The sequence below is a fragment of the Variovorax endophyticus genome (genome assembly GCF_025376855.1).
In the GTDB taxonomy this organism is placed as follows: domain Bacteria; phylum Pseudomonadota; class Gammaproteobacteria; order Burkholderiales; family Burkholderiaceae_C; genus Variovorax.
This window is the reverse complement of sequence record NZ_JAHUTH010000006.1, coordinates 167585-225255: the sequence shown is the minus strand read 5'-3', so window position 1 is coordinate 225255 and position 57671 is coordinate 167585. Positions and strand designations below refer to the sequence as shown.

Annotated in this window: 46 protein-coding genes and 1 tRNA gene (2 of these 47 running past the window's edge); 22 read left to right on the top strand and 25 right to left on the bottom strand. The window is 68.0% G+C overall.

All coding sequences use genetic code 11. The annotated features are described in order from the left end of the window. The 5 genes from KV106_RS10380 to KV106_RS10360 all read right to left on the bottom strand — a co-directional run. Positions 1 to 427 carry the beginning of an ABC transporter ATP-binding protein gene (locus KV106_RS10380; RefSeq protein ID WP_261209992.1) on the bottom strand. 554 nt of this gene lie to the left of the window's left edge, so 427 of the gene's 981 nt are visible here — the first part of the coding sequence; it begins with the start codon at positions 425 to 427; its stop codon lies off the left edge, out of view. Then, on the bottom strand, positions 424 to 1461 hold the full coding sequence (locus tag KV106_RS10375) for an ABC transporter ATP-binding protein (protein ID WP_261209990.1): 1038 nt from the start codon (positions 1459 to 1461) through the stop codon (positions 424 to 426). Before KV106_RS10375 ends, KV106_RS10380 begins: the two co-directional genes overlap by 4 nt. Next, entirely contained in the window at positions 1461 to 2300 is an 840-nt protein-coding gene (locus KV106_RS10370) for an ABC transporter permease (protein ID WP_093351813.1), read from the bottom strand. Before KV106_RS10370 ends, KV106_RS10375 begins: the two co-directional genes overlap by 1 nt. Positions 2301 to 2303: 3 nt before the next feature. Further along, positions 2304 to 3245: an ABC transporter permease gene (locus tag KV106_RS10365; RefSeq protein ID WP_261209987.1), complete on the bottom strand. Its 942-nt coding sequence runs from the start codon at positions 3243 to 3245 to the stop codon at positions 2304 to 2306. A 174-nt stretch (positions 3246 to 3419) separates the two neighbouring features. Then, positions 3420 to 4991: an ABC transporter substrate-binding protein gene (locus KV106_RS10360; RefSeq protein WP_261209985.1), complete on the bottom strand. Its 1572-nt coding sequence runs from the start codon at positions 4989 to 4991 to the stop codon at positions 3420 to 3422. 198 nt (positions 4992 to 5189) lie between these two features. Between KV106_RS10360 and KV106_RS10355 the strand changes: the two genes are divergently transcribed. Beyond that, on the top strand, positions 5190 to 5579 hold the full coding sequence (locus KV106_RS10355; RefSeq protein WP_057597741.1) for a RidA family protein: 390 nt from the start codon (positions 5190 to 5192) through the stop codon (positions 5577 to 5579). Positions 5580 to 5619: 40 nt separating this feature from the next. Here the strand turns inward: KV106_RS10355 and KV106_RS10350 are convergent, their stop codons facing one another. Beyond that, positions 5620 to 5979 carry an ankyrin repeat domain-containing protein gene (locus tag KV106_RS10350; RefSeq protein ID WP_261209983.1) on the bottom strand — a complete coding sequence of 120 codons (360 nt, stop codon included), beginning with the start codon at positions 5977 to 5979 and terminating at the stop codon, positions 5620 to 5622. Positions 5980 to 6149: 170 nt separating this feature from the next. Between KV106_RS10350 and KV106_RS10345 the strand changes: the two genes are divergently transcribed. Continuing rightward, positions 6150 to 7991 (top strand): amidase family protein, encoded by a 1842-nt coding sequence (locus KV106_RS10345; RefSeq protein ID WP_261209981.1) that lies wholly within the window; start codon positions 6150 to 6152, stop codon positions 7989 to 7991. Here KV106_RS10345 and KV106_RS10340 read toward each other — a convergent pair. Further along, on the bottom strand, positions 7988 to 8602 hold the full coding sequence (locus KV106_RS10340) for an ATP-dependent Clp protease proteolytic subunit (RefSeq protein ID WP_261209979.1): 615 nt from the start codon (positions 8600 to 8602) through the stop codon (positions 7988 to 7990). The two genes, KV106_RS10345 and KV106_RS10340, sit on opposite strands and share 4 nt — an antisense overlap. A gap of 81 nt (positions 8603 to 8683) precedes the next feature. Between KV106_RS10340 and KV106_RS10335 the strand changes: the two genes are divergently transcribed. Next, complete coding sequence (locus KV106_RS10335) at positions 8684 to 9478, top strand: sigma-70 family RNA polymerase sigma factor (RefSeq protein WP_261209977.1); 795 nt, start codon at positions 8684 to 8686, stop codon at positions 9476 to 9478. Between the two features lie 7 nt (positions 9479 to 9485). Here KV106_RS10335 and lolD read toward each other — a convergent pair whose 3' ends face one another. Together lolD and KV106_RS10325 are read right to left on the bottom strand one after the other, a co-directional pair. Continuing rightward, positions 9486 to 10163, bottom strand: a complete 678-nt coding sequence (gene lolD / locus KV106_RS10330; protein ID WP_261209975.1) for a lipoprotein-releasing ABC transporter ATP-binding protein LolD — start codon at positions 10161 to 10163, stop codon at positions 9486 to 9488. Beyond that, positions 10156 to 11412 (bottom strand): lipoprotein-releasing ABC transporter permease subunit, encoded by a 1257-nt coding sequence (locus KV106_RS10325; protein WP_261209974.1) that lies wholly within the window; start codon positions 11410 to 11412, stop codon positions 10156 to 10158. Before KV106_RS10325 ends, lolD begins: the two co-directional genes overlap by 8 nt. Before the next feature lie 107 nt (positions 11413 to 11519). Between KV106_RS10325 and KV106_RS10320 the strand changes: the two genes are divergently transcribed. The 9 genes from KV106_RS10320 to KV106_RS10280 all read left to right on the top strand — a co-directional run bounded on the left by KV106_RS10320 (position 11520) and on the right by KV106_RS10280 (position 30216). Then, positions 11520 to 12491 (top strand): hypothetical protein, encoded by a 972-nt coding sequence (locus tag KV106_RS10320; protein WP_409976503.1) that lies wholly within the window; start codon positions 11520 to 11522, stop codon positions 12489 to 12491. Next, positions 12491 to 14212, top strand: coding sequence for a single-stranded-DNA-specific exonuclease RecJ (recJ, locus tag KV106_RS10315; protein ID WP_261209970.1), 1722 nt, complete (start codon positions 12491 to 12493; stop codon positions 14210 to 14212). The genes KV106_RS10320 and recJ overlap by 1 nt, the downstream gene beginning before the upstream one ends. Before the next feature lie 197 nt (positions 14213 to 14409). Further along, on the top strand, positions 14410 to 15231 hold the full coding sequence (locus KV106_RS10310; protein WP_208513993.1) for an SDR family NAD(P)-dependent oxidoreductase: 822 nt from the start codon (positions 14410 to 14412) through the stop codon (positions 15229 to 15231). Positions 15232 to 15555: 324 nt separating this feature from the next. After that, entirely contained in the window at positions 15556 to 19839 is a 4284-nt protein-coding gene (locus KV106_RS10305; protein ID WP_261209964.1) for a DUF4132 domain-containing protein, read from the top strand. Between the two features lie 61 nt (positions 19840 to 19900). Further along, entirely contained in the window at positions 19901 to 23335 is a 3435-nt protein-coding gene (locus KV106_RS10300; RefSeq protein WP_261209962.1) for a DUF4132 domain-containing protein, read from the top strand. Positions 23336 to 23422: 87 nt separating this feature from the next. Beyond that, complete coding sequence (locus KV106_RS10295; protein ID WP_093351842.1) at positions 23423 to 24565, top strand: ATP-binding protein; 1143 nt, start codon at positions 23423 to 23425, stop codon at positions 24563 to 24565. A 1-nt stretch (position 24566) separates the two neighbouring features. Then, complete coding sequence (locus tag KV106_RS10290; protein WP_261209958.1) at positions 24567 to 26966, top strand: DUF5682 family protein; 2400 nt, start codon at positions 24567 to 24569, stop codon at positions 26964 to 26966. Beyond that, positions 26963 to 28087 carry a VWA domain-containing protein gene (locus KV106_RS10285; protein ID WP_057596088.1) on the top strand — a complete coding sequence of 375 codons (1125 nt, stop codon included), beginning with the start codon at positions 26963 to 26965 and terminating at the stop codon, positions 28085 to 28087. The genes KV106_RS10290 and KV106_RS10285 overlap by 4 nt, the downstream gene beginning before the upstream one ends. Then, positions 28084 to 30216, top strand: coding sequence for an SWIM zinc finger family protein (locus tag KV106_RS10280; RefSeq protein ID WP_261209955.1), 2133 nt, complete (start codon positions 28084 to 28086; stop codon positions 30214 to 30216). Before KV106_RS10285 ends, KV106_RS10280 begins: the two co-directional genes overlap by 4 nt. Before the next feature lie 3 nt (positions 30217 to 30219). Here the strand turns inward: KV106_RS10280 and KV106_RS10275 are convergent, their stop codons facing one another. Further along, positions 30220 to 31101 carry a helix-turn-helix transcriptional regulator gene (locus KV106_RS10275; RefSeq protein WP_261209953.1) on the bottom strand — a complete coding sequence of 294 codons (882 nt, stop codon included), beginning with the start codon at positions 31099 to 31101 and terminating at the stop codon, positions 30220 to 30222. Between the two features lie 270 nt (positions 31102 to 31371). Here KV106_RS10275 and KV106_RS10270 point away from each other — a divergent pair, with 270 nt between their 5' ends. The 7 genes from KV106_RS10270 to KV106_RS10240 all read left to right on the top strand — a co-directional run bounded on the left by KV106_RS10270 (position 31372) and on the right by KV106_RS10240 (position 38727). Then, positions 31372 to 33024 carry an LVIVD repeat-containing protein gene (locus tag KV106_RS10270; RefSeq protein WP_261209951.1) on the top strand — a complete coding sequence of 551 codons (1653 nt, stop codon included), beginning with the start codon at positions 31372 to 31374 and terminating at the stop codon, positions 33022 to 33024. 233 nt (positions 33025 to 33257) lie between these two features. Further along, positions 33258 to 34913, top strand: coding sequence for an LVIVD repeat-containing protein (locus KV106_RS10265; RefSeq protein ID WP_261209949.1), 1656 nt, complete (start codon positions 33258 to 33260; stop codon positions 34911 to 34913). A 2-nt stretch (positions 34914 to 34915) separates the two neighbouring features. Further along, positions 34916 to 36238 carry a hypothetical protein gene (locus KV106_RS10260; protein WP_261209947.1) on the top strand — a complete coding sequence of 441 codons (1323 nt, stop codon included), beginning with the start codon at positions 34916 to 34918 and terminating at the stop codon, positions 36236 to 36238. Next, entirely contained in the window at positions 36238 to 36468 is a 231-nt protein-coding gene (locus tag KV106_RS10255) for a hypothetical protein (protein ID WP_261209945.1), read from the top strand. Before KV106_RS10260 ends, KV106_RS10255 begins: the two co-directional genes overlap by 1 nt. After that, positions 36468 to 37928 (top strand): hypothetical protein, encoded by a 1461-nt coding sequence (locus tag KV106_RS10250; protein WP_261209943.1) that lies wholly within the window; start codon positions 36468 to 36470, stop codon positions 37926 to 37928. Before KV106_RS10255 ends, KV106_RS10250 begins: the two co-directional genes overlap by 1 nt. Before the next feature lie 34 nt (positions 37929 to 37962). Beyond that, a complete protein-coding gene (locus KV106_RS10245) occupies positions 37963 to 38367 on the top strand; it encodes a hypothetical protein (RefSeq protein WP_261209941.1) in 405 nt (134 codons plus the stop codon). A gap of 30 nt (positions 38368 to 38397) precedes the next feature. Further along, a complete protein-coding gene (locus KV106_RS10240; protein WP_261209939.1) occupies positions 38398 to 38727 on the top strand; it encodes a hypothetical protein in 330 nt (109 codons plus the stop codon). A 32-nt stretch (positions 38728 to 38759) separates the two neighbouring features. Here KV106_RS10240 and KV106_RS10235 read toward each other — a convergent pair. From KV106_RS10235 to KV106_RS10205, 7 genes are all read right to left on the bottom strand, one after another. Further along, a tRNA-Thr gene (locus tag KV106_RS10235) sits at positions 38760 to 38835 on the bottom strand. 56 nt (positions 38836 to 38891) lie between these two features. Beyond that, positions 38892 to 39482, bottom strand: a complete 591-nt coding sequence (locus tag KV106_RS10230) for a ClpXP protease specificity-enhancing factor (protein ID WP_261209938.1) — start codon at positions 39480 to 39482, stop codon at positions 38892 to 38894. Positions 39483 to 39527: 45 nt separating this feature from the next. Next, positions 39528 to 40139, bottom strand: coding sequence for a glutathione S-transferase N-terminal domain-containing protein (locus KV106_RS10225; protein WP_057596959.1), 612 nt, complete (start codon positions 40137 to 40139; stop codon positions 39528 to 39530). A gap of 95 nt (positions 40140 to 40234) precedes the next feature. Continuing rightward, entirely contained in the window at positions 40235 to 41011 is a 777-nt protein-coding gene (locus tag KV106_RS10220) for a cytochrome c1 (RefSeq protein ID WP_261209935.1), read from the bottom strand. A 29-nt stretch (positions 41012 to 41040) separates the two neighbouring features. Further along, positions 41041 to 42477: a cytochrome b gene (locus KV106_RS10215; protein ID WP_261209932.1), complete on the bottom strand. Its 1437-nt coding sequence runs from the start codon at positions 42475 to 42477 to the stop codon at positions 41041 to 41043. A 14-nt stretch (positions 42478 to 42491) separates the two neighbouring features. Next, positions 42492 to 43109, bottom strand: a complete 618-nt coding sequence (petA, locus tag KV106_RS10210; RefSeq protein ID WP_057596962.1) for a ubiquinol-cytochrome c reductase iron-sulfur subunit — start codon at positions 43107 to 43109, stop codon at positions 42492 to 42494. Positions 43110 to 43300: 191 nt separating this feature from the next. Continuing rightward, a complete protein-coding gene (locus KV106_RS10205) occupies positions 43301 to 44026 on the bottom strand; it encodes a response regulator transcription factor (RefSeq protein WP_261209929.1) in 726 nt (241 codons plus the stop codon). Between the two features lie 391 nt (positions 44027 to 44417). Between KV106_RS10205 and KV106_RS10200 the strand changes: the two genes are divergently transcribed. The 3 genes from KV106_RS10200 to KV106_RS10190 are packed head-to-tail and all read left to right on the top strand — an operon-like array spanning position 44418 to position 48549. Then, on the top strand, positions 44418 to 44678 hold the full coding sequence (locus tag KV106_RS10200; protein ID WP_261209927.1) for a hypothetical protein: 261 nt from the start codon (positions 44418 to 44420) through the stop codon (positions 44676 to 44678). Beyond that, complete coding sequence (locus tag KV106_RS10195; protein WP_261209925.1) at positions 44678 to 45445, top strand: YjbF family lipoprotein; 768 nt, start codon at positions 44678 to 44680, stop codon at positions 45443 to 45445. Before KV106_RS10200 ends, KV106_RS10195 begins: the two co-directional genes overlap by 1 nt. Then, positions 45394 to 48549: a YjbH domain-containing protein gene (locus KV106_RS10190; RefSeq protein WP_261209923.1), complete on the top strand. Its 3156-nt coding sequence runs from the start codon at positions 45394 to 45396 to the stop codon at positions 48547 to 48549. Before KV106_RS10195 ends, KV106_RS10190 begins: the two co-directional genes overlap by 52 nt. Positions 48550 to 48716: 167 nt before the next feature. On the opposite strand, the gene KV106_RS10185 is transcribed toward KV106_RS10190, so the two are convergent. From KV106_RS10185 to wecB, 8 genes are all read right to left on the bottom strand, one after another. Beyond that, positions 48717 to 50726, bottom strand: coding sequence for a polysaccharide biosynthesis protein (locus KV106_RS10185; RefSeq protein ID WP_261209921.1), 2010 nt, complete (start codon positions 50724 to 50726; stop codon positions 48717 to 48719). A gap of 210 nt (positions 50727 to 50936) precedes the next feature. Beyond that, positions 50937 to 53195, bottom strand: coding sequence for a polysaccharide biosynthesis tyrosine autokinase (locus KV106_RS10180; RefSeq protein ID WP_261209918.1), 2259 nt, complete (start codon positions 53193 to 53195; stop codon positions 50937 to 50939). Then, positions 53192 to 53626 (bottom strand): low molecular weight protein-tyrosine-phosphatase, encoded by a 435-nt coding sequence (locus KV106_RS10175; protein WP_261209916.1) that lies wholly within the window; start codon positions 53624 to 53626, stop codon positions 53192 to 53194. Before KV106_RS10175 ends, KV106_RS10180 begins: the two co-directional genes overlap by 4 nt. A gap of 240 nt (positions 53627 to 53866) precedes the next feature. After that, positions 53867 to 54442 carry an acetyltransferase gene (locus KV106_RS10170; RefSeq protein WP_261209914.1) on the bottom strand — a complete coding sequence of 192 codons (576 nt, stop codon included), beginning with the start codon at positions 54440 to 54442 and terminating at the stop codon, positions 53867 to 53869. A gap of 18 nt (positions 54443 to 54460) precedes the next feature. After that, the gene (locus tag KV106_RS10165; RefSeq protein WP_261209912.1) at positions 54461 to 55021 is read right to left on the bottom strand and encodes a sugar transferase; all 561 of its coding nucleotides are present in this window, start codon (positions 55019 to 55021) and stop codon (positions 54461 to 54463) included. Next, the gene (locus KV106_RS10160; protein WP_261209910.1) at positions 55005 to 56021 is read right to left on the bottom strand and encodes a UDP-glucose 4-epimerase family protein; all 1017 of its coding nucleotides are present in this window, start codon (positions 56019 to 56021) and stop codon (positions 55005 to 55007) included. The genes KV106_RS10165 and KV106_RS10160 overlap by 17 nt, the downstream gene beginning before the upstream one ends. Beyond that, positions 55961 to 57214, bottom strand: a complete 1254-nt coding sequence (locus KV106_RS10155) for a glycosyltransferase family 4 protein (protein WP_261209908.1) — start codon at positions 57212 to 57214, stop codon at positions 55961 to 55963. Before KV106_RS10155 ends, KV106_RS10160 begins: the two co-directional genes overlap by 61 nt. A gap of 6 nt (positions 57215 to 57220) precedes the next feature. Then, positions 57221 to 57671 carry the end of a non-hydrolyzing UDP-N-acetylglucosamine 2-epimerase gene (gene wecB / locus KV106_RS10150; protein ID WP_261209906.1) on the bottom strand. Its footprint extends 686 nt past the window's final position, so 451 of the gene's 1137 nt are visible here — the last part of the coding sequence; the start codon falls outside the window, past its right edge; the stop codon is at positions 57221 to 57223.

The window sequence follows — 57671 nt, the reverse complement described above, 5'->3', positions numbered from 1 at the left end:
CGCGCAGGCCCACGGTCTCGAGCAGCTCGGCGATGCGCCTGTCGCGCGCGGCCGCGCCCTTGTGCAGGCCGTGCGTGGCCAGCGCCTCGCCGAGGATCGCGCCGATGCGCATCTTCGGGTTCAGGCTCGCGTACGGGTCCTGGAAGATGATCTGCAGCTTGCTGCGCAGCTTGCGCATGCGCTCGCCCGACAGCGCGCCGATGTCGTCGCCGCGGTAGAGCACCTGGCCCTCGGTGCGCTCGAGCAGGCGCAGCACGGTGCGGCCGATGGTGCTCTTGCCCGAGCCCGATTCGCCGACCAGACCCAGCGTCTCGCCGGGCTGGATCGCGAACGACACGTCGTCGACCGCGCGCACCGGGCGTTCGCCGCTGCCGAAATACTTCTTGAGTCCGCGGACTTCGATCAGGGGGGAAACGACGGCGTTCATGCGAGCCTCGCGAAGTGGGCGTCGGGCTGCACGCGGGTGCAGCGGGCCTGGCGGTCCAGGCGGATGTCGATCAGCGGCGGCATCGCCGTGGCGCAACCGGCCTGCGCATGGTCGCAGCGCGGCTCGAAGGCACAGCCCGGCGGCGGCGCCAGCGGGCTCGACACCTGGCCGCGGATCGCGAACAGGCGCCTGGGCTTGGGCTGCCCCGGCTGGCGCGCCTTGCCCGGCAGGCAGGCCAAGAGGCCCTGGGTGTAGGGATGCTCGGGCTGCGCGAACAGCGGGCGCACCGGCGCGCTCTCGACCACGCGGCCCGCGTACATCACGACCACGTCGTCGGCATGGTGCGCGACCACGCCGAGGTTGTGCGTGATGAACAGGATGCTCATGCCGGTCTCGGCCTGCAGCCGGCGCATCAGCACCAGGATCTGCGCCTGGATGGTCACGTCGAGCGCGGTGGTGGGCTCGTCGGCGATCAGCAGCGTCGGGTCGCAGGCCATGGCCAGCGCGATCATCACGCGCTGGCGCATGCCGCCCGAGAGCTGGTGCGGGTACTCGTGCAGGCGCTGCGCCGCGGCCGGTATCTCGACCAGGTCGAGCATGCGCTTCGCATGGGCCAGCGCGGCCTGGCGATCGAGCCCCTTGTGCAGCCGCACGCTCTCGGCGATCTGCTCGCCGATGGTGAACACCGGGTTCAGGCTGGTCATCGGCTCCTGGAAGATCATCGAGAGCTGGTTGCCGCGCAATGCGCGCATCTCGCGCTCGGGCAGGGTCAGCAGGTCGACGGTCCTGCCTTCGCGCGTGACGAAGCGCGCGCCGCCGCTGACCTGGGCGTTGGCGGTCCTGGGCAGCAGGCGCATCAGCGTGAGGCTGGTGACCGACTTGCCCGAGCCCGACTCGCCGACCAGCGCGGTGGTCTTGCCGGGCTGGATCGCGAAGCTCACGTCGGCCACCGAGCGGATCAGGCCGTCCTCGGTGGGGAAGCTGGTGCTCAGGCTGTCGACCACGAGGCGCGGGGAGGATGTGGCGGTCGTCATCACGCGGTCTTTTTGAGTTTGGGATCGAGCAGGTCGCGCACGCCGTCGCCGAGCAGCTGCAGCGACAGCGCCGTGAGGATGATCGCGAGCCCCGGGAACAGCACCACCCAGAAGGCCTGGTGCGCGTACTGCTGGCTGCCCGCGACCATGGTGCCCCAGGTCGGGATCTCGGGCGGCACGCCGACGCCGAGGAAGGACAGCCCCGCCTCGGCCAGGATCGCGTAGGCGAAGATGAACGAGACCTGCACCAGGATCGGCGACATCAGGTTCGGCAGGATGTGGCGCCACAGGATGCGCGAGGTGCGCACGCCAAGCGCGCGCACGGCCTCGACGAACAGCAGCTCGCGCACCACCAGCGTGGAGGCCCGCACCACGCGCGCCACGCGCGGCGTGTAGACCAGCACCAGCGCCAGCACCGTGTTCATCAGCGAGGGCCCGAGGATCGCCACCAGCGCGATCGCCAGCAGGATGTCGGGGAAGGACATCATCGCGTCGACCACGCGCATCAGCGGCGCGTCGAGCCGGCGGAAGAAGCCGGCCATCAGGCCCAGCACGGTGCCCGCGACGACCGCGCCCAGCGCCGTGAGCGCCGCGATCGCCAGCGAGTAGCGCGCGCCGTGCACGATGCGCGAGTAGAGGTCGCGGCCCAGCTCGTCGGTGCCCAGCAGGTGCTCGGCGCTCGGCGCCTTCAGGCGCTGCAGCACGGCCGTGTCGTTGGGATCGATGGAGGCGAACAGCGGCGCGCCGATGGCGAGGATGGCGATCGCCAGCAGCACCAGCGCGGACAGCATCACGATGCGGCGGTGCATCAGCTGGCGAAGCATTCTTGGCATCCGCATGGCTCAGACCTTCACGCGCGGATCGACCACCGCATACAGCAGGTCGATCGAAAAATTGATGAGCACGTAGATCGCGGCGATCACCAGCAGCGCGCCCTGGATCACCGGGTAGTCGCGCCGCAGCACCGCGCTCACCACGAGGTTGCCCACGCCCGGCAGGCCGAACACGGTCTCGGTGATGACGGCGCCGCCGATCATCAGCGCCACCGTCAGGCCGATCACCGTGACGATCGGCACCAGCGCATTGCGCAGCGCATGCTTGAGCACCACCACCGTCTCGCTCAGGCCCTTCGAGCGCGCGGTGCGCACGTAGTCCTCGCCGAGCACGTCGAGCATCGAGGCGCGCGTGAAGCGGATGATGAGCGCGGAGTTCAGCAGGCCCAGCACCGTGGCCGGCAGCACCAGCGAATGCAGCCGCTCGGCCAGCGCCGCGTCGGGCGCGCCGTAGCCCGAGACCGGGAACCAGCCGAACGAGACCGCGAAGATCTGGATCAGCACGATGCCGAGCCAGAAGCTCGGGATGCTCGCGCCCAGCATCGCGATGCCGGTGAACAGCTGGTCGACCGCGCGGCCGCGGAACACGGCCGAGACGATGCCGCAGGGCACGCCGATCAGCGCGGCGATGGCCACCGCCATCAGCGCGAGCAGCGCGGTGGGCTCGGCGCGCTCCCACAGCGCCTGCGTGACCGGACGCTGCAGGAAGATCGAGGTGCCGAGGTTGCCCTGCAGCACCTCGCGCAGCCAGTAGCCGAACTGCACGGGCAGCGGCTTGTCGAGGCCGTATTCCTTCTGCACGCGCGCGATGTCGGCCGCGGTGGCCTGGTCGCCCAGCAGCACCGAGACCGGGTCGCCCGAGGCGGCGCGCGTGAGCACGAACACCAGCACCGCCACCAGGGCGAGCACGATGAGCATGCCGGTGGCGCGGGATGCGATGTAGCGGATCATGGGATGTGGTTCTTTTCGGGAAATGCGGGATCGGACAGCCGGACGCAGAGGACGCGAAGGTTCCGCGAAAGACGCAAAAGGAAATTCATCTGAAGAATCTCCTTGGCTGTTCTTTCGCGCCCTTTGCGAAACCTTCGCGTCCTCTGCGTCCGGTACCCGTATCCGGCAGCCGCGTTACTTGATACGAGCGTTCCAGAAGAAGGGCCAGGTCGCCGGCTGGTAGTTGTCGAGCGCCGGGCTCCTGGCCGACAGCCCGTTGAACTTGCCGACGTTGATGTACGGCACCTCCTCGTAGACCACCTGCTGCACCTTGCCCCACAGCGCGCCGCGCTTGGCCGGGTCGCTCTCGACGTTGAAGGCCTGCAGCGCCGCCTTCTTGGCCGGCGTGTCCCACCAGCCGGGCGCGCCGTCGCCGAGTTGCGGCGGCGAGAGCATGGGCTCGGGGAACTGGCCCGAGTGGGTGACGTAGATGTCCCACAGCTTGGCGTCGTTGCGGCGCTGCACCAGCGTGGCCCAGTCGACCACGTTGAGGTCGACCTTGAAGCCGGCGCGCTTGAGCTGCTCGGCCATCAGCAGCGACATGTTGTAGTGGAAGTCGTACTGGCGGCTCGTGAGCACGCGGATCGGCTCGCCCTTGTAGCCGGCCTTGGCCGCGGCCTCCTTGGCCTTGGCGGCGTTGCGCTGGTTGTACTGGTCGGCGCCGGCCGTCGAATAGAAGGGCGAGCCCTTCGGGAAGTGGTTGGCCTCGGCCACGAAGAAGCGCGTGTCGCCGAAGCCGGCCGCGAGCATCTCGCCCTCGCCGAGCGCGGTCTGGATCGCCTGGCGCACCGGCTGGCTCGCGGCCACGCCTTCCTTGGTGTTGAGCACCAGGTAGGGGAAGCCGAACGAGGGCGTCATGATCGGCACCGTCTTGCCGCCCGACTTCTCGAGGCGCGGCAGCGCCTCCACCGGCAGCAGGTCGGCGAAGTCGTACTGGCCGGCCAGCGCGCCTTCGACGCGCGTGCTGGCGTTGGGCACCGGCACGAAGCGCAGCTCCTCGATCGCGGCCTCGCGCTTGCCGCCGTAGCCGCTCGCGGGCTCCTTGCGCGCCGCGTACTTGTCGAAGCGCGTGAGCAGCACGAACTGGTCGGGGCGGCGTTCCTTGAACTTGTAGGGGCCGGTGCCGACGAAGTCCTTGAGCGGCGAGGCGATCGATTCCTTGGCCATGATCGCGGCCATGCCGCTGGGCAGCGCGAGCTGCGACAGCAGCGGCGCATAGGGTTCCTTGAGCACGATCTCGACCGCCAGCGGGCCCTTGGCCTTGAGGCTGTCGATCTCCTTGCCCACGGCCTTGCCGCGCGGCGACTGGTCCATCCAGCGCTGCAGGCTCGCGACCACGTCGTCGGCCGTGAGCTCGCGGCCGCTGTGCAGCATCACGCCCTTGCGCAGCGCGATCGCGTAGGTCTTGCCGTCGGCCGAGATCTTCGGCATGCCCTCGGCCAGCATCGGCACCACGTTCCATTTGGCGTCGAAGGTGTAGAGCGTCTCGTAGACGTGCTGCATGATGGTTCCGACCAGGTCGGCGGTCGAGGCCATCGGATCGAGCGTCTGCGGCTCGGCCACCATCGCCAGCGTGGCGAAGTTGCGCGGACCCTGCGCCTGGGCGTTCAGCGGTGCCACGGCATACAGCGCCGCGAGCAGGGTGGCACCCAGAAGGGTGCGCTTCGACAGCATGGGCAGGCGCGGGAAAGAGCCGGCGTGGGGCATGGAGTTCTCCTTCATGGGGCGAGACGCGTTTGTGAAAAAAACTTTCGTTGCGGGCCGCACTTTGAAGCAGTATCTATGCCAAATCATCCGTGAAAACCCTTGATTCAGCGTTATCACTGAAATAGATTTTCAGTTTCGGCCGATACTGGCGGCCGTTTTCATCCCTCCAATTTCTCTTCTTCAGACAGGAGTTCGTTCATGCCTCTCGAATACCTCGGCGCCCCGCCCACCGCTTCCGACCGCCAGGTGCGTCCCTTCTCGCCGGCCGTGCGCGCGGGCGACTTCATCTACGTGTCGGGCCAGGTGCCGGCCAATGCGCAGGGCGAGATCGTGGCCGGCGGCATCGAGGCGCAGACGCGCCAGGTGATGGAGAACCTGAAGACCGTGCTCGCGCTGGCCGGCGCCACGCTCGACGACGTCTGCAAGACCACCTGCTGGCTCGACGACGCGCGCGACTTCGGCGCCTTCAACCGCATCTACATGAGCTACTTCGGCGAGAACAAGCCCGCGCGCTCGACCACCGAGGCGCGACTGATGGTCGATGCGAAGGTGGAGATCGACGTGGTGGCGTACAAGCCGAAGGCTTGAGCGGCGCCTGAGCGGCGCCCCTCGTCGACACTCGAGGCGATCAGGAAGCGTCGCGCAGCAGCGCGACGATGTCGCCATGCTGCTTCTCGAACGCGAGGTCGAAGGCGGTGTGGCCGGCACCGTCCTTGAGCAGCTTGTCGGCGCCATGGATCATCAGCGCGCGCACGGTCTCGTAGTGGCCGCGCACCGCGGCCTCCATCAGCGCGGTGCGGCCGTTGGGCAGGCGCGCATCGGGATCGGCGCCCTTCTCGATCAGCGCCGCCACGGCCTGCGTCTGGCCGAGGCGCGCGGCCTGCACGAGGTTCGGCACGGCCGCCGCCTGCGCCGCGGCCCAGGGCACCACGGTGCAGCCCATCAGGGCCACGCAGGCGTGGATCAGCAGGTGCTTGAGCGGGTTCATGGCGTGTCCTCGGGATCTGCGATGGCGGTCGGTGATGGGCATGCGCGGCGCACGAGCATCGTGCGGGCACATGTCGCTTCGAGCAAGCGACGTGCCATGGCCGAAGGCATGCGCGCATGCTGGCATGGATGCTGCGTTGTCGGGCGTTCAACTCCACTCCGACATCAACGATGACCTCCACGCTCGCGCGCCGCAAGCTTCCTGGCTTCTCCTCCCCGTCCTCGTCCTCGCGCGCCACGCGCTTCGCCTGCACGCTGATGTTCTGCGCCGTGCTCGCCGCCTGCGGCGGTGGTGGCGGCGACAACAGCGTCTTCTCGTTCACGCCCGTGGCCGGCACGCCGCCGACCACGCCCGAGACGCCCGGCGATGCCGTGGTGCTGCAGCCCGATCGCGCGCCCTTCCCGCTGGTCGAGGCCACCGTCGAAGGCTTCCATGCGGCGATGCGCAAGGGCCAGGTCTCGTGCCGCGACGTGGTGCAGGGCTACCTCGACCGCATCGCGGCCTTCGATGCCGATGCCTCCGATGCCTACCCCGACAGCCCCGGCCTGCACAGCGTGATCGCGGTCAATCCGGCCGCGCTCGCGCGCGCCGACGAACTCGACCGCCAGTTCTTCAAGACCGGCCGGATGGCCGGCCCGATGCACTGCGTGACGGTGCTCGCGAAGGACAACATCGACACCCACGACATGAAGACCACGGCCGGCTCGCTGGCGCTGGCCAACAACCAGCCGCCCGACGACGCCTACATCCTGCGCAAGATCCGCGAGGCCGGCGGCATCGTCATCGGCAAGGCCAACCTCGACGAGTTCGCGTTCGGCTTCACCGGCAGCTCGTCGGTCGGCGGCAAGACGCGCAACGCCTACATCCCGGCCAACAGCGCGGGCGGCTCGTCGTCGGGCACCGGCACCTCGATCGCCGCCAGCCTCGCGATGCTGGGCCTGGGCACCGACACCGGCGGCTCGGTGCGCGTGCCCTCGGCGGTCGAAGGCCTCTACGGCCTGCGGCCCACGCTGCGGCTCGTGAGCCAGGACGGCATCGTGCCGCTGGCCCATGGCCAGGACACGGCCGGCCCGCTGTGCCGCCAGGTGCAGGACTGCGCGCTGGTGCTCGATGCCATGGCCGGCTACGACGCCGCGCCCGGCAGCGGCCAGCGCACCGCCAAGGCCTGGGACGCCCCGCTGGTGGCGAATGCCGCCGCCTATGCGGCGATGACCGCGCAGCCCGCGAGCTACACCGCGACGCTCCAGGCGGATGGCCTGCGCGGTGCGCGCATCGGCGTCGTGCGCGCGATGTTCCCGGCGGCGAGCACGGCCAACCAGCGCTTCCTCGACACCCTCAATGCCGCGCTCGACCGCATGAAGGCCGCCGGCGCGACGATCGAGGACGTGCAGATCCCCGACCGCGCGACCATCCTGACCGGCTACGCCAGCCTCTCGTCCTACGAGTTCCGCGACAACCTCACCGAGTACCTCGGCAGCTGGAGCTCCACCGCCGACGGCCATCCGCGCACCACGGAAGACGTGGCGATCGCCATGGCCACGCTGGAGCCCACGCGCGTGGCCAACTTCCGCTCGTACATCACCTCGGGCACCAACAAGGAATCCAACCCGACCTACCAGAACAACCTGAAGCCGCGCGACGCCTTCGTGATCCCGCGCGTGACGGCCGCGCTCGACAACCTCGACTTCGCCACCGGCGCGAGCCTGGGCGCGCCCTACGACGTGCTGGTCTACCCGGTGCTGCAGGGCTTCAACAGCACCAGCGTGAACTCGGGCTCGAACAACCGCCTGAGCCCCTTCTCGGGCTTCCCGGCACTGGCCTTCCCGGCCGGTTTCGTGAAGGCCACCGACGCCTCGAGCTCGGTCGAGCCCGTGACCTTCGAGATGATCGGCCGCGCCTTCGCCGAGCCCACGCTGTTCCGCCTGGCCTACGGCTGGCAGGCCAGCACCACGGCGCGCGTGCCGAGCCCGCTGGCGCCGGAACTCAAGAAGCCCGACGCCTCGGCGCTCTAACCGCGCAGCTCGCTCTTGCGCTGCACGATGCGCGAGACCAGCCCGTAGTCGACCGCCTCCTCGGCCGACAGCCAGCGGTCGCGCTCGATGTCGGCCAGCACCACCTCGATGGGCTTGCCGGTCTCGCGCGCGATCTCGTGCGCGATGCGCTGGCGGGCCTTGACGATCTCCTGCGCCTGGATCGCGATGTCGGTGGCCTGGCCGCCGGCCCCGCCCGAGGGCTGGTGGATCAGGAAGCGGGTGTTGGGCAGGCACACGCGGCGCTCGCGCGGCGCGGCCAGGAACAGGTGGGTGGCGGCGCTGCCGACCCAGCCGGTGCCGATCATGTGCACCGGCGCGGCGATGAAGCGCACCACGTCGTGGATCGCATCGCCCGATTCGAGGTGGCCGCCGGGCGAGCTCACGAGGATGTCGATGGGCTTGTCGGCGCTGTCGGCGTCGAGCGCGATCAGCCGGCGCGTGACGTCGGCGGCCACGGCGTCGGTGATGCTGCCGAAGATCAGCAGCGTGCGCGAGCGGAAGGCCTTCTCCTCGAGGTAGGAATTGCGCGGCTCGGCGGTGGCGGCCGGGCGGGTGTCGTCTTCGGATTCCAGCGTGAACATGGCGGTCATGAAAAGCTCCAGGGGGTGGGAACTGTCTTGACGAACAAGCTCACGCTTTCGTGACATCGCCGGTCGTGGCAAGCTGCGCCGATGCTCGACGAACGCTATCTCTCGCAATTCCCGGCCCTGCGCGGTCGCCTGGTGCGCGCGGCGGCGCGGCTGGCCGGCGGCACGGCGCAGGCCGAGGACCTGGTGCAGGACAGCTACGTGCGCGCGCTCGAGACCGGCGAACACGCCGGCATCGACACCGCCCAGGCCTGGCTCACGACGGTGATGCAGCACCTCGCGATCGACCGCCTGCGGCGCGAAGGCTGGATGCGACGCTGGCTCGACGAGGCCGGCGCGACGCCGGAGACGGCGGAATCGGCCGAAACCGAGGCCGCGCGCGCCGAAGAGACCGGGCAGGCCCTGCGCCTCCTGGCCGATCGGCTGAGCCCCACCGATGGCGCCGCGGTGCTGCTGCGCGAGGTGTTCGAAGTCAGCTTCAAGGAACTGGCCGAGGCCACGGGCCGGACCGAGGCGGCCTGGCGCCAGCAGATGCACCGCGCGCTGCTGCGGCTGCGCGAGCCCCGCGAGAAGGCGCCCGACAGCACCGGGCGCAACGCCGTCTTCCCGCTCTACCAGCAGGCGCTGCGCGATGCCGATGCGCGGCTGCTGTTCGCGATGCTGCGCCAGCCGCCGGCACGGGCGATCGGGCTGTCGGCCCATGCCGCGCCGATCCCGGGCTCGGCCTCGGACTCGGGCGCGCCGCGCGCGGCCTGCCAGGTGGTGCAGATCGGCGGCCGGCTCGGGCTGGTGCTGACGCTGGGCGGGAAGCTGTTGTGCGTGCTGCCGCTGGAGGCGCGGCAGGCAGCGCGGGAAGAAGCGGAAGCGCTGCCGCTCTAGGACGGGCTCAGCCCGCCAGCCGCCCCGCCACCAGCTGCAGCACCCGGTCGCAGCGCCGCGCCAGGTCCTGGTCGTGCGTGACCATCACGAAGGCCGTGCCATGGCGGCGCGCGAGGTCGAGCATCAGCTCGAACACGGTGTCGGCGGTGCCGCGGTCGAGGTTGCCGGTGGGCTCGTCGGCCAGCACGCAGGCCGGCTGCGTGACCAGCGCGCGCGCGATCGCCACGCGCTGGCGCTCGCCGCCCGACAGCTCGGCAGGCCGGTGGTGCAGCCGCTCGCCCAGGCCCACGCTCTGGAGGATCTTCGTCGCCGACTGCGCGGCCGTGGCCGGGTCGACGCGGCGGATCTTCAGCGGCATCGCCACGTTGTCGAGCGCGCTGAACTCGGGCAGCAGGTGATGGAACTGGTAGACGAAGCCCAGGTGCAGGTTGCGCAGCCGGCCCTGCTCGGCGGGGTCGGCATGCGCGATGTCCTTGCCGAGCAGCTCGACATTGCCCGAGGTCGGCGAATCGAGCCCGCCCATCAGGTGCAGCAGCGTGCTCTTGCCCGAGCCCGAGGCGCCGACGATGGCCAGCGTCTCGCCGGCATTCACGTCGAGGTCGATGCCGTGCAGCACGGTCAGGTCGAGCCGGCCTTCGTGGAAGCGCTTCGTCAGACCGCGCGCCTTCAATACGACTTCACTCATAGCGCAGCGCCTCGGCGGGGTTGACGCGGCTGGCGCGCCAGCTCGGATACAGCGTGGCCAGGAAGGCCAGCACCAGGGAGATGATCGCGATCGGCATGATGTCGCTGCGCTGCGGGTCGCTGGGCATCTTGCTGATCAGGTAGATGTCCTTGGGCAGGAAGCTCGCGTGGAACAGCTGCTCGAGGAAGGGCACGATCACGTCGATGTTGTAGGCGATGCCCAGGCCCAGCAGCAGCCCGGCCACGGTGCCGATCACGCCCACCATCGCGCCCTGCACCACGAAGATGCCCATGATGCTGCGCGGCGAGCTGCCCAGGGTGCGCAGGATCGCGATGTCGGCGCGCTTGTCGGTCACCGTCATCACCAGCGTCGAGACCAGGTTGAACGCGGCCACCGCCACGATCAGCGTGAGGATGATGAACATCATGCGTTTCTCGACCTGCACGGCCGCGAACCAGGTCTTGTTCTGGCGCGTCCAGTCGCGGATCAGGAACTGGCCCGGCAGCGAGACGGCCATCTCGTCGGCCACGTCGCGCGCCTGGTTGAGGTCCTTCAGGCGGATGCGGATGCCGGTCGGGCCCTCGAGCCGGAACACGCGCGCCGCGTCCTGCTCGTTGATCAGGGCCAGCGCCGAGTCGTATTCGTAGTGGCCCGAGTCGAAGGTGCCGACCACGGTGAACTGCTTGAGGCGCGGCACCACGCCGGCCGGCGTGACCTGGCCGCCCGGCGCCACCAGCGTGACCTGGTCGCCGGGCTGCACGAACAGCGAGCGCGCCAGCTCGCCGCCCAGCACGATGCCGAACTCGCCGGGCACCAGCTTGTCGAGCGTGCCCTTGGGCGCGGCGGCCGCGATGTCGGTGACCTCGGGCTCGAGCCTGGGCTCGATGCCGCGCACCAGCGTGCCCTTCATGTCCTCGCCGCGCGCGATCAGCGCCTGGGTCGCGATGAAGGGCGCCGCGCCGACCACCTCGGGGTACTTGCGCGCGGCCGCCATGATGGTGTCGAGCTCGGGCAGGGCCTGGCCGTCGCGCGAGATGATCTCGATGTGCGAGACCACGCCCAGCATGCGGTCGCGCACTTCCTTCTGGAAGCCGTTCATCACGCTCAGCACGATGATCAGCGCGGCCACGCCGAGCGCGATGCCGAGCATCGAGACGCCCGAGATGAACGAGATGAAGCCGTTGCGCCGGGTCGCGCGGCCCGCGCGCGTGTAGCGCCAGCCGAGCTGCAGTTCGTAGGGGAGTCGCATCAGGTCTCCTGCGGCGCTCGGGGCGACGGCGTGGGTCGGTTCATGGGAAAAAGGGTGAAGACGAAGAGGAAGGCGGGCGGAATTGTGGCATCCCGGACAATAGGCCCATGGCCGAACCCGCTCCCGCCCGTCATCTCCTGATTCCCTTTGCCGGCCGCGGTTCCCCGTCCTGCCGCGCAGCCCTCCCAACCTTAAGGTTGCCGAAGCTCGAGGCCCTGCTCGGCCGGCTCGCCGTCACGGCCACCGACACGCAGGACGAAAGCACCCGCTCGCCGCCGCACGAACGCGCCCTGGCGCACGCGCTCGGCATCGCCGCGGCCGACGGCTGCATCCCCTGGGCCGCGCTCGAGGCGCGCCGCAACGGCACCGCCGCGGCGGACGACACCGCCGCCTGGGGCCTGGTCACGCTGTGCCACTGGCAGGTCGGCATCGACGACGTGGTGCTCGGCGATCCCTCGGCGATCGAGATCGACGCCGAGGAGTCGGCCGCGCTGCTGGCCGCGGCGCGCCCCTTCTTCGAGGAGGACGGCATCGCGCTGCATCCGTCCGCGCGCCCCGGCCGCTGGCTCGCGCGCGCGCCGATCTTCCAGGACCTCGCCACCGCCGCCATCGACCGCGCCGTGGGCCACCCGATCTCGCAGTGGTCGCCGCTGGCCGATGCCGCGCGGCCGCTGCGCCGGCTCCAGAACGAAATGCAGATGCTGCTCTACACCCAGCGCGTGAACGACGACCGCGCCGCGCGCGGCGCGCCGCCGATCAACTCCTTCTGGCTCAGCGGCACCGGCGCGCTCGCGGCCGGCGCCATCGGTCCCGAAGGCCCCGCGCCGCAGGTCGACGATTCGCTGCGCACCGCCGCGCTGCACGACGACGGCATCGGCTGGGCCGAGGCCTGGCAGGCGCTCGACGCGGGCCCGATCGCCGCGCTGCTCGACCACTACAACGCGGGCGCGCCGGTCGCGATCACGCTGTGCGGCGACCGCACGGCGCAACGCCACGAGATCCAGCCGCGCGGCTTCGTGGGCTGGGCCCGCAGCCTGTTCGACCGGCCGCGCGCCGCCGCCGTGCTGGAGGCGCTCTGATGAAGATCCATCCCCGCGACATTCCCCCGCGCAGCGCCTGGGTGCTCGAGCAGGCCGGCGTGCATCCGCTGCTGGCCCGGCTGTTCGCCGCGCGCGGCGTCAGCGCCAAGGACGAGCTCGACGACGGCCTGGCGCGCCTGCTGCCGCCCGACACCCTGCGCGGCACGCAGGACGCCGCGGTGCTGCTGGCCGACGCGATGGCCGCCGACAAGCGCCTGTGCATCGTGGCCGACTACGACTGCGACGGTGCCACCGCCTGCGCGGTCGGCGTGCGCGGCCTGCGCCTGCTGGGCGCGAAGAACGTGAGCTACCTCGTGCCCGACCGCGTGGTCGACGGCTACGGCCTCACGCCGCCGATCGCCGAACGCGTGGCCGCGAGTGGCGCCGACATGCTGATCACGGTCGACAACGGCATCGCCAGCGTCGACGGCGTGGCCGCGGCCAAGGCGCGCGGCCTGCAGGTGCTGGTGACCGACCACCACCTGCCCGGCCCCGAGCTGCCGGTGGCCGACGTGCTGGTGAATCCCAACCATCCCGACTGCGGCTTCGAGAGCAAGTGCATCGCCGGCGTCGGCGTGATGTTCTACGTGCTGCTCGCGCTGCGCTCCGAGCTGCGCCGGCGCGGCGTGTTCGACGTGGCCACGCAGCCCAAGCTCGACGCGCTGCTGCCGCTGGTGGCGCTGGGCACCGTGGCCGACGTGGTGAAGCTCGACGCCAACAACCGACGGCTGGTGGCGCAGGGCCTGCGCCGCATCCGCGCCGGTGCCATGCCCGCGGGCGTGTCGGCGCTGTTCAAGGCCGCGGGCCGCGTGGCCGCCGCGGCCACCACCTTCGACTTCGGCTTCGCGCTCGGCCCGCGCATCAATGCCGCCGGCCGGCTGGCCGACATGACGCTGGGCATCGAGTGCCTGCTGACCGAGGATGCCGCGCGCGCCGACGAGCTCGCGCGCCTGCTCGACGGCATCAACCGCGAGCGGCGCGACATCGAGGGCGGCATGCGCGACCAGGCGCTGCTCCTGGCCGAGTCGCTGTTCACGGTCGACGGCGAAGGCACCGAGACCGTGCCCGCGGCCATCAGCGTGTTCGACGCCGACTTCCACGAGGGCGTGGTCGGCATCGTGGCCTCGCGCATCAAGGAACGCTTCCACCGGCCCACCTTCGTGTTCGCGGCCAGCGGCGCGCCCGGCAAGGAGCACGAGCTCAAGGGCTCGGGCCGCTCGATCCCGGGCTTCCACCTGCGCGATGCGCTGGACCTGGTCGCCAAGCGGCATCCGGGCGTGCTGCTGCGCTTCGGCGGCCATGCGATGGCGGCCGGCTGCACGGTCGCGCGCGAGCAGTTCCAGACCTTCGAGCGCGCGCTCGCGCAGGTGGCCGACGAATGGCTCGATGCCGCCACGCTCACGCGCCGCATCGACACCGACGGCCCGATCTCGCGCGAGTACCTGCGCGTGGACCTGATCGACACCCTGCACCGCGAGGTCTGGGGCCAGGGCTTCGCGCCGCCCACCTTCAGCGAGGAGGTCGAGGTGGTGTCGCAGCGGCTTGTCGGCGAGCGGCACCTCGCGCTCAAGCTGCGCCACCAGGGCCAGCCCATCGACGGCATCTGGTTCGGCCACACCGACCCGCTGCCGCCGCGCGTGAAGCTGGCATTCCGGCTCGATGCCGACGAATGGCAGGGCGTGCGGCGCGTGCGCTTCCTGGTCGAGGGCGCGGAGATCTGAAGCCTTCGGACCCCGGCCACAGGTTACGCCGGGGTTTCCGCTGCAAGCAATTGCATGCGCCGTCGCGCCGCGGCGGGCGCGCGCTCGGTACACATTCCTACATGGAAGGCGCGCGGCGCTTCTACGCTGGTCTCCATGCACGGCGCGCCACGGCCGATTTCCGGCAGCGTCCACGCGGTGCAACGCAGGAGACCGGCATGCAGACACCCTCCCCCGACGTGTTCCCCGGCGCCGAACGCCGCCCGCTCGCGCTGGTGACCGGCGCCTCCTCAGGCATCGGCTACCAGCTCGCGCGGCGCGCGGCCGAACATGGCTACGACCTGCTGATCGGCGCCGACGAATCGCTGGCCCAGGCCGAGGCCGACCTGCGCGCGCTGGGCGCGCGCGTGTTCGCGGTGCGCGAGGACTTCGCCACGCGCGACGGCGTCGATGCGCTGCTCGCGGCCTGCGAGGACCGGCCGATCGACGTGCTGTTCGCCAACGCGGGCCACGGCCTGGGCCATGGCTTCCTCGACCAGGAGTTCCACGACGTGCAGCACGTGATCAACACCAACGTGACCGGCACGCTCTACCTGGTGCAGCGCGTGGGCCGCGCGATGCGCGAGCGCGGCCAGGGCCGCATCCTCATCACGGGCTCGATCGCGGGCTTCCAGCCCGGCGCGTTCCAGGCGGTCTACAACGGCACCAAGGCCTTCATCGATTCCTTCGCGATGGCGCTGCGCAACGAGCTCAAGGACACGGGCGTGACCGTGACCTGCCTGATGCCCGGCGTGACCGACACCCACTTCTTCGCGCGCGCCGACATGCTCGACACGCGCGTGGGCCAGCAGTCCGACAAGGCCGATCCGGCCGAGGTGGCGAGGGAAGGCTTCGAGGCACTGATGAAGGGCGAGAGCGGCGTGATCGCGGGCTGGCGCAACAAGATGCAGGTGGCGCTGTCGCGCGTGATGCCCTCGCCCGCGCTGGCCGAGCAGCACCGCAGGATCGCGGAACCGGGCAGCGCGCACGCGCCGTCCTGAGCCTTGCTGAAGCGTCGGCGCAGGAACTTCAGACCTTCTTCGTACATTCCCGACGCCCTACGTCGCCTTGCGACTTTTGGAGGTGCACGCGAACGTGCACCGCGGGCATGATCGCGCCCATGCGTTGTCCTTTCCCGATCGCTCCGGCGCGCAGCATGCGACCACCGGACGCCCATCGGGCGCCTGCGTCTTGAACCCCCGCGCCCTTCGATGCGCCGCTGGCACGCGGCGTTCACATGGCGCGCCTATCCTGCCCTCAGGCTTGCGTACGGCAACGCTTCTCGATGTCCGCTCACCGACGAACCCCAGGAGGATTTTCTTTCCATGCGCCGTTTTGAACTGATCGAGGGAACCGCCAGCAAGTTCTGGGAAGTGGAACAGGCGGAGAACGATCTCAACATCCGCTGGGGCCGCATCGGCACCGCGGGCCAGAGCCAGACCAAGTCCTTCGCCGATGCCGCGAAGACCGCCACCGCGCTGACCAAGCTGGTGAGCGAGAAGACCGGCAAGGGCTACAAGGAAGTCGGCGTGAGCGCAGATGCGAGCATCGGCAAGACCGAGGCCAGGCCGAAGGCGGAACCGCCTGCCGAGGCACCTGCAAGCGCACCCGTGGAGGCAGCGGCGAAGGTCACCGCATCCGCATCCGCGCCCGCACCCGCCACGCCGGCACCGCCGCCCGTCGCGAGCGAAAGCCTCGACAGCCAGTGCGAGCGCGTCGTCGAGGCCGTGCGCGCAGCGATCGAGGACGGCAGCGTCAAGACCGGCGACAAGTTCTCGGCCGCCGCGCTCAAGCGCCAGTACGGCGTGAGCGAGCAAGGCGCCACGATGGCCTTCGAGGAGCTCAAGTCCCATGGCCTGCTGTCGGGCTGGGGCACCACTGCCGAGGTGCGCGAGAAGGCGCAGGATGCGGCGCGCGAGCTCGCGCAACGCACGGTGGCCGCGCACGGCGAGACGCCCGCCCAGCCCGTGGCCGAAGGCGCACCGCCCTGGCTCGCGCAGGGCGCGCCGCTGCGCATCACGGCGCAGACGCGCGAGTTCGCCTATGCCTCGCGGCGCTTTCCCTCGACCCGTCCGGTGCTCGACCTGGCGCAGGCCTGGATCCGCGCCTGCAACGACCTCGAGCTGCCGCTGGACCTGGCCGCGACCGATGCCGCGCTGCGGCCCGCGGCCGAGCGCATGCTCGCGCGCGACAAGCCCGCCACGCCCGCGCCCGATGCCGAGGCCGATGCGCTGCTGCTGGCCTTCATGGACCACAACACGCGCCGCGACAAGGCCGGCTCGGTGGTGTTCCTGATCCAGTACCTGGTCGCGCAGTACGGCCTGGCCGGCGCGATCGAGGTCTACCTGTCGGCGCTGCGCCTGCAGGTGGAAGGCAACTACGACCAGAAAGCCAAGAAGTGGCGCAGCCATTTCTCGAGCAACCCCGGCCACGCGGTCAACCACGGCTGGTACGGCGCCGTGGGCGATGCCGAGGAGGTGCTGCGCGAGCAGCTCTCGACCGCACCCGAGGCCGAGTGGCAGCAATGCGCCGACCTGATCGAGGCCGCGCTGCCCTCGCTGCATCCGAGCCGCCAGCCGCTGGCGGCGCTGCTGCTGCCCGAGCGGCCCGAACTCTCGAACGCGCTCGCGCTGCGGCTGGCCGGCGAGAAGGACAGCGGCGAGACCTTGCACTGGCTGCTGCTGACCATCACCGATGCCACCGCCGCCGCGCAGGCCGCCAAGGTGCGGCTCAGCTATTCGAGCGGCTTCTGGGGCCACTACAAGATGACGGCCACGGCGCTGCTGGAACGCGGCACCGAGGCCGTGGCGCTGCTCGAGCGCGGCGCGGCCGAGGAACACGCGGGCGAGACGCTCGCGGCCATCGGCACGCCCGAGGCGGTGGCGGCGCTCGCCAAGGTCGCGAGCGGCTCGAAGGCGGCACTGGCGCGGCTGTCGCTCGCGGTGGACCGCTGGCCGCAGGCCGCCATCGTCGCGCTGGCGCGGCTGGTGGCCGCCGGCGGCAAGGACGCGGGCCTGCTCACGCCCAGCCTCACGCGGCTGCTGCGCGCGCATGGCGGCCTGGTCGACGGCCTGCGGCCCTGGCTCGATGCCGGCGCGCAGGGCGCGATCGATCGCCAGCTCGCGCTGCTGTCGGGCCCGAGCGAGGTCGCCGAAACGAGCGAGCTGCCGGGCGTGCTGGCCTCGCCGCCCTGGCTCGCCAAGGTGCAGAAGAAGGCGGCCGCCGTGCTGGCGCTCGAGCCGCTCGCGCTGGCACCGCTCGAGCAGTGGGCGCCGGGCGCGCGCGAGGAGGCGCAGCGGCCCGGCACCTCGTGGCAGGTGAACCGCTTCGCGAGCGCGCGCAACGACGTGCAGGTGATGCTCAAGGAGCTGGGCTTCGAGAGCAAGGCCAGCAAGCTCGCGCACGAGGAGCAGGTGAAGCTGATGCAGGCCGCCTACGAGGCCGAGGACATGCCCGATGCCGCGGTGCTGCAGGACATCCACCAGCGCGGCGAGGCGCGCGAGAAGGAACTGCTCGCGAGCCTGCGCGACCCGATCCTCGACACCGCGCGCGAAGGCATCCGCACGGGCGATGCAGGCAAGCTGATCGCCGCCTGGCGCGGCATGCTGGCCGCGCGCAAGCAGGAGCGCTACTACTTCTTCTGGTTCGATGCGCGCTATGCGGCGCTGCTGCCGCCCGAGCTCGGCGTGCCGTTCTGGAACGCGGTGGCGGGCCAGGCCGAGACCCAGGGCGCCGACTTCGTGATGGCGAACTTCGGCCTGCCCGCGCTGCCGGGGCTGCTGTCGGTGGTGCGCGCCAAGCCCGGCGAGAACCTGCAGCTGGCGCTGAACTACGGCGCGGTGGAACTCGCGGCACCGGCCGCGCGCGCCTTCGCGAAGCTCAAGACCGTGCGCCAGGCCGGCCGCGACTGGCTGCTCAAGTACCCCGAGCACGCGGCCTGCGGCCTGATCGCGCCCGCGCTCGGCAAGGCCGGCGAGGCGCGCGACGTGGCGGGCGCGGCGCTGCGCCTGCTGCAGTCCGAGGGCCATGCCGAGCTGCTGCTCGAAGTGGCCGGCCGCTACGGCAAGGACGAGGTGGTGCAGGCGCTGCGCGCCGTGCTCGAGGAGAGCCCGCTCGACCGCTTCCCCACCAAGCGCGCGAAGCTGCCCGAGTTCTGGCAGCCGCGCGGCTGGCGCCGGCCGGTGTTGCGCAACGGCAAGGCACTGCCCGACGAGGCGCTCGACCACCTGGGCCAGATGTTCACCTTCCCGACCAACGAGGAGGTCTACGGCGGCATCGCGGTGGTCAAGGAGGCCTGCGCGCCCGAGTCGCTGGCCGACTTCGCCTGGGATGCGTTCAGCGCCTGGCTCGAGGCCGGCGGCCCGAGCAAGGAAGGCTGGGCGCTCACCGTGCTGGGCCTGCTCGGCAACGACGACACGGCGCGCCGGCTCACGCCCTTCATCCGCGCCTGGCCCGGCGAGGCCGCGCATGCGCGCGCCGTCACCGGCCTCGACGTGCTGGCCGGCATCGGCTCCGACGTGGCGCTGATGCTGCTCAACGGCATCGCGCAGAAGGTGAAGTTCAAGGGCCTGCAGGACCGCGCGCGCGAGAAGATCGACGCGATCGCCGAGGCGCGCGGCCTTTCGACCGAGGAGCTCGAAGACCGGCTCGCGCCCGACCTCGGCCTCGACGAGCAGGGCACCCTGCTGCTGGACTTCGGGCCGCGCAGCTTCAAGGTCGGCTTCGACGAGGCGCTCAAGCCCTATGTGCGCGAGCGCGCCGACGGCGTCGACGGCGCGCGCCTGTCCGACCTGCCCAAGCCCAAGAAGACCGACGACGCCGAGAAGAGCAAGGAAGCCGTCGAGCGCTTCAAGCTGCTCAAGAAGGACGTGCGCACCATCGCGAGCCAGCAGCTGCTGCGGCTCGAGGTCGCGATGTGCGCGCGCCGGCGCTGGACGCCCGAGGTGTTCCGCACCTTCCTGGTCGAGCATCCGCTGGTGCGCCACCTGGTGCAGCGGCTGATCTGGGGCGCCTACCGCGTGCAGGGCGAGGCCAGCTACGGCGGCGAACTGCTGGCGTGCTTCCGCGTGGCCGAGGACGGCAGCCTGACCACCGCCGAGGACGATCCCTTCGAGCTGCCCACCGGCGAGGACATCCGCATCGGCGTGCCGCACGCGCTCGAGCTCTCGCCGGCCGACGCTGGCGCCTTCGGCCAGGTGTTCGCCGACTACGAGCTGCTGCAGCCCTTCGCGCAGATCGGCCGCGACACCTACGTGCTGACCGAGGACGAGAAGAAGAGCCAGAAGCTCGAGCGCTGGAAGGACGCCACCGTGCCCACCGGCCGCGTGCTGGGCCTGGTCAACAAGGGCTGGCGCCGCGGCGAGGCGCAGGACGGCGGCGGCATCTGGTACTTCACCAAGCCGCTGGGCCCGAGCCGCGTGATCGAGCTCTACCTCGACCCCGGCATCATCGTCGGCATGGTCGACGAGTACCCCGAGCAGAAGCTCGGCGAGGTGCAGGTCGGCAAGCCCTCGGGCTGGGGCAACATGCAGAACGCCGAGACGCTGGACCGGCTCGATCCGATCTCGGCCAGCGAGCTGATCCGCGACATGGAAGGGTTGCGAGCATGAGCGCCACGCCGGGCCGCCCCAAGCAAGCTCGCACCGCAGTGCGAAGCACGAAGGTCTTCGAATGAGCGCCGCGCCGCTCGTGCTGCCACCCGAACTCCAGAACGCACTGCCGCCCGGCGAGCCCGGCGCGAAGCCGCCGCCCAAGGCCTCGACCTTGCCGACGCTGCGCAAGCGCGTGCTCGACAAGTGCGGCGAGTACCTGATCGACGCGCTGCTGCCCGAGCCCTTCGAAGTGCGCTCGCCCGCCACGCGCGGCTGGCTCGAGGCCGCGATGGACGCGGCCGACACGCGGCTGCTGGGCCTGATGATCGCGCGCTTCCGCGAGCAGGCCTACACGGGCCGCGACGAGCCGGCCGAGGCGCTGGTGCACTGGCTGGTGCTGCAGCACGGCCTCGCCACGGCCTTCGACGCGCTGCTGCATGCGGCGCGCTGGCGCCGCGAACGCATCGGCCACAAGCCGCTGCGCCAGGATGCGCCGCCCGACGACGGCGCCCATTCCTTCTGGGGCCAGCCCGCGAGCTCGCTGTGGCAGTTCCGCGGCCACTGGATGGCGGCCGACGCCGCGACGCGCGCCGCCTGCACCGAGCGGCTGCGCGCGCTGGACCCGCAACTGCCGCTGGCCGCGCGCGCCCGCTTCGCGATCGCGCTGCCCGAATGGCGCCCGCTCGCGCGGCAGCTGTTCGACCAGGCCACGCCCGAGCAGCTCGAGCGCTGCGGTCCCTGGCTGCGCTGGGCCGCCGGCCTGCCGCTGGCCGAGGTGGCGGGCGACGGCATGCGGCTGCTCGACCAGCCGTCGCTGCTCGCGCTGCTGCTGCGCGAACACGACGAGGCGCTGCTGCCGCTGCTGCTGGACCTCGGCGCACGCCAGCGCAGCGTGGCCGTGGCCTGGACGCTGGCCGCCTTCGACACGCCCGAGGCCACCGAGGCGCTGGCGCGCATGACCGCCGCCGATGCCGCCTGCGCCAAGGCGCTGGGCTGGGTCGCGGGCGAACGGCCCGAGCTCTGCTTCCTCGCGCTCGCGAAGGTGCTCGAGGACGGCGGCCTGCCCAAGGCCGGCGCCGCGCGCCTGGTGCCGCAGCTCAAGACCCTGGCCGGCACGCTCGGCGAGCGCCTGCCCGCGCTGTTGCCGGCGCTGCCGGCCGCCGTGCGGCGCCAGCTCGGCGCGGTCGCCGACCAGGCCGGCGCGGCGCCCGAGGCCTTCGCCGAACGCGCGCGCTGGCCCGCGGTGCTGGCCGACCCGCCCTGGGCGCGGCGCGCGGCCGATGCGGCGCCGCCGCTGGTGCTGGCCGGCCTGCCCGTGCTCGAGGTGCCGCCCGAGGAGGATTGGGGCGACGAGGTCCGACAGGACTGGATCGACCGCGACACGCCCTATGTCTACCGCCAGCCGATGGAGGCCGAGCGCGCCATCGGCGAGCGGCTGCGCGAATGGACGCCGGAGCGCGTCGCCGCGCTGCACGCGCAGCCGCCGCAGGAGCTCGAGCGCTTCATCGCCGACTGGCAACGCGTGCACGACGATGCCGCGCCCGACCGCCGCCAGTACGGCGCCTTCATCGCGGTGCAGTCCGCCTGGTTCCTGCCGCCGGCCACCGGGCTGGCGTTCTGGAATGCCGTGGGCAGCGGCAAGGAAGCGCCGCGCGCCGGTGGCTTCGTGGCGCGCTTCGGCAGCGCCGCGCTGCCGGGGCTGCTGCAGGCGCTGGCCAACGACGGCGACGAGTATTTCGTCGCGCGCTTCATCGGCGCCACGCAGCTCGCGCCCTTCATGGCGCAGGCGCTCGCGCGCCGGCCGACACGCCGCGCGCAGGCGCGCCAGTGGCTGGTGCGCTTCGCGCCGCATGCGGCCGCCGGCCTGCTGCCCGCCGCGCTGGGTGCCGAGGGCGAGGCGCGCCAGCAGGCCCGCGCCGCGCTGCGCGCCATGGCCGCGCTGGGACAGGCCGAAGCGCTGCGCGCCGTCGCGCGCCGCCACGACGATCCGGCCGTGGCGGCCGCCGTCGATGCGCTGCTGGCCGAAGACCCGTTGCGCGACTTCCCGTCGCGCATCAACGCGCGCAGCAAGCTCCCGGCCTTCTGGCAACCGGCCGGCTGGCGCAAGCCGCGGCTGCGCGACGACGGCCTCGCGCTGCCCGACGAGGCGCTGCAGCCGCTGGGCCTGATGCTGAGCTTCGCGGCCGACCTGCCGCAGGGCTATGCGGGCCTGGACGCCGTGCGCGCCGCCTGCGAGCCCCAGAGCCTGGCCGACTTCGGCTGGGACGTCTGCGAATCGTGGGAGGCCGCGGGCGCCGGCGCGCCCGGCAACTGGGCGCTACGCGCGCTCGGCCTCATCGGCACCGACGACACGGCGCGCCGGCTCGGCGCCCTCGTGCGGCGCTGGAGCGCGCCCGGCGCCGGCGGCACCGCCACGCGCATCGGCTGGGTGCTCGAGGCGCTGGCGCGGCTGGGCAGCGACGTCGCGCTGATGCAGCTCGACGCGATCGCGCGCAAGAACCGCATCGCCACGGTGCGCCAGTCGGCCGCCGAGAAGCTGGCGCAGGCCGCGGCCGAACGCGGCCTGAGCGGCGACGAACTCGAGGACCGGATCGCGCCCGACCTCGGCCTGGACGAACGCGGCGGCCTGCTGCTGGACTTCGGGCCGCGCCAGTTCCATGTCGGCTTCGACGAGGCGCTGGTGCCCTTCGTGCGCGAATCGGTCGAGGGCCGGCCCGGTGCGCGCCTGGCCACGGCACCGCGCCCGCGCGCGAGCGACGATGCCGAACGCGCGGCCGCGGCCGCGGAACGCTTCAAGGCGCTCAAGCAGGATGCCGCCACCGTCGCGGCCCAGCAGCCGCTGCGGCTGGAACGCGCGATGCGCACGGGCCGCGGCTGGCCGGTGGAAGACTTCCGCCGCTTCATCGCCGGGCATCCGCTGATGCGCCACCTGGCCGAGCGGCTGGCCTGGGGCGTGACCGAGGGCGGGCGCGACGCGCGCGGCCTGACGCTGCTGCGCGCCGCCTTCCGCGTGAGCGCCGAAGGCGAATGGGTCGATGCCGACGAGACGCCGCTGGACTTCGACGGCAGCGATGCCGCGCGCATCGTCGTCGCCCATCCGCTGCAACTGAGCGCCGCGCAGATCACGGCCTTCGCGCAGCAGTTCGCCGACTACGAGCTGATCCAGCCCTTCGAGCAGCTGCACCGCGCCGTGCATGCGCCGCGCGAGGACGAACGCGCGCTGACCGCGCTCACGCGCTGGTCGGGCCGCATCGCGCGGCCCGGACCGCTGTGGGCGCTGGAGTCGCGTGGCTGGCTGCGCGGGCGCGGCGGCGGCGGGGCCTACGACCATGCCTGGCAGGGGCTGGGCGGCGGCCGCGCGCTCGCGCTGCGCTTCGGGCCCGGCCTCGACAACGCGGGCGCCGGCGAGGACCAGACGCTCGAGGTGCTGCACCTCGGCCACCCGTTCGGCGAACTCGATCCCATCGTCTTCAGCGAGGCAGTGCGCGACATCGACGCGCTGGGCGCGCGCTGAGGAGCGCGACGCCGTCCTGCCATCGCTCTGCTATGTTTCCGCGGGCACCATCCCGCGCCCTTTTCAGATCCGACACCGATCCAGACCATGGCCACCTCCCGCAAGCCGACCGACACCCCACCCACCGGTTCCCCGGCCCTGCAGCGCCCGCCCGCCGAGATCCAGTACGCCGCGCAGATCGCGCAGCTGCAGGCGCAGGACAAGGACCCGCGTCCGCCGGGCTGGGCCATGAGCCTGAAGGCCGCGCGCGCCTTCATCCTCGGCGATGCGCAGCTGGGCATCGCGCCGAAGATCGTCGCGCCGGTCGCGAGCATCGAGCGCATGCTGGTCACCCTGGCCACGGGCCGCGGCCTGATGCTGGTGGGCGAGCCCGGCACCGCGAAGTCGATGCTCTCGGAGCTGCTGGCGACCGCGATCTCGGGCGTGTCCACGCTGACCATCCAGGGCGGCGCCTCGATCACCGAGGACCAGATCAAGTACGGCTGGAACTACGCGCTGCTGATCAACGAGGGCCCGAGCCCGCGCGCGATGGTGCCGGCGCCGCTGTACATCGGCATGCAGCAGGGCCAGGTGGTGCGCTTCGAGGAGATCACGCGCGCGCCGCTCGAGGTGCAGGACTGCCTGCTGGGCATGCTGTCCGACCGCGTGATGGCCGTGCCCGAGCTCTCGGGCGAGCACGGCATGCTCTATGCGCGCGAGGGCTTCAACATCATCGCCACCGCCAACACGCGCGACCGCGGCGTCAACGAGATGAGCGCCGCGCTCAAGCGCCGCTTCGACTTCGAGACCGTGTTCCCGATCCTCGACTTCGAGCGCGAGCTCGCGCTGGTGCGCGAATCGTCGGCGCGCCTGCTTGCGCAGAGCGGCATTCCGAAGACCGTGCCGCAGCCGGTGCTCGAGCTGCTGGTGGCCACCTTCCGCGACCTGCGCGGCGCGCCCGCTTCCTCCGAGAAGAACGGCGGCGGCAGCGACGCCGCGATGGACCGGCTCACGGCCGTGATGTCGACCGCCGAGGCGGTCAACGTGGCGCACGCGGTGGGCGTGCGCGCCTGGTTCCTCGAGCAGCGCGAGGGCTCGCCGGCCGACCTGGTCGACTGCATCGCGGGCACGGTGGTCAAGGACAACGCCGACGACCGCGCCAAGCTGCGCCGCTACTTCGAGCAGAAGGCCGCCAAGCGCAGCGGCGAGCACTGGCGCGCCTACTACGAGGCCCGCCACCGCCTGCCCTGAGATGAACGCGCCCCACATCGTCGGCGTGCGCCACCACAGCCCCGCCTGCGCGCGGCTGGTGGCCGAGCGCATCCGCGCGCTGCGCCCGGCCCATGTGCTGATCGAAGGGCCGGCCGACTTCAACGCGCGGCTCGAGGAGCTCTACCTGCCGCACCGGCTGCCGGTGGCGATCTACAGCTACCTCTCGGCCGGCGAGACGCACCACGGCTCGTGGTCGCCGTTCGCCGAGCACTCGCCCGAATGGCAGGCACTGCAGGCCGGCCGCGAGGTCGGCGCCGAAGTGCGCTTCATCGACCTGCCGGCCTGGCACGACGCCTTCTCGCGCATGGAGAACCGCTATGCCGACGTGGCCGACACCCAGCACGAGGAACGCGCCGCGGCCTACGAGCGCGCGCTGACCGAGCAGCTCTCGGTGCAGGGCCGCGACGCGCTGTGGGACCACCTGTTCGAGGACGGCTGCGACAGCGCCGAACTCGCGCAGCGGCTGTCCACCTACTTCGAGCACCTGCGCGGCGAGGACCCGGGCTCGCTCGGCAACCAGGCGCGCGAAGCCATGATGGCGCGCTGGATCGCCTGGGCCATGGCGCAGCCCGCGGTGCAGGCCGGCGCGCCGGTGCTGGTGGTCTGCGGCGGCTACCACGCGCCCGCGCTCGCGCGCTTGTGGCCCGGGCTGCCGGCGCAGCTTCCCGAGACGCCCGAACCCGAGGTCGAGGACACGCCCGATACCGACGACGAAGACACCGTGGTGCGCTACGGCTCCTACCTCGTGCCCTACACCTTCAAGCGGCTCGACGCCTTCGCGGGCTATGCCTCGGGCATGCCCTCGCCGGCCTACTACCAGTGGATGTGGGAGCTCGGCCCCGAGGGCGCCGCCCACCGCGCGCTGCAGCAGGTGATGCAGCGGCTGCGCGACAAGAGGCTACCTGCCTCCACCGCCGACCTGATGGCGGTGCACCTGCGCGCGCAGGGCCTGGCGCGGCTGCGCGGCCACGAGAAGCCGCTGCGCTCCGACTGGCTCGACGCGCTGGCCGGCGCGCTGGTCAAGGAGGCGCTGGACGCGCCGCTGCCCTGGACCTACCGCGGCCCGATGCGCCCCGGCACCGCGCCAGTGCTGGTGCAGGCGATGGACGTGCTGGCCGGCGACATCGCGGGCCAGCTCGCCGACGGCACGCCGCAGCCGCCGCTGGTGAAGTCGGTGCGCGACGAGCTCGCGGCACACGGCATCGAGCTGCGCGGCCAGCGCAAGCTCGACCTGCTCGATGCCGCCGACCGCGCGCGCAGCCGCGTGCTGCACCGGCTCGCGCTGCTGCGCCTGCCCGGCGTGGTGCGCAGCCAGGGACCGAAGCTCGCGATGTCGGGCGAACGCACCGAGGTCTGGACCCTGGGCCAGCCCTTCGAGCAGCAGGCCGCGCTGATCGAGGCCGGCGCCTGGGGCGCCAACCTGCACGACGCGGCGCGCGCGCGGCTCGAGGACGAGCTGCGCCACGCGCAGGGCCGCATCGGTCCGCTGGCCGAGGGCCTCAACCAGGCCGCCTGGGCCGGCTTGCCGGCGCTCAGCGGCGCGCTGCTGCGCGAGCTGCAGCAGGCGATGGCGCGGGAGCCGCGCTTCGAGGCCATGGGCCCTGCCCTGGCGGTGATGCACACGCTGCTGCGCCACGGCCAGCTGCTCGGCATGGCCGACGCGCCGGTGCTGCGGGTGGCGATCGAGGCCGGCTTCGACCGTGCGCTGTGGCTGCTCGAGCCGCCCGCGGCGATCGCGCCTGCCGACATCGACGCGCACCTGCAGGGCCACCTCGCGCTGCGCCGCATCGTGGCCGACGTGCTGGCCGACCGCGAGGACGCCGCGCAGGCCGAACCGCTCGACGTGGAGCCCGCGCGCGCGCTCGCCGTGTGGCAGCGCAAGGCGGCCGATGCCGGCGCGGCACCGCTGAGCCGCGGCGCGGCACTGGGCGCGACGCTGAGCCTCGCGCACCGCGTGCCGCAGGCCACGCAGGCCGGTGTGGCCGATGCGATGCAGCTGCTGCACGCGATGCCCGCGCCAGTGCTCGGCGATGCGCTCACGGGCCTGCTCGCGCTCGCGCGCGAGACGCTGTCGTCCGAACCCGCCTTCGCCGCCGGCATGGACCGCACCGTGCAGGCGCTGGACAACGCCGACTTCGTGCGCGCCATGCCGAGCCTGCGCGCCGCCTTCGCCTGGCTGCCGCCGCAGGAACGCGGCCGGCTCGCCGACCAGGTGCTGGCGCTGCACGATGCCACCCACCTGTCGCGCCGCGCGCTCACGGCGCGGCACGAAGGCGAGGCCGCGCCCGAGGCGCTGGCCGCGGCGCGCGCCGCCGAGGACGCGGCGATCGCACGCCTCGCGGGCTGGGGCCTGAGCCTCGATACGGAAGAACAGCCATGAGCCTCGACATCCCCGATCCGCTGCAGCGCTGGCGCCTGCTGCTCGGCGATCCGGCCGAACGGGCCTGCGGCGGCCTGAGCGCCGAGGCGCAGGCCGCCGACGCCGCGCTCGACTGGCTCTACGGCCGCGACGGCGACCGCGCCGAGCGCGGCGAACGCAGCGCCGGCCTCGGGCCCTCGGCGCTCAGCACGCCCGACTGGATCAACGCCATCCACACGCTGTTTCCCAAGGAAGTGATCGAGCGGCTCGAGCAGGACGCGGTGGAACGCTACGGCATCGACGAGGTGGTGACCAACCTTGAGGTGCTCGAGCGCATCGAGCCTTCGGAGTCGCTGCTGCGCGCGGTGCTGCACACCAAGCACCTGATGAACCCCGAGGTGCTCGCGGCCGCGCGCAAGCTGGTGGCCGAGGTGGTGCGGCGCATCATGGAGAAGCTCGCGACCGAGGTGCGGCAGGCCTTCAGCGGCAGCCGCGACCGGCGCCGGCGCTCGCGCATGAAGGTGGCGCGCAACTTCGACTTCAAGCAGACCCTGGCGGCCAACCTGCACCGCTACGACCCGCAGCGGCGCAAGCTCTACGTCGAGCGGCCGGTGTTCATCAGCCGCACGAAGCGTCATGCCGAACCCTGGGACATCATCCTGCTGATCGACCAGAGCGGCTCGATGGTCGACTCGGTGATCCACAGCGCGGTGATGGCCGCCTGCCTCTGGCAACTGCCCGGCATGCGCACGCGGCTGGTGGCCTTCGACACCGCGGTGGTCGACCTCACGGCCGACGTCTCGGACCCGGTCGAGCTGCTGATGAAGGTGCAGCTCGGCGGCGGCACCGACATCGCGAAGGCCGTGGCCTATGCGCAGTCGCTGGTGGCCAATCCCGCGAAGACCATCGTGGTGCTGGTCAGCGACTTCTACGAAGGCGGCAGCCCCTACGAGCTGGTGCGCCGCGTGAAGGCGCTGGTGGAAGCCGGCGCCAAGGTGCTGGGCCTGGCCGCGCTCGATGCGAAGGCCGAGCCCAGCTACGACCGCGAGATGGCCGCGCGGCTGGTGCGAGAGGGCGCGCAGATCGGCGCCATGACGCCGGGCCAGCTCGCGGGCTGGCTGGCCGAGAAGGTGCAGGCATGACGGCGGTGCGCGGCGACCTGCTCGAACTCACGCCCGAGGCGCTGACCGCGCTCGCCAACGCGGGCTTCGTGAAGCGCGCGCAGAAGGACGTGGCGGCCGGCCTGCTGCCGCTGCTCGAGACCGCCGACGACGGTACGGTGAGCGCGCGCTTCGACGACGGCGTGCGCACCAGCCTGCCGCCGGGCCGCACCCTGCGCGATGCGCAGTGCAGCTGTCCGGCCAGCGGCATGTGCCGGCACCGCGTGATGCTGGTGCTGGCCTACCAGGCGCAGGCGGCGAGCGCCGCGCCCGCGCCCTCGGCCACGCCGGCGGAGGACGAGGTCGACGCCTCGGCCGCGGGCGGCGAATGGAGCCCGGCCCATTTCGACGATGCCGCGCTCGCCGCGAGCTTCGCGCCCTCCGTCATCGAACAGGCCCAGCGCCTGGCCGCCGCGCGGCCCGTGGTCGCGGTGCAGGCCTGGCGCAGCGCGAGCGCGCCGCCGATCGCGCGGCTGCCGATGTGCAGCGTGCGCTTCTTCTCGCGCAGCTCGCTGGTGCACGCGCGCTGCGACTGCAAGCAGGGCAGCGGTTGTGCCCACGTGGTGGTGGCGCTGTGGGCCTTCCGCCAGGCCGGGCCGCTGGCCGCGGGCTCGCCCGAGCGCATGGTGGAGGTGCGCGCGCCGGCCGACGGCGACGCGACCGGCGACGGCCACCGCCCCGCCGCGCTGATGCAGGGCGAGGCCGCGCGCGCGCTGCAGGCGCAGCTCGAGGCGCTGAGTCTCTCGCTCTGGCTCGATGGCTCGAGCCAGCCGCTGATGGCGCTCGCGGCGCGCTTCGAGGCCGCGCGCGAGCAGGCGCGCGCGCTGGGCTGGCGCTGGGTGGAAGATGGCATCGACGAACTCTGGATGCTGCTGCAGGCGCAGCAGGCGCGCAGCAGCCGCTTCGATCCGCGGCGCCTGCTGCACGTGATGGCCGAGCTCTGGGCGCGGCTGCGCGCGGCGGCCCATGCCGACAGCGCGGCCGGACCGCCGCCGCTGCCCGCGAGCCAGATCCTCGGCGTGGGCGTGAAGGGCGAGGTCGCGCTCGATCACCTGCGGCTGGTGTCGCTGGGCGCCGAACTCTGGTCCGACGAGAGCGGCGAAGGCGCGAGCGTGATGTTCGCCGACCCCGACACGCAGGCCGTGACCGTGCTCGAGCGCCAGTGGTCGCGCGCCGACGATGCCACGGCCGGCGGCACGCCCGCGAACCTGCTGGGCCGCCGCGTCGCGGGCTTTCCGCTGCGCCAGCTCGCGGGCGGGCAGGTCATCACCAAGACCGCGACCCGGCGCGCCAACGGCCAGATCGACATCGCGCCGGGCGCGCGCCAGACCGGCGTGATGCCGCTGTCGCCGAAGTCCTGGGACGACCTCGTCGCGCCGCTCAAGCAGCCGAGCGTGCAGGCACTGGTCGCGCACCTGCGCGAGACGCCGCCCGACTTCGTGCGGCCGCGCCAGGCGGCGAGCGGTGCCGCGGCGGGCGCCTCGGGCCAGCTGCATGTGGCGGCCTTCGAGCACATGGCGGTGCTGGCCAGCCACTGGGATGCGGCGGCGCAGGTGCTGCATGCGCGCCTCGGGCGCGCGGCGGACGACACGGACGCGGCCGCGCCTGCCGATGATGTCCCGCCGCTGCATCTCGCCCTGCCCCATCGCGCGGCCGCGCCCGGCGCCGTCGATGCGCTCGCGCGCGCGCTCGCCGGCGAATGGGGCGCGCTGCGCGCCGTGGCCGGCAGCGTGCGGCTGCAGGACGGCGAGCCCGTGATGCAGCCGACGGCCCTGCTGACCGTGCAGCGCGCCGTGGTGCTGCAGGCCGAGGCACCCGCGCCGCAACCGCTGCCGCTGCAGGGCGAGCACGAGGCGCCGCCCGCGCTCAACGCGCTCGCCACCGACACGCTCGACCTGCTCGCGCTGTGGCTGCGCCAGGGCCTGCGCCACCAGGGCGGCGGCGCCGCTTCGCGCGCCGAGACGCAGGCCGCGCAGCTCGAGCGGGCCGGGCTCGCGCGCAGCGCCAGGCTGCTGCGCGGCGTGCTCGGCCAGTTGCGCGCGGCGCAGCGCGGCGCGCTGGTGAGCCAGCTCGCGCTGCTGAGCCTGTGGATGCAGGGCGTGGGGCAGTAGGGACTAGACAGCGCAGCAGTTGCGGTACTCGAGCGCCGTGCGCCGCTCCACCTTCTTGAAGGTGTCGGCGAAGTGGCTGGGACTCGCGAAGCCGCAACGCAGCGCGATGTCGGTCACCGGCAGCCGCGTGAGGTGCAGCATCTGCTTCGCATGCTCGATGCGCGCGCGGATCAGGTACTGGTGCGGCGTCACGCCGGTGCTGCGCTTGAAGGCGCGCAGGAAGGCATAGGGATCCATGTCGAGCAGCGCGGCCAGCGCGCCGAGCGACACGCCGATCTCGAGCCGGCCGCGGATGTGCTCCTTGACGCGCTCGAGCGCGGCCTTCGACAGCAGGCCCTCGGCCTGCGCCTCGCTGGCCGCGGCCGTGTGCGTCTGCCGCAGGTGCGCGAGCAGCGCGATCAGCAGTGTCTCGCCATAGCCGGGCCCCTCGGGTTGGCCGGTCTTCGCATCGGCATGCAGCGCGAGCAGCAGCTGCGCGATCAACGGACTCGACACATTGCAGCAGGGCACCAGCGCGCGATCGCCGCCATCGCCCTCGCCGGTGCTCTGGAAATGGCGCGGATCGATGCTCAGCGTGAGCGCCTCGCACGGGTCCCAGGTGCGTCCCTTGATCTGCGCGCCGGCCGGCAGGATGCTGATGCCCAGCGGCTGCGCGGTCGCGGACCAGAAGCGTTCGTCGTGCAGGCGCATCTCGAAGCGCGTGGGACCGCCGAGGTTGACCGAGATGCAGTGGCGGATCAGGCCGCCCTCGACGTTGTCCATCGGATCGGCCGCCTCGTGCTCGAGAACGATGCCTTCCCAGCGGGCCTCGAAGAGAAGCCTGCCGCAGCCGCGGTCGATGCCGACCGGCTGGCCGCGGCCTTGCACGCGCTGCCGAACGCCCATGGCCTGGTCCTTGTGGTTGTATGTATGTCTCCGGGCGGCGATGGTTTGCGAGCGGACTTACAGCGCGCTGACGGGTCGCCGATGCCGCGCCGCTGCAATTTTCCGGAAGCCGCACCGCCGCCGCGCGGGGCCGGCGCGGCGCGCATGCGCCTGCAATTCCCCGGAAGCGCCGAAACGCCCTGCCGCGAATACTTCTCCCACACGCAACGAAGCGCGGCGGCCCGCGCCGCGCGAACGGTGCGTGGATCACAACAACGGAGACACGCAGGAATGAAACGCGCAAGACTCATCGGCGCCGCCGCCTCGGCGACGGCACTTCTCATGGCATGCGGTGGCGGCAGCGGCGGGGGCGCGGTGCTGCCCATCCTGCCGCCGCCCAGCAGCGTGGCCGAGCCGCCCGCGCCACCGCCGCCGCCCGAAGGCCCGCCGCCGCTCACGGTCGCGAAGGCCGTCTGCGCCGAAGGCGGTACGCCCGAATCGGCCCTGCAGGGCCAGGTGCCCGCGGCGATGCGCCAGGGTTTCAAGGGCTTCTCGTGCAACCTGCAGCTGGTGGGCCAGTTCGAGGGCGAAGGCGGCAACTGGTCGGCGGCGTCGTTCCGCGATCCCGGCGGGCGCACCTGCGCCTATCACGCGACCGCGTACCCGGTGGGCTTCGACGGCAAGCCGCGCGGACGCGTGAACCCGGGCGTGCCGGTGATCGACATCAGCGACCCGGCCAAGCCCTGGCGCAGCATGTCGCTGACCACGCCCGCGATGCTCGACCCGTGGGAATCGCTGCGCGTGAACGCGCGGCGCCAGTTGCTGCTGGCCGACAACGGCAACAACGGCAGCGTCTTCGCGGGCTTCGGCGGCGCGGAGATCGACATCTACGATCTCTCCGCCGACTGCCGCACGCCGCAGCTGCTCGCGAGCATGGAGGTGGGCACCGGCAAGGACGGCGGCATCGTGCCGCCCGACAGTCCCAAGGGGCACGAAGGCAATGTGTCGCCCGACGGGCTGACCTACTACATCGGCGACATCGCCACCGGCCGCTACCACGCGGTCGACATCACGAACTCGACCAGGCCGCGCATGGTGGCTTCGTTCGACATGAAGACCGTGGACCTCGGCGGCACGCACGGGCTCTCGGTCAGCGAGGACGGCAAGCGCGCCTACGTGGTGTCGACGGGCATCCCGGCGCCGGGCGAGTTCCTCGACCCCGGCGCGAAGACACGCAACGGCTTCCTGATCCTCGACACCTCCGAGGTGCAGGCGCGCGTGCCCAACGCGCAGATGAAGGTGATCTCGGCCACCACCTTCAAGGACGGCAGCGTGGCGCAGCACACCATCCCCGTGACCATCGCGGGCAAGCCGCACCTGGTGATGGTCGACGAAGGCGGTGCCGCGGGCCTGAGCGACACGGCCAACGTGAAGCTGGCCTGCGAGGCAAAGATGGCGCCCTACCCGATGGCGCGCATCTACGACATCAGCGACGAGACCAAGCCCGTGCTGGTATCGAAGCTGATGCTCGAGACGCACGACCCCGCGAACTGCGACAAGGTCCTGCCCGACATCGCGGGCCTGTCGACCTTCACCTACGGCAGCCATTACTGCTCGGTCGACAACCGCAACAACGGCACGGCGCTGGCGTGCTCCTACTTCAACTCGGGCGTGCGCGTGTTCGACATCCGCAATCCCGCGCGGCCCAAGGAGATCGCCTACTACAACCCCGCGGGCGCGACCACGCCGCGCGCCGGTTCCTTCCACAGCCAGCTGACCGTGGCCGGCAGCGGCGGGCCCGACTGGTGCGCCTCGCGCGCGGACTTCGATTTCGATCGCGGCCTGCTCACGACCATGTGCCAGGACAACGGGCTGCTGGTGCTGAAGTTCGCGAAGAACACCTGGCCCTTCGCGCAGAGCACGCCTTCGACCTTGCAGAACTGAAGACCATGGGACGCGGGGAATGCAATTCCCGGAATGGCATTCCCCGCTCGCGCTCGATCGCATCTCGTCGCAATGGACAACGAATCTTGCCAGCAGACAGCCCCATTTATTCCTTCCGCTATTGCAGTAAGAGTGCAGTAAGTGCTCATGCAAAGACTCCCGCCGGACCTGGCGCCACCGGTCCTTCGCGCACATGCGCGAAAGCCGTGCCCGGTTCATCAAGGAGACAAACCATGAGATTCCAGGGACATCCTCGCGCCGTGGCCACCATGATGGCCACGGCATTTCTCGCTGCCTGCGGTGGCGGCGATGGCGGCACGTCGGTGCTGGCACTCCCGCCACCGCCCACGGGCATCGTCGAGCCGCCCGCACCGCCATCGGTCGCCGAAGGGCCGCCACCGCTCACGGTGCCCAAGGCCGTCTGCGCCGAGGGCGGCAGCCCCGAATCGGCGCTGCAGGGCCAGGTGCCCGCGGCGCTGCGGCAGGCCGGCTTCAAGGGCTTCTCGTGCAACCTGAAGCTGGCCGGGCAGTTCGAGGGCGAAGGCGGCAGTTGGTCGTCGGCGTTCTTCCGCGATCCTGGTGGGCGCACCTGTGCCTACCATGCGACCGCGCACCCGATCGGCTTCGTCAGCGGCAAGCCGCTCGATCGCGTGAACCCCGGCGTGCCGGTCATCGACATCACCGACCCGGCCAGGCCCTGGCGCTCGATGTCGCTCACCACGGCCGCGATGATCGATCCGTGGGAATCGCTGCGCGTGAATGCACGGCGCCAGCTGCTGCTGGCCGACAACGGAGGCAACAGTGGCCTGTTCGGTGGCGCCGAGGTCGACATCTACGACCTTTCGGCCGATTGCCGCACGCCGCAACTGCTCGCGAGCATGGAGGTGGGCACCGGCAAGGACGGTGGCATCCAGTCGCCGAAGAGTCCGAGGGGGCACGAAGGGAACGTGTCGCCCGATGGCCTGACCTACTACATCGGCGACATCATGAGCCAGCGCTACCACGCGGTCGACATCACGAACTCGACCCGGCCGCGGATGGTGGCTGCGTTCGACATGGCCCCCATAGGCCCGGTGACCGCACACGGGCTCTCGGTCAGCGAGGACGGCAGGCGCGCCTATGTGGTATCGGTCGGCACGCCCACGGCGCAAGAGGTGCTCGATCCCAACGCGAAGACACGCAACGGCTTCCTGATCCTCGACACTTCCGAGGTGCAGGCGCGCGTGCCCAATGCGCAGATGAAGGTGATCTCGGCCACCACCTTCAAGGACGGCAGCGTGGCGCAGCACACCATTCCCGTGACGATCGCGGGCAAGCCCCACCTGGTGATGGTCGACGAAGGCGGCTCGGCGGGCTTGAGCGACACCGCGAACGCCAAGCTGGCCTGCGAGGCGAAGCTGTCGCCCTATCCGATGGCACGCATCTACGACATCAGCGACGAGAAGAAGCCCGTGCTGGTGTCGAAACTGATGCTCGAGACCCACGACCCCACGAACTGCGACAAGGTGCTGCCCGACATCGCGGGCCTGTCGACCTTCACCTACGGCAGCCACTACTGCTCGGTCGACAACCGCAACAACGGCACGGCGCTGGCCTGCTCGTACTTCAACTCGGGCGTGCGCGTGTTCGACATCCGCAATCCCGCACGACCCAAGGAGATCGCGTACTACAACCCCGCGGGCGTGACCGCGCCGCGCGCCGGCTCCATCCACCGGCAGATGTCCTGGGCTGGTCGTGGCGGCCCCGACTGGTGCGCCTCGCGCGTGGACTTCGACTTCGACCGCAAGCTGTTGACCACCATGTGCCAGGACAACGGCCTGCTGATGCTGAAGTTCGCCGAGAACACCTGGCCCTTCGCGCAGAGCACGCCTTCCATGCTGCAGAACTGACGATGACACGAACCCTCGATCGACATCTGCGCGCATGGACGGCCGCCGCCGCCGTGCTGGCGAGCGCCCTGCCCTTCAACGCCGCCGCCTGGGAGGCCGACGTGCATTTCGGCCTCACGCGCTGGCTCGCGGTGCAGGCGGGCTTCAGCGCGCCGCAGGCCGATGCGATCGCGACCGGCAACCAGCGCGTGGACTTCGGCGCGATGGAGACGATGCTGCTCGTGACCGAGTACGCCTGCACCGGCGCCGATGCCGAGAGCCGCGCGGAGGCGGCACGCGCGGCGCGGCGCCTGCACGCCCCCGTCGCCGGCGAGGCTTCGACCGAGGCGCTGCGCACGCTGCTGCGCGATGCGGGGCCGAAGGCCGGATTGCTGCTGCTCAAGTTCGGCGAGGCGCTGCATCCGCTGCAGGATGCATCGGCCCATGAAGGGGCGGACGCGGCCGGGATCGGCGCGCCCGCCATCGCGGGACTGCCCTGCGATCCGCCGCCGCCGGCCGCGGCCTCGGGCGGCGAGCAGGCCCATCGCGCCGACCTCACCGCGGCGCGCCCGGCCGCCGCGCTCGCGATGGCGCGCGCGAGCTTCGAATGGCTGCAGCGCTATCCGCCGATCGCGGACGCGCCGCGCGTGGTCGCCGACTGGCCGCGCGTCGAAGCGCAACTCGGGGGCTTCCTGACGGCTTCCACCAAGGCGGCGAAGGCCGCGTGGTTTCGCGAGCACGGCATGGAGGACACGGGCTTTCTCGAAGGCATCAGCCTGCCCGATGGCGCACAGCCCTGGACCGCGACCTGGTCGGGGCGCCGGCTGCCGCGGCTGCAGGAGGCGGCCTCCACGCAGCATGGCGTGCCCGAGGAGGTGCGCCGCTTCTTCGACGACTTCTTCGCGGCCTGGCTCGGCGATGGCGATCCGGCCGCCGCGCTGGGCCTGGCCAGGGGCGAAGGCACGCCCGCGCAGCGCGACCTCGCGGCGCGGCTGCGCCTGTGGCGCCTGCACGATCACGGCGCCGCGGCCGCGCTGGCCCATGCGCCGTCCGCGCTCACGCGCGCGCAGCTGCAGCGCGTCGATGCGCTCGCGCGCGACCGCTCCGCCTACGCGCGCTATCCGCGGCTGGCCGATGCCTTCTTTCCGCTCATGGCGATCGAGTCCTATGCGCCGCCGTTGCTGCCCTACATCGTGCGGCCGCTGCCCGCGCTCGCGGACGGCGAGCCCCGGATGCTCGCGATCGCGAAGCTGCGGCATGCGCCCTACGACGAGCTGCTGCTGGTCGCGCAGCGCCGCGCGGGGCGCTGGTCGGTGGTGTCGCTGCAGGGCGTGAGGGATCACTGATGGCGATGGATGCGCGCCGATGGATCGGCCGGCATGCGGTCGCGCTGCTGCTGGCCGCCACCTGGGCCACACTGGCGGGCCTGCTCGCGCTCGGGCTGGAGCGCGCGGACCGCGATGCGCGCTTTCTCTACCTGGTGGAGACGCAGGTCTGCCATGTGCCCGGGGCGGTCCAACCCCTGGCCTTGTCGTCCGCGGCCACTGTTGCCGACCCGCGAAAGGCATCGCGCTGATGCGTTCGCCCGTCCGCTGCCGCCCCGCCCTTCTTCTCGCCGCCGCGGCCGTGCCGGGCCTCGCGTTCGCGCATTCCTTCGGCGTGCAATACACGCTGCCGGTGCCGTTCTGGATGTATGCCTATGGCGCGACCGCGGCGCTGGTGCTGTCGTTCGTGATCGTGGGGATCTTCGCGGCCGTGCCGCCCGCGCGGAGCGAGACCTTGTCGAACGCGCGCCGCGTGGGCACGCATGTGTTCGTCCCGGCCTTCGTCGTGCAGGGCCTGCGCGCCCTGTCGGTGGGCCTGCTCGCGCTCACCATCGCCTGCGGCTTCCTCGGCACCGACAACCCGTTCCGCAACCTCAACATGACCCTGTTCTGGATCGTGTTCGTGCTGGGCCTGACCTATGCCACCGCGGTCGTCGGCGACCTGTTCGTGTTCTGCAACCCGTGGCGCGCGCTCTGCGAGCTGCTGCGCGCGCGTTGCGGCATGCGCTTCGGCGGACGCATCGCCTATCCCGCGTGGCTCGCCTACTACCCGGCACTGGCGCTCTACATCGCCTTCATCTGGATCGAGCTGTTCGGCCATGGCACGCCGCGGCAACTGGCGCTGATGCTCACCGCCTACACGCTGCTGACCGTGGCGATGGCCTGGCTCTTCGGCAGCGCGGCCTGGTTCCGGCATGGCGAGTTCTTCGGGTTGTTCCTCTCGCTCGTGGGCCGCATGGCGCCGATCGCGTGGCGGCGCGCCGGCTGCCGCGGCGTGGCGCTGCGCTGGCGCCTGCCGCTGTCGGGGCTGCTCGAGCGCCATCCGGGGCATGTGAGCCTGGTGCTGTTCATCCTGTTCATGCTCTCGTCGACCGCCTACGACGGCGCGCACGAAACCTGGCCCTGGAGCCGGCTGTTCTGGAAGACCCTCTATCCGCTGGTCGAGCCGGCCGTGAAGGCCCACAGCGCCCAGCCCTATGCGACGGCGGCCAGCCTGTTCCATGGCTGGCAGTGGCTGGCGCTGTGCCTCTCGCCCTGGGTCTATCACGGCGTCTACCTGTTCTTCCTCGCGCTCACGCGGCGCGTGGCGGCCTCCGAGCTCTCCACGCGCGCGCTGGCCTGCCGCTTCGCACTGACGCTGGTGCCGATCGCCTTCGTCTACCACGCGACCCACTACTACACGCTGCTGTGGTCCCAGGGCGCGCAGTTGCTGCCGCTCTTGTCCGATCCGCTGGGCCGGGGCTGGAACCTGTTCGGCACGGCACGCGCCGCGATGCCGCCGCGCATCATCGATCTCAACATCGTCTGGCACACCCAGGTCGGGCTGATCCTGGCCGGGCATATCGCGAGCGTGGTGCTGGCCCATGCGGAGGCGCTGCGGATCTTCCGCCACACGGGCCGCGCGCTCGCGAGCCAGGTGCCGATGCTGCTGCTGATGGTCGCGCTGACGGCCGTGGGGCTGTGGATCCTTTCGCTGCCGCTGGCGGGATAGGCGCCGCGTCCTTGTTCATTCCCCTGGAACCGCCATGAAATCCTCACTGGTCTACGCCTTCGGCGGCTTCGCCATCGTCGCGCTGATGGCGCTCGGCTATCTCGCGGCGCGACCGCCGACCGACCCGGCCACGTCCGCCGCGGCACCCGCGCGCACCGGCACGCAGTTCGAGGTGCGGATCGGCGCGGCCGCCGAGGCCGAAGGCACGCCGCTGCCGGTGCTGCCCGTCGCGCGCGGCGACATCGTCTCGATCGCCGTGAGCTCGGCGCAGGCCGGCCAGCTGATGATCCACGGCTACATGCAGGAGATGGTGCCGGTGGCCGCGGGCCAGACCGCCACGCTGCGCCTCGCGGCGCTGCATGCGGGCCGCTACCCGCTGCACCTGCATGGCGACGACCAGAGCCACCGCGAAGTGGCCATTCTCGAGATCCGGCCATGACGCCATGGCGTGTTGGCATACTCGGCCCCCATGACGGTCGAAACATTGGGCGACGAGCGCCCCTATGTCATCGAGGTGCAGGGAGAGGAAGTCACCGTACAGGACACGATGGTGGCCGGCTTCACCTATCGCATTCAGCTCGAATCGCAACTCGGCAGCTCGGCGCGCGTGGTCCAGTGCTTCAAGGCCTGGACCCGGCTGCAGCGCGAAGGCGCCGCGAACCTGCAGGGACCCGAACTGGAGCATGCGGCCGCCTGGCTCGAGGCGCATCGTCAGGCACGCTGGCAGGCACGGCGCTTCTTCCTGGTGCCGAGCGCGAAGACCTTCGTGCTGAGGCTGCGCGAACAACCCAAGCGCTGAGCGGGGCCGATTCCGGTTTGGGAGGGAGTGTTTGGTGCCGCTTGTCCGAATCGAACGGACGACCTTCCGCTTACAAGGCGGGTGCTCTACCAACTGAGCTAAAGCGGCCGAAAAGAAAAACCTGCAGCGGATTCTAGTGGGGGTCCCCACCAGGCCCAGGCCGACTACTTGATGCGCTTGAGCGAAGGCCGCGCGCCGCCACCGGCCGGAGGGCGCGGCGGCTCGTCGGTCGGGTCGGCATCCGGGCCGTCGCCGATCTCCGTCACGTCGCTGCCCGCATCGTCGGCCGTCACCAGGTGCACGACCCGGTTGGCCTCGCTCTCGCCAGCGCCGCGCGAGGCATCGCGCAGTGCCGAACGCACGGGACTCGCCGGCGCCGGCACGCCCGTGGCGGCCGGAGAGTCGAGTCCCATGCCGGTATCGGCCGCGGGAGGCGGCGCGGGAAAGGCCATGCCCTGGCCGTTCTCGCGCGCATAGATCGCAATCACGCGGCCCACGGGCACGCTGATCTCGCGCGCCGTGCCCGCGAAACGGGCCTTGAACTCGATGAAGTCGTTGCCGAGCTTCAGCGAGCTGGTCGCGTCGAAACTGATGTTCAGCACGATCTCGCCGTTCTTCACGTACTCGCGCGGCACCTGGACGGTGTCGTCGACCTGCACCGCGACATAGGGCGTGAACCCGTTGTCGGTGCACCATTCGTACAGCGCCCGGATGAGGTACGGGCGGGTGGAAGACGACTCGAGCGCGTTGATCATGAAGGACGGCGATGAAGCGAAGCGGAAAACGGACCTGCGCGAGGATTACTTGCGCATGACCTTTTCGGAGGGCGTGAGTGCTTCGATGTAGGCCGGGCGCGAGAAGATGCGTTCGGCGTACTTCAGGAGCGGCGCGGCGTTCTTGCTGAGGTCGATGCCATAGTAGTCCAGGCGCCACAGCAGCGGCGCAATGGCCACGTCGAGCATGGAGAAGTTGTCGCCCAGCATGTACTTGTTCTTGAGGAACACCGGGGCGAGTTGCGTGAGGCGGTCGCGGATGTGCGAGCGTGCCTTCTCGAGCGCCTTCTCGTTGCCCTTGGCGGTGCGGTTCTCGAGCGTGGACACGTGAACGAACAGCTCCTTCTCGAAGTTGAGCAGGAACAGGCGCACGCGCGCGCGGTCGACCGGGTCGCCGGGCATCAGCTGCGGATGCGGGAAGCGCTCGTCGATGTACTCGTTGATGATGTTCGACTCGTACAGGATCAGGTCGCGCTCGACCAGGATCGGAACCTGGCCGTAGGGGTTCATCACGCTGATGTCTTCAGGCTTGTTGTAGAGATCGACATCGCGGATCTCGAAGTCCATGCCCTTCTCGAACAGCACGAAGCGGCAGCGGTGGGAAAAGGGGCAGGTCGTACCTGAATACAGCACCATCATGGCGAAAGACTCCTAAAAATCAAAAAGAGTGGGTCGCGTTGGCAACCCACTCCACGGGACCGGCGCACTTGACGCTCCGGTCGGCAAGGATGGAACTACTTGACGTCTTTCCAATACGAGGCGTTCAGTCGCCACACGAAAACCACCGACATCGCGAGGAACAGCAGCACCCAGACACCGATGCGGATGCGCGTGTTCTGCGCGGGCTCGGCCATCCACTGCATGTAGCTCACCAGGTCGCCCACGGCGGTGTCGAACTGCAGCGGGGTCATGGTGCCGGGCGTGACCTGTTCCCACTTATTGGCGAACACGTCGACCTCATGGCCATGCTGCTCGACCTTGGTGTAGACCGGACGGCGCTCGCCTTGCAGCTCCCACAGCGGGTTCGGCATGGCCACGCTCGGGAAGGCCAGGTTGTTCCAGCCGGTGGCCTTGGTGTCGTCGCGGTAGTAGGTGCGCAGGTAGGTGTAGAGATAGTCGGCACCGGTGCCGCCGTGGCCGGCGCGCGAACGCGCGACCAGCGTCAGGTCGGGCGGCGTGGTGCCGAACCATTCCTTGGCCTGGCGCGCATCGATGTTGGCCTTCATGGTCTCGCCGACCTTCTCGGTCGTGAACAGAAGGTTGTCCTTGATCTGCTGCTCGCTGATGCCGATGTCCTGCAGGCGGTTGAAGCGCATGAAGGCGGCCGAGTGGCAGTTGAGGCAGTAGTTGACGAACAGCTTGGCGCCGTTCTGCAGCGCGGCCACATCGTTCGTCTTGTTCGGTGCCTTGTCCCAGGCGAGGCCGCCGGACTCGGCCGAAGCGGCCGCGGAGAAGGTCAGGCCCAGTGCCAAACCCAGGGCCGCGAGCCAGCCGGAAATGCTTTTCTTCATCGTGTGTCTCTCGAGCTGTCTTGCGCTGGTCAGTGGGCGGCGAAGGTCACGCGGTCGGGCACCGTCTTGAACTCGCCCTTGCGGCTCCACCACGGCATCAGCAGGAAGAAACCGAAATAGAACAGCGTGCCGATCTGCGAGATGGTCTGCGCGATGTCGAGCGCGAACGAGCCGATCACGAGGTTGCCCCAGACGCCGGGCGGCTGGATGCCGAGGTAGCCCAGGATCAGGAAGAAGAACACGAACACGCCGTACACGTACTTGTGCCAGCCCGGACGGTAGCGGATCGACTTGACTTCGCTGTGGTCGAGCCACGGCAGGAAGAACAGGATGATGACCGAACCGCCCATCACCACCACGCCCCAGAACTTCGCGTCGAAGGTCTTGAGCAGGAAGATCGCCACGGCAGCCACGACGATGATCGCGACCTTGAGCGCCACGCCCGACTTGCCCTTGACGAAGTTCCAGATCGCGGCCGCGGCGATGATCAGCGAGAACACGTTGACCATGTCGTCGGTGGTTGCACGCAGCATCGAATAGAAGGGCGTGAAGTACCAGACCGGCGCGATGTGGTTCGGCGTCTTCAGCGAGTCGGCCGGGATGAAGTTGTTGTACTCCAGGAAGTAGCCGCCGGCTTCGGGGGCGAAGAAGATCACCGCCGAGAAGATCGTGAGGAACACCACCACGCCGAAGATGTCGTGCACCGTGTAGTACGGGTGCGACGGGATGCCGTCGAGCGGATGGCCGTCGGCACCGCGCTTGGCCTTGATCTCGATGCCGTCGGGGTTGTTCGAACCCACTTCGTGCAGCGCGATCAGGTGGGCCACCACCAGGCCGAGCAACACCAGCGGCACGGCGATCACGTGGAAGCTGAAGAAGCGGTTGAGCGTGGCGTCGCTCACCACGTAGTCGCCGCGGATCAGCAGGGCCAGGTCAGGACCGATGAACGGGATGGCGGCGAACAGGTTCACGATCACCTGGGCGCCCCAGTAGGACATCTGGCCCCAGGGCAGCAGGTAGCCCATGAATGCTTCGGCCATCAGGCACAGGAAGATCGCGCAGCCGAACACCCAGATCAGCTCGCGCGGCTTGCGGTAGCTGCCGTACATGAGGCCGCGGAACATGTGCAGGTAGACCACCACGAAGAACGCGGACGCGCCCGTCGAGTGGATGTAGCGGATCAGCCAGCCCCATGGCACATCGCGCATGATGTACTCGACCGATGCGAAGGCCTGGTTCGCGTCGGGCTTGTAGTGCATCACGAGGAAGATGCCGGTGACGATCTGGATCACGAGGACCAGCATCGCCAGCGAGCCGAAGATGTACCAGAAGTTGAAGTTCTTCGGCGCGTAGTACTTGCCCCATTGGTCGTTCCACAGCTTGCTCAGCGGGAAGCGGTTGTCGACCCAGTTCAGCAGCTTGGCGCTGGCCGGGGCGTTGGGGGAGATTTCGTGGAATTCAGCCATGTTCTTCTTCTGCCTCAGGCCTTCTTGGAGTCTTCACCGATCAGGAGCTTGGTGTCCGACAGGTACATGTGCGGCGGCACAGGCAGGTTGTCGGGCGCGGGCTTGTTCTTGAAGACGCGGCCGGCCAGGTCGAACGTGGAACCGTGGCAAGGGCAGAGGAAGCCGCCTTCCCAGTCGTTGGGCAGCGAGGGCTGCGGGCCGGCCTGCAGGCGGTCCACCGGCGAGCAGCCGAGGTGGGTGCAGATGCCGACCACGACCAGCACGTCGGGCTTGATCGAGCGGTGCTCGTTCTGGGCGTACTTGGGCGTGAATTCGTCGGGATGACGCTTGGACTGCGGGTCCGCGAGCTGCGCATCGAGCTTCGGGAGCTCGGCGACCTGCTCGGGCGAGCGCTTGAGGATCCAGACCGGCTTGCCGCGCCACTCGACGGTGACTTTCTCGCCGACCTTCAGGCCGGAGATGTCGACCTCGACGGCAGCGCCGGCGGCCTTGGCCTTTTCGGAGGGCTGGAACGTGCTGACAAAGGGAATCGCGGTGGCCACGCCTCCCACTGCACCGGCACAGCCGGACGCGATCAACCAGGTCCGCTTGCTTGTGTCGATCCGGGGGGAGCCGGCGGTCATGTCACTCATGGGGATCCTCTATCTTCTTCGCTGGAGCAGGGTCAACCGACGATTGTAGCGGGGCGCAACGTGCGAATTCAACGGTTGCAAGACCGCGCGGTCGCACGAATGACGCTCCGATCCGACATCGGCGGGGCGCGGAAGGCGCGCACGCGAAAACGCCCGCGGCTCGTCGCCGCGGGCGTTTCACGAGGGGAGATTCAGTTCAGCAGGCCGTGCTGCATCGCTTCGCGAACGGCTTGCGTGCGCGACTTGACCGCGAGCTTGCGGTAGATGCTCTTGGCATGGAACTCGATCGTGTTGATCGAGAGATAGAAGGCCTCGGCGATCTGCCGATTGCTCCAGCCCTGCGCGATCAGGTTCAGCACCTTGAGCTCGCTGACCGACAGCACGGACTTCGGCGCCTCGGCCTCAGCGGCGGCCGACGGCACCTGCGTGCTGCTGCTGGCTGGCGCGCGGCGCGGCGTGCCGAACATGCGCTCGAGCACGCAACGGGCAACACGCGGATCCATGGCCGCGCCGCCGCGTTCGAGCGAGCGCAGCAGGAAGACCAGTTCGGTGTCGAGCGCATCGGTGAGCAGGTAGCCCGCCACGCCGGCCGACACCGCGGCGCGCACGCGCTGCGTGTCGGGCAGCGCCGAGACGGCGATGCGCTCCATGTGCGGGTGCGCTTCGCGCAGATGCAGGATCGTCGAGACACCGCCGTCCTCCGGCAGGTCCATGCCGATCAGCGCCAGCGCGCAGGGACTGCGGGCCAGGATCTCGCGAGCCTGCGCGCACGAACGGGCGACCAGCACCCGGGCCCGCGGCTCGAGCACGGACACCACGCTGCGCAGGCGCTCGGTCACTTGAAGATCGTCGTGGACGATCAGCACGCTCTGGAACTTCGAATTCCTCGCCATCGCGCTGGCGTCGGTCTTTTCCAACAGAATTTCCACCTTGAATCTCCCGATGCGGCAACTGGGTTGCGGGTCTGAAAAAAGTTAACGTTGGTTTACGCAAACGCAGGATCGATGCCTGCGCGTGCCGCCCCAGAGCCAGCGCGGCCATGAGATCGCCCACACTGTTGATTTCATTGGATTTTTTCGAAGGCACTCGACTTGAATGCCCCCGGAACCCGGTGGACTGGAGGCCTTTTGGAGGCCTCGTTACGGCCGACATCGCGGTCGTTGCTACGTAACATCACATCCGTAACCTTTTCACGATCGCCGCTATGGCTTCTTCTGAAAGAAGAAACCAAGTGCAAGCGGGTTGCTACCCACTTTCAATACTGCTACCCTTGACGCGATTGCATAAAAATCTTTGAGAGGATCCCTTATGAAGACCACCAAACTGGTTGCAGCTGTCGCCCTTTCCGCTCTGGCGGCTTCTTCCGCGTTCGCTCAAGGCGCTCCTGCCGGCGGCAATGCCGCCACAAACAACGCCCAAGGCGGACTGACGACCGAACAGTGGGTTGCCGCTGGCGCAGGTGCAGCCGTCTTCGTCGCCGCCGTGAGCGGCAATGGCGGCAATTCGGGCGGCGGCTTCGGCCTGATCCCTGGCACCGGCACGACTGGCACCACCGGCACTCACCGCTGATGTTGCGAGCCCTCCTAGACGGAGGGCACTCGCTGAAAGGTCCCCGCGTCGGTATCGCCACGCGACTTATTAAATGTTGCCTTTGGGCAACGTTTTTTTTGGGCGTTGGCGGTTGTTCTTCCGGTTCTTCGGCCATTGTGGAGACGGCGCGCGCGCTCTATCGGGGGCAGCCGTCTGCAGCCACACCGAATTTCAATCCCAATTTTGCTTACCTGAGAGCCAATATCTCGGGTCGCACCATCTATATGGTGCTCGGCTATCTGGACCCGCGGCCGGAAGGCACCGTCGAGGTCTGGTACAGCGGTGGCGGTGAAGTCGTGCGACTGCAGAACGGTCGCCTGGTCGGCACTACCGGGCTCACCACGGATTGGCGCGCCGTTCGCATCGCCGATTGGCCCGCCTGGCCTGCAGTTGCCTCGACACCCAGCAATGCGCCCATCGCGCAGCACTATGTGCGCGAGCGCGACGTCATGCCAGGCTATCGATTCGGCATCAGTGACGAAATTACCCGTATTTCCATCCCCGCGCCCGGCGACACAGCCATCGCGGGCGCGGACCCGAAGTCGCTGCAGTGGTACGAGGAGCGCAGCGTCTCGCGCCCAGCGACTGGCTCGCTCCCTACCGCCCGGTTCGGAATCTCGTACAAGACAGGCACACCTGTTGTCATCTATTCCGAGCAGTGCATCTCCAACAATCTGTGTATGAGCTTCGAGCGGTGGACACCCCCCACGCCGGCAGCCGGCGCCCCGGCGAGCGCTGGGACATGACCTCCCGAGGTTCGCATCCCCGGCATTCCTACTGGCCTCGTCACATCGCGGCGGCGTGCGCACTGGTCGTCACATGCGGCGCATGGGCACAGCAAGCGATGCCGGCGACTTCGAACGACCAGACGCCCCGCTCCGACACCGATGTCCGCGCCGGCGAACGATTCAGCACATGGTTGCTGCGGCAGCCACCGGAAACGGCCTCCCCCGGGCTCTCGTGGCGCGTCCCCGAGGAGCGGCTGGCCCAGCAGTTCCTGAAGAACACACTGCTGGTTCGCCTCGAAGCCGAAGCCCGCCGCGCCTCACGCGAGAGCCAGGTCGACCGGCTTGCCCTGATCACCTGGCTACAAGGCTTGCCGGTGACCGGACGCGTAGCCCTCGGCATCGTCGATCCTCGATGGCTGGAAACACATCCCGCAGAAGATCCCGTGCTGTCGGCCGGCCAGCAGCTCGTGCCTGGACCGCGAGAATTGAAGACCATTGCCGTGGTGCGCCCCAACGGCGAGCTTTGCCATGTCCGGCACGAGGCCGGGCGCAGCGCCTGGGACTATGCAAAGGCCTGCGACCTGCCCACCGCGGATTGGGCCTGGGTGGCACAGCCCGACGGCCGCACGGCGCGCGTCGGTGTGGCCCCCTGGAACGCCCAGCCCTCCGATGAACCCGCGCCCGGCTCCTGGATCTGGGCCGCGCCTCGACAGATGCCGGACCTGGTCGCGGCCTCGGAGGGGATGATCAAGTTCCTGGCGACCCAGGGACCGTCGCCCCAGGCGCTGGATGCCGCGGCGCTCGATACGGTCGCGCTGACCACCGCTTCAGACAAGCACCCACCACTGACCACGAGTCTCGGCGCCGGAAAAGACACCGCGCCCGCCCACTACGCGCCGGTCCGCTCCGTGCTGCCCGAGCCCGTGTCCACCCCCAAGGCCTTCAGGACCAGCACCAACGACTGGGGCGAAACCGGCCTCCTGCAGACGCCCACGGCCCGTATGGGCGAGCTCGGCGACTTCCGGTTTTCGTTCACCAACGTCTATCCCTACTCGCGGCTGAACTTCATGTTCCAGCCGCTGGAGTGGTTCGAAGCCGGCTTTCGCTATACCTCGATCAGCAACCAAGCCTACGCGGCCAGTACCACAGGCCAATCGAACAAGGACAAGAGTATCGATTTCAAGGTCCGGCTCGCCAAGGAATCGGCCTACGTGCCGGAACTCGCCCTTGGATTCCGCGACTTCGGCGGTACCGGCCTGTTCTCGTCCGAATATCTCGTCGCCAGCAAGCGCTACGGCGACTTCGATTTCAGCCTCGGCATCGGCTGGGGCTACATGGGCAGCAGCGGCAACATCAAGAATCCGCTGATCGCGATCAGCAACCGCTTCAGAACGCGTTCCGGTAACACCGCCTCGACCGGAGGCCAAGCCAACTTCAACAGCTTCTTCCGCGGGCCCGCAGCGCTTTTCGGCGGCGTCGAATGGCGCACGCCCTGGGATCCGCTGACCCTGAAGCTCGAGTACGACGGCAACGACTACCAGCACGAGCCATCGGGCATCAATCAGCGCCAGCGCACCCCTTTCAACGTGGGCCTCGAGTATCGTTACTCGCCGGCTGTTTCCTTCTCGCTGGGCTTCGAGCGTGGCGACAAGGTCATGCTCGGTGTGTCGCTCTCGACCAACCTTGCCAAGCTCCAGTCCCCCAAGGTGGCCGATGCGCCGTTACCGCGCTTCACGCCCGAAGCCCCCAAGGCACCGCCTGGCTGGCCGACGACCGCCGCCGACATCGAAGCCCGCACCGAATGGACCGTGCAGCGCATCGCCCCGCAGGGCGACAAGCTCCATGTCTGGATCAGCGAGAGCATGACGGTCTATCGCGAAGCGCGCGTCGAAACCATCACCGCGCTGCTGCATCGCGATGCGCCGGCTTCCATCAAATACTTCGTGCTCCACTACCGCGAGCGCGGACTTTCGCTGCACGCGCAGGTGATCAACCGCGACGAGTGGGTCAACGAGCACTACAAGGCGATGACCCCCAGCGAGAAGCGCGCGGTCGGCCAGCGCGAGTACGCGCCGAACGTCGATAGCAGCGAAGACATGCAGCCCCTGCCGGCAGTGGTTGCAACGGCGGCGAGTGCTTCCGTCAATTCGCCGCAGAATGCGGCCGATGCCTCTTCGACGGACACAGCCATGGCTGCGGCGCCCGCACCGATGGCCCCGTGGGAACGCAAGCGCGAGCGCTACACCTTCGGCATCACGCCCAGCACCACGCAGATCGTCGGTGGCCCGGACGCCTTCCTGCTCTATCAGATCGGCATCCAAGCGGTTCTCGAGTACCGATTCACCGACAGCACCTGGTTCAACGGCGCCCTCAACTGGCGCATGTTCGACAACTTCGACAAGTTCAGCTACACCGCCCCCAGCAACCTGCCACGCGTGCGGACCTTTCAGCGAGAGTACGCAACGACGAAACGGCTGACGATGCCGGTGTTCCAACTCACGCATGTGGGCCGGCTCGCCGAGGATCAGTACTACAGCGTCTACGGCGGCGCTCTCGAACCCATGTTTGCTGGCGTCGGTGCCGAATGGCTCTACCGCCCGTCACGCAGCCGTGTCGCTTTCGGCATCGACATCAACCACGTGCGGCAACGCGATTTCGCGCAGGACTTCGGTCTGCGCGACTACAAGGTCAACACGGGCCATGCCACGCTGTACTGGGACACGGGCTGGAACGGCGTTCGCGCAACCATCAGCGTGGGTCAGTACCTTGCGGGTGACAAGGGCGTCACGCTCAACGTCAGCAAGAGCTTCGACAACGGCGTCGTGCTCGGCGCTTATGCAACCAAGACGAACGTTTCTTCGCGGGAGTTCGGTGAGGGTAGCTTCGACAAGGGCATTTATGTAGCGGTGCCCTTCGACGCATTCCTCCCGAAATCGAGCAAGTTCACCGCTGCCTTCAATTGGTCGCCGCTCATTCGGGATGGTGGGGCGAAGCTGGGTCGGATCAATCCGCTGTACGACATGACTTCGATCAGGGATCCAAAGGCCTTCTCGATCGAGGCTCCGGAGAGCAATCCGCCGCGGGCGGGGGACAACATTTTGAACTTCGAAGGGGCTCGCTGAGGCGGAGGATCGACGACTGTGGGCTGAGGAACGTGTCGAGAACTCCAGTCCCCACAGCGCTGCGTTCGAAGGCACTCATATCAAAAACAAGGCGGCCCGTTGCTGAAGCGACGGGCCGCCTTGTCGTTTGTTTTCAGTCGTCCTAAGGCGCGGGTCAAGCAATCCGATCAGGCGACCAGAGCAGCCCCGGCAACCCGAGGAGAGGTGTCCAGCAGGACCTCACCACCAATGACGTTCGAATCCGGATCGACGTCACGCAACAGCACTGCATTTGCCGAGTTTCTTTCCAAATGCACCCAATCGACCACCTCCGCGTGCGGCTGGTATCCGGGTAGCATCTGCGCCAACGCGTGCTTGAGCGCCGGTACATCGTTACGATCAAGAATGGCTCCCAGTATTGTGAACTGCCGCCAGAGCTCATCGGCCGGTGGGCAAGGCTCGTGAGCCTTCATCACCCGAGAGTGCGTGGTCTGCATCGCGTTGTCCCCGATGAGAAGCTCTTCGTAGAGTTTTTCACCCGGTCGCAGACCTGTAATGCGAAGTTCGATGTCTCCGTCAGGGGCATTCTCGTCACGAACGGTTCGCCCCGACAGCTCTACCAGCCTCCGGGCCAGATCGATGATTCGAACCGGTTCGCCCATGTCGAGAACGAAGACGTCTCCACCTTGCGCCATGGCGCCAGCCTGGATGACGAGTTGCGCCGCCTCCGGGATCGTCATGAAGTAACGGGTGATATCGGCGTGCGTCAAAGTAATCGGGCCACCAGCCTCGATCTGCCGGCGAAACAACGGAACCACCGAGCCGCTAGAGCCCAGGACATTGCCGAAGCGCACCATCGAAAAGCAGGTTCCTGAAGGCTGCTGTGCCAACCCTTGCAAGGCGAGTTCGGCCAAGCGCTTGCTCGCTCCCATGATATTGGTCGGCCGCACCGCCTTGTCGGTACTCACCAGCACGAATCGGCGAACCTGGCATTCCATTGCGACCTGCGCCGCCAGAAGCGTACCCAGCGAGTTGTTCCGAACGCCTTCGACAGGGTTGTGCTCGACGAGCGGTACGTGCTTGTAGGCGGCCGCGTGGTAGACGGTATCGGGCCGCCAAGTACGCATGATTTCGCGCAGGCGTGCCGGGTCTCGCACCGAGGCAAGGAGAGGGATGATCTGGACCTCCGGACTCATCGCCTCTAGTTCTTGATGAATGGCGTAAAGCGCAAACTCCGTCAGCTCCACCAACAGCAGCTTCGACGGCGAAAGTTTGACGATCTGTCGGCAGAGCTCGCTGCCGATCGAGCCGCCGGCGCCCGTGACCAATACCACCTGGTGTCGTATGTGCTTGTGCAGTAGATCGTCGACCGGCGCGACAGGATCACGGCCCAGCAGATCCTCGATATCAACTTCGACCAAGTCATGAACTTGGACGCGGCCGTTGGCCAAATCAGCGAGCGCGGGCAGCGTACGCACATGCAGATGAAGCGGAAGCAAATCGTGCAGGATCTCGGCTCGCCGTGCCCTGCTGGTAGAGGGCATCGCCAGCAAGACGTCAGAAATCCCGAGCATCGCGGCGTTCTCTCGCAACCAGCTTGGCGGCTGAATCCTGATGCCGTTAAGAGTGCTGCCATGAAGATGCTTTGCATCATCGATGAATGCTCGCACCAGCATGTCGCGACTCTGCGCGAGCGCTGCCGCGAGCTGCAACCCCGCACCGCCAGCGCCATAGATGACCACCTGCGGCAATGACTTGCGCTGGACCGCGCTCATGTACATGCCACCGAGCCAGTAGCGCGCGAGCATGCGCAATCCACCAATACACATGAATAGCAGCAGCGGGACTAGCAGCCCAACTGTTCGTGGCACGGAACTGACGCCGACGATCGTAAAGAGCGCGGCATAGGCTAGCCCGAACAGCGCACAAGCCCGCAAGATAGCCAAGACCGCCGGTGCACCCGCATAGCGAAAGATCGCACGATACAGGCCAAAGATGGTGAAAAGTGGAAGCGCAATCAACACCGCCACTGTTGCTGCCCACCATTGCAACCCACGAGGAAGCATCCACTGCTCGAAACGCAAGCTCAACGCAAAACAGACACACAGCACGCACACGAGCGCGTCCACGCACAATGCCAGTAACCGTTTGGCAGGCCTAGGCAATCCGAGCAACTGCTCTGCCAGACGATTGATCACGCAGGAACTCCTACCCGAGCCGCGCCCGGACATTGCGAAAGATTTTGCCCCTCATGCTTCAGGCCATCCCTCGCTTTTAAGACTTTCGATTGTTAGAAAGTGTACAAACTGCTACGTTTGTAGACGATCCTCCAAAAGGCATAAGAAGCTTGACCACTAGCTTTCAAAAGAGTAATCACTTCAGCTCCAAACGCGCGCTCACCCCTTCCGCTAGTCAGCTTGCTTGTATTTGTATTCGGTGTAGCGATAACCACCGTACTTGTATCCATAACTGCCGTAATGCCTGCGCGAGAGATCCATTCCGTTGAACACCACTCCACTGACACGCTGATTAGCATGTGCCAGCCGTTTCACACTTTCACTAAGCTCTCCGATCTGGGTCAGCCCATCACGCGCCACCAACAAGATCGCGCCAACATGGGCTGATACTGCCGCAGCATCCGCAGCGACAAGAACGGGGGGACTGTCAATCACGACCAAGTCATATCGCTGCGACGCTCCATCCAAAATATCTCCTAGCGCCGACGACAACATCATGTTTGCCGGGTTGAATGGATAATTTCCGGTCGTAAGAACGTCGAGATTCGGAAGCACTTGCGAATGAATCGCCTGCTCGCAAGCCATATCGCCGGCCAATACATCTGCAAGGCCTCCTTGGCGAGGAAGGCCAAAGGACTTGTTGATATGGCCCTTGCGTAAGTCCGCATCGATCAACAGCACGCGTTTGCCGGCCTGCGCCATGATGACTGCGTAATTGCTCGACACGAAACTCTTGCCCACACCCGGCGTTGCGCCGGTAACCAAGACCCTGTTGCTTCCAGACTCCATCATGGCCAATTGAAGCGATATCCGCAAATTCCTCAGACTCTCGATTGCGAGACTCTCCGGGGCGGTAACAGCAAGAACCTGGGCGCCACCAGCACCAGTCGCGATCAACTGTAAAAGGGCATCCTGCTCAAGCGCCTGTGGAACCACCGAATACACACTCAACCCCAGGCGATCCTCGATCTCCTGCGGATTGTGGATGCCACTAGCCATTTTGCTTCGAGCAATTGCCAGGGCAACACCGACCAAAAGTCCAAGCACCACTGACAACGCAACAACCAACGACTTCTGAGGTTTTACAGGTCTTTTCGGCTCAGTCGCCTTGTCCAATAGGCGAACGTTACCCACTTTCCCTTCCTTTACGAGGCGAAGTTGAAGAGAACTGTTCAGGAGCGATTTATACAATTCACCATTGACCCGCACATCTCGCTCAAGCCTTAATGCATCACGCTGCAATACTGGCATGGCGCTCACCCGACGCTCAATGCCATCGAGCTCTTGACGAAAAGCTGCTATCTGCCCATCAACAACACGAATCTTGGGATTGATTTCAGTGAAGCGCGAGAGAAGTTCGCGACGCATCTGCTCCGATTCAAGTAACTTCGTCTGCAACTGAACGGCTTGACCGAGAACGGCCTTAGCTTCCTCATCAAAGGCAATAGTTCCATTTTTGTTACGAAAATTAGCATAAACATCTTCTGAGCTCTCAAGCTGCTTCTTGAAGTCGGGCAATTGTTTGTCAAGAAACTCCAAGGTCTTTTCTGCCTCTGCAGCCTTGCGCTCAACGTTTTGACGAACGTACTGCACACCAATCTCATCAAGTATGCTCCGAAGCCGAGCGCGATCACTGTCCTCCAATGTGGCACTGATCACATTCGATTGTTTGCCCTGCTCGCTGAGCTGCACCCGATTTTGCAGGGTCTCTGTCATCGAAAGCACCGAGGCGCGTGAAACGACAAACTGCGCACCAGGTTTACCATCGAGTCGCGACACTATCAACACAATAGCGCCACCACGCACCTGCTGACTCAATACTGTTCCGATCGTACCATGCAGTGGTTCATCCAAATCAGGATGTGTGAGGATGTATCGATCATCGGGTTGGACAGTAATAATGAAAGGCTTTTGGTCTTCAAGTGCAGGTGGTACGTCGAATTTTGCAATATTGATAGCCTCCGTACCCGAGACGTACCCACTCATTCCTAAAAAACCCGGCTCCGAAAGTCCATTAGCGCGCCTCGCAAGCCATTTACCGATGACCGGGATATAGCGTGGCGCTGCACTGATATAAAGCCGCGTAGCCTCTACCGCCCCACCCATGATCATCCGCGATCGGATGATTTGGATCTCGCCCGAGGCAGGCGTCTTCACATCGAACAGATTGGCAGTATCCCCAAGGAAATTTTTCGCATCGGGCGTCGAATCTTCGACTTGAATCAACAGGTTAGATTGATAAATTGGCGTCGAGAGCAGTGCGTACGCGGCACCGAGCGCGACGGCAATACAGGTGACACCTGCGACCAGCCACTTGCGATCAATCAGGATATCCAAGTACTCTGACAGGCGGATGGTATCGCTGTCATCATCGCGTAGCACTCCGGGGATGGTAGTGGGCGAAGGAGATAGATTGACAGTAGCATTCATGAGAGTTTTCTAATGCGTTCGGCCCACGCAGTCGCGCCGGCATCTATAAGTTGTAGGGCTTGTTCGAAGGCCGCACGGCCCAAGCGATAGGGATCGGGGATGTCTATTCGTGCAATATCGCCCAAGCGAAATAATTTGCCGCGGGTGAACGGATGACGATGGTTGATATGCAAGCGTTGTTCCTCATCCATTGCCAAAATCAGATCAGCCCTCTGGCACATCAAACTGGTCAACTGCCGCGCACGATGAGATTCAATGTCCAGCCCGCGCTCGGCCATAAGCTCACGTGCGACAGGATCCGCAGGTTTTCCCACGAGCGCGCCTATGCCTGCAGACGACACCTCTAGGTGCGGCAGCTCCGAGGCAATGATGGCCTCCCCCATCGGGCTACGACAAATGTTGCCAATGCACACGACTAGAACAGACTTCATGGTTGGCAATCCTTTCCAACATTTGCAGCAGTCGACCAGTATATTGGACAGCTAGTCATTGTAAAAACCTCCTCTCCTAGATGACATTTTCTTTCGAACTCCGCGGCTTTCTTTGCAATGAACATGAGGCCGTTTCCCAGAAATTTTTTAAAGAACAACTTCCCGCACTTCGAAAGATTCTGTGCTTAGGCCATTGGCCCTCAGTCATAATTCTGCCATCCCGATTCTTTGCTCGCGAAGTCATAAAGCGCCTACCGTTTCACCCGGATGGAGCACCCTGTCCGCATCAATCCTGACTCCAGGTGCAAGCATCGATCCAACAGGCATCAACGCACGGCGCCCCAGCACACTGTTACCGGCCATTCCTGCATTTACCCCCAGATGAGCGAACGGTTCGACCGTGCAATCATGATCAATCACCGCGCCGCAATTCACAATCACCCCTTCTCCCAATCTGGCGCCCGTACCCACCACAGCACCAGCCATGATGGCGCTACCCTCGCCTACCACAGCCCGGGGCGATACAACGGCGGCGGGGTGAATCACGGTCGCCAACCTCAATCCCTGGGCCTTCACGCGCGTATATAAGGTTTCACGCAGCTTGTTATTGCCGATAGCAACGAAGACTGCGTCGGTCCAGTCGCGACAAGCGGTCAGGGCTGCCGTTGTTCCAAGCACTGGCCAATCCCAAACGTGTTGTCCAGATTCGACAGCATCATCGAGAAAGCCCACCAATACGTAGTCGCCACGCTGCAAAAACGCTTCCGCAACACTGCGGCCGTGCCCTCCCGTACCAATAATCAGCAAGCGCTGCATTGCAATAGTCATCTGGTATCAATGCGTCACACCGTCGCTCTTAAGCACTTTTACAAAGGTGAGCCATAGAATTCGAATGTCGAACGTAAACGATCTACGCTGAAGATAATCAATATCGAATTGAACCTTTACTGGGATCGGCAGCTCGTCGCGCCCATTGACCTGAGCCCATCCTGTAAGCCCTGGTGCCAACAGATGCACGCCGCGTTGGGTTCGCAACTCAATCAGATCGGTTTGATTGAACAGCGCCGGGCGCGGACCAACAAAGCTCATGTCTCCGATCAATATGCTCCACAATTGCGGCAGTTCGTCGAGGCTGCTCTTTCGCAGAAAGGAGCCAATAGGTGTCAGGTACACCTTGGGATCGGACAGCAGGTGCGTGGCCACTGCCGGCGTACCGACTCGCATGCTGCGGAATTTTGGCATCTTGAAGATCCGATTGTTGCTGCCAACACGGTCAGACCAATAAAGGGCGGGACCACGTGATGTGAGGCGTACGGCCAACGCAATGATCGCGATGGGCAACAACAACACAATGGTGATAAATGCTGCCAGAACCAAATCAAACAGACGCTTCACGCAAATACCCTTCTGCGGCCTTCCTCAAGCCTTGGTCAACTGTAATTGGTGGCGCCCATCCAAGCACGCGTTTGGTTTTGGAGATGTCCACCTGCAACGAGCCACAGAGTCGGTGTGCAACATCGGCTCGCCCTAGCATCGAAGCACCTTGCTCCAGCCAGTTCGCTGGAACAGGGAGCAGCCGAGCGGGCTTTCCCATGGCTTGCCCGAGGCGTTTTAGCAACTGTGCGGTGGAAAGGTCTTCATCATCCGAGACAAGAAAGGTCTGGTTGCCCGCTGCGGGGTGGTGCACGCAAATGGTCAGCAGGTCCACCAAGTTGTCGAGCGACACCATGCTTCTACGATTGCCGGTAACCCCCCCAAGCGGCAACGGGATGCGGCGCGCGACGATGCTCATCATCGTGCGAAAGTTCGCCTTGACGCCTGGGCCGTACACGAGAGGCGGGCGAACTATTGCCACCTCCATTCCGGTTTGCGCTGCCAGCTCTAGCAAGGCCTGCTCCGCTTCCAGTTTGGAAATGCCGTATGGATCTACCGGAACGGCAGGCCCATCTGCGGAAAAAGCGGTGCCGATCCGCGTTGCTTCACCATTGGCCTTGATGGAGCTTACGAAGACAAAGCGTCGCACTCCCGCCTCTGCGGCTTGCCGTGCCAGTTGCAAGGTACCGTGAAGATTGCTGTGCCGGTATTCCATCAACGGATCACTCGCGTCATCCGACATCACATGGACGCGCGCGGCCGTGTGGATCACGGCGTCGACATCGGCGACGGCTTCTCGCCAGTCAGTGGTTGCGCCGAGGTCGCCAACCCTTACGATTTCGACTCCGGATTTTTTGAGCCCGGATTCCCGGCGAATTGCCGCGCGGACAGGCTGGCCATCAGCCAGCAGCCGCTCAATGAGCGCGCGGCCTACAAAGCCGGTTGCCCCGGTTACTAAAATCATCTGATCTCGCTTTGTTTTTTTGTGGCCGAGGCGGAAAAGGACAGCGACTGAAGCCATCCTTCCAATCGACTGATCAGCGAGACGCGCTCGAATTCTCTGGCACTCAACGCAAGGCCATTTGCGCCCATTGCCTTGCGTTCTTCAACTGATTTCTTCGAAAGATCCACAACTGCCTTGGCAAGCTCCTGGGAATCCCCTGCGTTGCAAGTCAATCCAGCCTCTGCATTTCTCACCACATCGGCACCCTCGCCATTCAGCATCGCCAATATGGGAACGCCCGCGGCCAAATACGATTGGAGCTTGCCAGGAATGGTCATCGAGAAGATAGGCTCGTTCTTCAAGCTGACCAGCAATGCGTCGGCATGTTTAAAAAACGACGACATCCGCTCCACTGGGTGCCGTCCCAGCATGTGGACGCACTCTTCCAATCCGCGCCGCTGAATTTCATCTGCCACCCACTGCGCCATTCGGCCGTCGCCGACGATCAGCCAACGGATGCTCCGGTGCACCTTGAGAATTTCCGCAGCGGCAAGGATTGCCGGGAAATCTTGGGCATCGCCAATGTTTCCCGCGAACATCACATCAAAGCTCCCTGGTTGGACCTGTACCTCAGGCGCAGCAACAGCTTGATCTACGTCGAACAGCATCTCGGCCCAACTGGGGAAGTATTCGACCGGGGCGCTGTCACCCGCGTACTTCTTGATTTGAGGCACGAAGCTTTTCGACTGCGCCAAGATCAGGTCGCAGCGCTTGTAGATAAACGACACGAGCCGGCTCACTGAACGCAGGATGAAAGGAGAGCGAACCACGCCAATGGCTTCCAGCGTTTCGGGCCAAAGGTCGAGCACCCAGAAAACCAGCGGCGCCCGCTTGACCGCTCGCAATGCAACCGCAGGCACCCCAACCGTAATAGGCGATGGCTCGTAGGCAAGAACCGCGTCGAAGTCGCGCCCGCGCAACTTCCATAGCCCAAGCACGGTGGCACTGATCGCGAAAGTCGCAAAGTTCAGCATCAACCGGATGCCCCCCTTTCCACGTGCAAACATGGGCACCCGAACAATCTCCGCTCCTTCATAGCGCGCGAACATCTCGGCGGCGTTACGGTAAGCGGGGAACACTTTGCCATCGGGGTAGTTGGGCACGCCAGTCAGCACCGTAACTTGGTGGCCACGCCGCACGAATTCGGCGACAAGATCATTGATCCTGAAGTTTTCCGGCCAGAAGTACTGAGAGACGACAAGCAGGCGCATAGGACGTCAGTACTTTTTCCAGACCACACGATTCACATAGTCGGTATAGCTGTGAACGATGCGCAGCACCTTGTCCGAAACGTTGGGCATGCTGTAGTCAGCCACTTGGCGCAGGCCGCGCGCATCGCCTCGCGGCTGGCTTTCCAGAATCGCCAACCCCTGGCGCACGCGCTCCACCTCGAGCCCCACCATCATCACGGCGGCCTCTTCCATCCCTTCGGGCCGCTCGTGTGCCTCGCGCAAGTTGAGCGCCGGAAAATTCAGGATCGACGACTCCTCGTTGATCGTGCCGCTGTCTGACAAAGCAGCACGTGCGGAGAGCTGCAGCTTCACATAGTCGTGAAAGCCCAGTGGCTTGAGCAATCGCACCTGCGGATGAAAGCGAGCGCCCGTCGCATCGATGCGCTTTTGCGTGCGCGGGTGCGTCGAGACGATCACCGTCAGGCCGTGGTCTTCG

Coding starts and splice junctions, on each gene's coding strand:
- KV106_RS10375 (WP_261209990.1), bottom strand. CDS start 1,461: ATGACGACCGCCACATCCTCCCCGCGCCTCGTGGTCGACAGCCTGAGC.
- KV106_RS10370 (WP_093351813.1), bottom strand. CDS start 2,300: ATGCGGATGCCAAGAATGCTTCGCCAGCTGATGCACCGCCGCATCGTG.
- KV106_RS10365 (WP_261209987.1), bottom strand. CDS start 3,245: ATGATCCGCTACATCGCATCCCGCGCCACCGGCATGCTCATCGTGCTC.
- KV106_RS10360 (WP_261209985.1), bottom strand. CDS start 4,991: ATGCCCCACGCCGGCTCTTTCCCGCGCCTGCCCATGCTGTCGAAGCGC.
- KV106_RS10355 (WP_057597741.1), top strand. CDS start 5,190: ATGCCTCTCGAATACCTCGGCGCCCCGCCCACCGCTTCCGACCGCCAG.
- KV106_RS10350 (WP_261209983.1), bottom strand. CDS start 5,979: ATGAACCCGCTCAAGCACCTGCTGATCCACGCCTGCGTGGCCCTGATG.
- KV106_RS10345 (WP_261209981.1), top strand. CDS start 6,150: ATGACCTCCACGCTCGCGCGCCGCAAGCTTCCTGGCTTCTCCTCCCCG.
- KV106_RS10340 (WP_261209979.1), bottom strand. CDS start 8,602: ATGACCGCCATGTTCACGCTGGAATCCGAAGACGACACCCGCCCGGCC.
- KV106_RS10335 (WP_261209977.1), top strand. CDS start 8,684: ATGCTCGACGAACGCTATCTCTCGCAATTCCCGGCCCTGCGCGGTCGC.
- lolD (WP_261209975.1), bottom strand. CDS start 10,163: ATGAGTGAAGTCGTATTGAAGGCGCGCGGTCTGACGAAGCGCTTCCAC.
- KV106_RS10325 (WP_261209974.1), bottom strand. CDS start 11,412: ATGCGACTCCCCTACGAACTGCAGCTCGGCTGGCGCTACACGCGCGCG.
- KV106_RS10320 (WP_409976503.1), top strand. CDS start 11,520: ATGGCCGAACCCGCTCCCGCCCGTCATCTCCTGATTCCCTTTGCCGGC.
- recJ (WP_261209970.1), top strand. CDS start 12,491: ATGAAGATCCATCCCCGCGACATTCCCCCGCGCAGCGCCTGGGTGCTC.
- KV106_RS10310 (WP_208513993.1), top strand. CDS start 14,410: ATGCAGACACCCTCCCCCGACGTGTTCCCCGGCGCCGAACGCCGCCCG.
- KV106_RS10305 (WP_261209964.1), top strand. CDS start 15,556: ATGCGCCGTTTTGAACTGATCGAGGGAACCGCCAGCAAGTTCTGGGAA.
- KV106_RS10300 (WP_261209962.1), top strand. CDS start 19,901: ATGAGCGCCGCGCCGCTCGTGCTGCCACCCGAACTCCAGAACGCACTG.
- KV106_RS10295 (WP_093351842.1), top strand. CDS start 23,423: ATGGCCACCTCCCGCAAGCCGACCGACACCCCACCCACCGGTTCCCCG.
- KV106_RS10290 (WP_261209958.1), top strand. CDS start 24,567: ATGAACGCGCCCCACATCGTCGGCGTGCGCCACCACAGCCCCGCCTGC.
- KV106_RS10285 (WP_057596088.1), top strand. CDS start 26,963: ATGAGCCTCGACATCCCCGATCCGCTGCAGCGCTGGCGCCTGCTGCTC.
- KV106_RS10280 (WP_261209955.1), top strand. CDS start 28,084: ATGACGGCGGTGCGCGGCGACCTGCTCGAACTCACGCCCGAGGCGCTG.
- KV106_RS10275 (WP_261209953.1), bottom strand. CDS start 31,101: ATGGGCGTTCGGCAGCGCGTGCAAGGCCGCGGCCAGCCGGTCGGCATC.
- KV106_RS10270 (WP_261209951.1), top strand. CDS start 31,372: ATGAAACGCGCAAGACTCATCGGCGCCGCCGCCTCGGCGACGGCACTT.
- KV106_RS10265 (WP_261209949.1), top strand. CDS start 33,258: ATGAGATTCCAGGGACATCCTCGCGCCGTGGCCACCATGATGGCCACG.
- KV106_RS10260 (WP_261209947.1), top strand. CDS start 34,916: ATGACACGAACCCTCGATCGACATCTGCGCGCATGGACGGCCGCCGCC.
- KV106_RS10255 (WP_261209945.1), top strand. CDS start 36,238: ATGGCGATGGATGCGCGCCGATGGATCGGCCGGCATGCGGTCGCGCTG.
- KV106_RS10250 (WP_261209943.1), top strand. CDS start 36,468: ATGCGTTCGCCCGTCCGCTGCCGCCCCGCCCTTCTTCTCGCCGCCGCG.
- KV106_RS10245 (WP_261209941.1), top strand. CDS start 37,963: ATGAAATCCTCACTGGTCTACGCCTTCGGCGGCTTCGCCATCGTCGCG.
- KV106_RS10240 (WP_261209939.1), top strand. CDS start 38,398: ATGACGGTCGAAACATTGGGCGACGAGCGCCCCTATGTCATCGAGGTG.
- KV106_RS10230 (WP_261209938.1), bottom strand. CDS start 39,482: ATGATCAACGCGCTCGAGTCGTCTTCCACCCGCCCGTACCTCATCCGG.
- KV106_RS10225 (WP_057596959.1), bottom strand. CDS start 40,139: ATGATGGTGCTGTATTCAGGTACGACCTGCCCCTTTTCCCACCGCTGC.
- KV106_RS10220 (WP_261209935.1), bottom strand. CDS start 41,011: ATGAAGAAAAGCATTTCCGGCTGGCTCGCGGCCCTGGGTTTGGCACTG.
- KV106_RS10215 (WP_261209932.1), bottom strand. CDS start 42,477: ATGGCTGAATTCCACGAAATCTCCCCCAACGCCCCGGCCAGCGCCAAG.
- petA (WP_057596962.1), bottom strand. CDS start 43,109: ATGAGTGACATGACCGCCGGCTCCCCCCGGATCGACACAAGCAAGCGG.
- KV106_RS10200 (WP_261209927.1), top strand. CDS start 44,418: ATGAAGACCACCAAACTGGTTGCAGCTGTCGCCCTTTCCGCTCTGGCG.
- KV106_RS10195 (WP_261209925.1), top strand. CDS start 44,678: ATGTTGCGAGCCCTCCTAGACGGAGGGCACTCGCTGAAAGGTCCCCGC.
- KV106_RS10180 (WP_261209918.1), bottom strand. CDS start 53,195: ATGAATGCTACTGTCAATCTATCTCCTTCGCCCACTACCATCCCCGGA.
- KV106_RS10175 (WP_261209916.1), bottom strand. CDS start 53,626: ATGAAGTCTGTTCTAGTCGTGTGCATTGGCAACATTTGTCGTAGCCCG.
- KV106_RS10170 (WP_261209914.1), bottom strand. CDS start 54,442: ATGCAGCGCTTGCTGATTATTGGTACGGGAGGGCACGGCCGCAGTGTT.
- KV106_RS10160 (WP_261209910.1), bottom strand. CDS start 56,021: ATGGCTTCAGTCGCTGTCCTTTTCCGCCTCGGCCACAAAAAAACAAAG.
- KV106_RS10155 (WP_261209908.1), bottom strand. CDS start 57,214: ATGCGCCTGCTTGTCGTCTCTCAGTACTTCTGGCCGGAAAACTTCAGG.